The following is a 57671-nucleotide window of genomic DNA, read 5'->3' as shown; positions in this document are numbered from 1 at the left end:
TCACACTCCTGAGGGGACATGGAGATTGTACGTTTGAGAACTGGGATACCCTTACCGCAGGTTTCCAAGCGGGTGGAGCCGTTGCAGGTGATGTGGATCGCGATGGAGATGTAGATCTCATTGCCACCGACTTCAATTCCGACACGCGGCTTTGGGAGAATGTCGCGGGTACGCTCATAGACCCTCCGATAATCTGCGATTATGGAACCACGTTGGGGCACATCCTGGTGGACTGGGACGGAGATGGAGATCTCGATATTGCTGCAAGTTCATACAATGGTGGGATGTTCACGCTCCGCATCAATCTCACATGCGAGAGCATGTCCGATACAGACGAGGACTCAGTCGGAGACGGCTGCGACAATTGCCCCTCCGCGTCGAATGCAGACCAGGAGGATGAGGATGGCGATGGCGTCGGCGATTCGTGTGATAATTGCTTGCTGTTGCCAAATGCCACACAGATCGACACCGAGATGGACGGCTTAGGCGACGCCTGCGACAACTGCCCACTCGACCACAATCCCGCGCAGGCCAATGCTGATGGCGATGCGTTGGGCGATGTGTGCGACCCGTGTCCGTTCGACGTGTCCAATGACATCGATCAGGATGGAATCTGCGGCAATGTCGACAACTGCCCGACTGTCGCGAATGCGAATCAGGCCGACGCAGACGGGGACGGGATTGGTGACGCCTGCGACAACTGCGACAGTGTCTTTAACCCGCTGCAGGAAGAGACTGACGGAGACGGCGTAGCCGATTCATGCGACAACTGTCCGACTGTGTTCAATGCATCGCAGACTGACTCCGACGGCGATAGTATCGGCAACGCCTGCGATCTTTGCCCGTTCGATCCGCTCAACGATCCGGACGGCGACTCTGTCTGCTGGAGCGTGGACAATTGTCCAACAGTCTACAATCCCGATCAGTCCGACACAAATGGGAACAACATCGGCGATGTCTGCGATTGCTCCTGTCCTTGCCACGCCGATCCCGTATGCAACGGCGTCGTCGATGTCTTCGACGTCGTCGCGGCGGTCGATGTCGCGTTTCGCGCGGGTACGCCGGTCACCGATCCGCTGTGCCCTCGTGAACGGACCGATGTCAATTGCGACGCAGTGACCAACGTGTTCGATGTCGTGAAGTTTGTCGATGTCGCGTTTCGCAACGGCGATCCGAATGCGGTGTATTGCAACCCGTGCGGGTGATAGGATTGTCCGAATGGGTTTCGTAGGGGCACGGCGCGCCGTGCCCTCAACTTGAAAAGGGCACCCATTCGCTTCGCTCAGGACAAGCAGCACGCTGTGCCCCTACAACACCAACTTCAACTTCCGCTCCCGACTCCACCGTTTGATCTGTGTCTCGCGCTTCAGAGCGCTGCCCTGATCGGTGTGTTTCTCCTGATAGATCAGCGCAACCGGCCCGCGCGTCGACGTGTATTTCGCGCCGATGCCGTTGTTGTGTTTTTCGATACGAGCGGAGACGTTGTTGGTGATGCCGGTGTAGATCGTGTCGTCGGCGCAACGGACGAGGTAGACGTACCAGGGCTGAGATTTCTTGCGAATTTCACCGATCCTTCGACTCGTTCCGGCTTCGCCGGGACTCACTCAGGACAATCCTTCGACTCATTCGGCCTGCGGCCGAATTCGCTCAGGATAAAGCCCGGGATTCGTTTATCCTGAGCGGAGCGAAGGAAACCCGGTGATGAGTTCCTCCTTCTTTGCTCGCGTCCACCCTTTCAGTTGAATCTCGCGACGTCGCGCGCTCCCCTGATCGGGATGACGTTCGGAGAATAACAAAGTGACTGGCCGACGTTGTGCCGTGTATTTGGCGCCCTTGCCACTATTGTGTTTGGTGATTCTCGCTTCGATGTCATCTGTAATTCCTGCGTAGATCGATCCGTCGCGACAACGGACCAGATAGACGAACCACGGTTTGGATTCAGTGGTCATCGGGTGATCCTTCGACTCATTCGGCCTGCGGCCGAATTCGCTCAGGACAATCCTTCGACTCATTCGGCCTGCGGCCGAATTCGCTCAGGATAAAGCCCGGGATTCGTTCATCCTGAGCGGAGCGAAGGAAACCCGGTCATCCAATCCTTCGACTCGCTTTGCCTGCGGCCGAATTCGCTCAGGATAAACCCCGGGATTCGTTTATCCTGAGCGGAGCGAAGGAAACCCGGTCATCCAATCCTTCGACTCATTCGGCCTGCGGCCGAATTCGCTCAGGATAAAGCCCGGGATTCGTTCATCCTGAGCGGAGCGAAGGAAACCCGGTCATCCAATCCTTCGACTCATTCGGCCTGCGGCCGAATTCGCTCAGGATAAACGGAGAGGCCGGGATTCGAACCCGGGGGCGGGTTTCCCCGCCAACTGCTTAGCAGGCAGCTGCCTTCAGCCTCTCGGCCACCTCTCCTGCATTCGCAACACAAACATCGACGACGATCCCGGACCGTCAATTACTTAATGAGGGAAGGAATCCATCGACGGGTCACAAACATAGCCGCCCCCTGAGATCAAATCCACCCCAATGCCTGCCGAACAGACGCAGTTGATAAGGCAGGATTCGGACCCGTTCAAATCGGCCCAAAACCTTGTATAAGCTTGACATGATTGGGGATGCAAAGTAAAATCATCGTCTTGTACCGGCTTCTCTGATAGGGCCCTGTCAGATGCTTTGCCGGGAAAAGCAGGTACTTGAATCACTCGGTTTATGGCAGAGCCAGACGACGATAAAACGGCAGGGTCTGTTGCAGGCGAAGGCCAATCTGCTCCCGAGCCGCTTGGCCCGCCGGTTAAGTCGGTCTCTCCCAAGGAGAAACTGGCGGAACCGGCCAAGAAGCCGTTGCCGCCTCGCCCCGAGAAGAAAGCCGACGGTCTGCGGCGTACGACTGAAGCGGAGGGCGAAGGGAATATCTGGCGCGTCTCACGGCGCGGCTTCCTCGAAAAAATCGGCTGGGTGGGGATATTCTCGTTTCTCGGCGTCATGCTGGTCGGGACGCTGCGTTACATGTTTCCGCGCGTTCTGTTCGAGCCGTCGCCGATCTTTCGCGCCGGATTTCCCGAAGAGTATCTCCCCGGCACCGTTTCGACCAAGTGGATGAAGGACTATCGCGTTTGGATCATCCGTGAGCAGGACCGCATCTACGCTCTCCTGGGCATCTGCACGCATCTGGGATGCACCCCACGCTGGCTGGAGAAAGAGGACAAGTTTAAGTGCCCCTGCCACGGCTCAGGGTTTTATCGCTCGGGAGTCAACTTCGAGGGTCCGGCGCCGCGCTCACTGGAGCGGCTGAAGGTCGCGCGCGCCGAAACCGGAGAAATCTTAGTCGACCGGTCAGTCAAGTTTCTCTTTGAGAACAATGGCTGGGACAATCCGCAGGCATACCTGCCGGTTTGAAGAACGAGGAATCGGGATCGATCATGGCGTTTGACCTCAAAAAGAAGATCACCAAATCGCCGGTCTGGAAGTCGGCGTTTCGCCACGACTACAAGGACACGACGCGCAACCGCTATCTGCAGGTGCTCTCGAATGTCTGGCTGCACCTGCATCCGACCAAGGTCGCGCGGCATGCGGTCGAGGTGCGGTACACCTGGGGCATGGGCGGCATTTCCTTTTTTCTGTTTCTCGTGCTGACCGTCACCGGTGTCATCCTGATGTTCTACTACCGTCCGACCGATCAGTACGCCTACTACGACATGAAGTACCTGATGAACGATGTACCCTTCGGCGCGTTCATCCGCAACATGCACCGTTGGGGCGCGCATGCGATGGTCATCACCGTCTGGCTGCACATGCTGCGCGTCTTCATGACCGGCTCCTACAAGCCGCCGCGCGAATTCAACTGGGTGATCGGTGTCGTGCTGCTTGTTCTCACTCTTCTGTTGAGCTTCACCGGGTATCTGCTGCCGTGGGATCAGCTCGCCATCTGGGCGGTCACGGTCGGCACCAACATGGCCCGCGCCACTCCGCTGCTGGGACATGAGGGGCCATTGGGACCGCAGCTTGGGATGAAGCCCGATAACGATGTGCGTTTCATGTTGCTGGGCGGCACCCAGGTGGGTCCGGCAGCGCTGCTGCGATTCTATGTGTTGCACTGTGTGTTCCTGCCGGTCGCGGCCGGTGTGTTGATGATCGTTCACTTCTGGCGCGTCCGAAAAGACGGCGGCATTTCCGGTCCCACGGGGAAACTGTAGCGTCGCCTCCGATTGAGAGAGCATGCATCAACTCTGGGACATCGTCAGCAAGGGTGACAACATCCCGATTGTCATCATGCTCTTCCTCGTGGGCTTTTACACGTGGTGGGGACTGAGCCAGGCCAGGCGCAACGATGCATCAATCGCGGCCACCGGAGAACTGCCGCCGCCCGACAAGGTTTCGGTGTGGCCCTTCTTGGTGCGGATCGAATTTCTGGCAGCGATACTGGTTCTCGCGATCCTGACTGTCTGGTCAATTTTCATCGACGCGCCATTGGAAGAGGCCGCCAATCCGACCCGTACACCGAATCCGTCGAAGGCGCCCTGGTATTTTTTGGGGTTGCAGGAGATGCTGGTCTACTTCGATCCCTGGATCGCCGGCGTGGTGCTTCCGAGCTTGATCATCGTCGGTCTGATGATCATTCCGTTCATCGATATCAACCCGCGCGGCTCGGGCTACTATTCCTATCAACAACGCAGGTTCGCGATCTGGACATATCTTTTCGGTTTCATCGTGCTCTGGGTGATTTTGATCTTCGTCGGCACCTTCCTGCGCGGGCCGGGATGGTACTTCTTCTATCCGTGGGTGACCTGGGATCCGCACAAGATTGTCGCCCTCACCAACGTCGACCTGCATGAGATGTTCGGGATTCACTCCAAGCTGGGCGCGGGCATCTTCGGTTTCATCATCGTCGGGGGCTACTTCGCGCTCGGGCCCTTGTACTGGTTCTGGAAGAGAAAAAGTTCCGCTGTGCTGCAACAAATGGGGCTGGTCCGCTACGGCATCGTCTCGTTCCTGTTTCTCTCGATGATGGCGTTGCCGATCAAGATGCTTCTGCGCTGGACGCTCAACATCAAGTATGTCTGGGTGACCCCCTGGTTTAACGTCTGACCCCATAATCGCGATTATGAACGATACTGTCGCAGCCCAGTCCGGCGAGCCCAAACGCATCGACGTTCCGGTCGAGACCCGTCCCTATGGGATGGTGTTTTTTGTCCTGTCTCTGTTCCTGGCGCTCGGGACCTTATGGGCCGTCGCCGATGAGGTGATCGTCCGGCGGCCGTGGAAAGAATATCAGAAGTCGTTCAATGCGCACGAAACCGTCTTGTTCCTCGCGCGGCGTGATTCGCTGGTTGCTCAGACCGCCGCCGACGAAGCCGCGCGCACACCCGAACAGCAGACGCCGGCATTGCAGGCGCAGTTGGCGCAGATGCACGACGCGCTGCACTCCAATCCCGACTATCGGACAGCGCAGAGCGAGTTGATCGACCGGGAGTTCGCGCTCAAACTGGTCAACCGAAAGTACCAATTCGCCAAAAGCATCTACGACGAGAAGTTTTACCTCTACACCGAGGCGAAGCATCACGGTGACGACACGACATCCTTGGCCCAGGACTGCAACAAGCAGTTGCGGCTGATGGATTCGCTCCTGCCGATCATTCAGGAGAAAGCGGCCGCGCGCGACTCAGTCCAGATGCGACTCGATGCATTCGAGGGGCCGATCGACTCGCTCGACGGGCTCATCCAGGGTCGCACGCAGGAGATCGCCAACATCGATGAACGTGTTGCTGCGATCCAGGCACGCACCCTGAAGGTCCAACAGGTTGTGTTGTCAGATTACGAACCCAACGAATTTGAAAACCCGATCATTCGCGTCGATCGCTGCCAGACATGCCATCAAGGTATCACTGATGATCGTTTTACCGACTCGCCGCAGCCGTTCACCACGCATCCGAAGAAGGACATCTACTTTAAGAACCATCCAACCGAGGCATTCGGATGCACTCCGTGCCATGACGGGCAGGGGCCGGCCCTCACCGTCGAGGATGCGCATCGCCCCAAGAAATACTGGGATCATCCGCTTCTGGCCAACAACATGGTCGAGGCCGGTTGCCAGAAGTGTCACTCCGATCGCGCCTGGCTCGATAACGCCGAACATTTGATGGAGGCGCAGACAATGCTGCGCCGTGACGGCTGCTTCGGCTGTCACGACATCGCCGGATACAACAACCTGCCGAAGGTCGCGCCGCCGCTGGACAAAGTGAAGACCAAGCTGACGGAATCCTGGATGGCCGACTGGATCAAGAATCCGCGACACTTCCGTCCCGATACGCGCATGCCCAACTTCCGCATGCCAGATTCCGAAGTGGTCGCCGTCGTCGCGTTCCTGCGGGATATCTCGGAGGACCAGCCGGCCCCCGATTGGCCGGTGATGGGGTCGCGCGGCGATGTCTCCCGTGGTCGGGAGCTGGTCGCGAGTGTCGGCTGCCTCGGCTGCCATCACATCGACGATTTGGCTGATCGTGCGGTCGATGTCGAGCGCGCCGCTGCAATCGATCATGGTCCCAATCTCTCCCGCATCGGCAACAAGGCTGCCGCCGCCTGGGTGTACGGCTGGCTTAAGAATCCACGCCGCTACAATCCCGAAACGAGGATGCCGTCGCTGCGACTGACCGACCGCGAGGCGTCCGACATCACCGCGTATCTGCTGACGCTCAAAGACGATTCATACACGCCGCAGAGCGTTTCCACATCGTCGCGTCCGCGTAACGATCTTGCGGGCCAGGGCGAACATTGGGTCCGCACTTACGGCTGCTATGGCTGCCATACCATTCCGGGCATGGAGAAGGAAGGGAAGGTATCGGTCGAGCTGACGGCGTTCGGCGCCAAGGATCACAGCGAGTTGTTTTTCGGAGATGCGACCCATTTGCCCGAGACTTGGCATGACTGGACCTTCAACAAAATGAAGGATTCACGCATCTACGAAACGCAACAAGTCGTGCAGCGCATGCCCGACTTCGCCATGTCCGATGAGAAGGCGCACCTGTACACCATGCTCTTGAAGTCGTTTGATGGGCGCAAAGTTTTCGAGGCATACCGTGAGCCCCAGACGGACCACAGGCAGCGCCTGCGCGAAGGACAGTTGTTGGCCGAACACTACAATTGCACCGGCTGCCACACGATCGAAGGGCGCGGCGGCGACATTCAGGCGTATGTGGCCGATCGCGGCTACCAGCCGCCCAACCTGACGCCCGAGGGGGCCAAAGTCCAATCCGACTGGCTGTTCCGTTTCCTGCAGGAGCCGACACCCATTCGCGCGTGGCTGAGTCTGCGCATGCCGACGTTCAACCTGACCGGTCCGGAGATCACGACGGTCAGCCAGTACTTCATGGCGATCAGCGACGTCGACGCGCCCCTGATGTATCTGCACGCCGAAGATCTCGCCCCGCAATCGATCCGCGCCGGCAGGCAGCACTTCGACGAGTTGCAATGCCTGTCATGCCATGTTCTCACGGAAGAAGCGCTCTCCCAGCGCGGGGCATCGAGCTTGGCGCCGAACCTGGCGCTGGCGCACGAACGCTTACGGCCCGACTGGATTATCGACTGGCTGATCGATCCGCAGGCCATCGACCCCGGCACCAACATGCCGTCGTTCTTCTATTCTGAGGGTGAGCGCCTCTACGACGACGCCGACGAGCAAATCCGCGCCATCCGCGACTACCTGATGACCCTGCGGCCGATGTGATTTTGTAGATCTTGAGATGCCACGGGCCCTTAGGCCTGTGCCGACCCAATACACCGCACTCCTACTCCGTGACCACGATCCGTGCCCGCCACCCGCCCTCGGGTGGCGGCCTTGCGAATGAAATCCTTTCGCGAACAGTTCCGACAGCACATCATTACTGACGAGACAACCTCATCATGAAACAGAAATCAAAATCGAAAGCTCGAAAGCCACACCCGCCTCAGAATACGCTCTACTATGGCGACAACCTCAAGGTCATGCGCCAGCATCTGACCGATGAGTCCGTCGATGTTGTCTATCTCGACCCACCCTTTAACTCTGCGCGCGATTACAACGTTCTGTTCAAGCAGGCCCAACGAGACGAAAATCAGGCGCAGATTTTGGCGTTTGAGGACACCTGGAAGTGGAGCAAGTCGCATTACGAGGAGTTCTTCGAAGATTCTCGCAACGAGCGATTGTTCGAGTTGATGGAGGCTTTGCATAGAGTGCTCGGGACGAGCGAGATGATGGCGTATCTCGTCATGATGACACCGCGCCTAGTGGAGTTGCACCGAGTGCTGAAGCCGACGGGCACGCTGTTTCTGCATTGTGACCCTGCGGCGAGTCATTATCTGAAGATCGTGCTTGATGCTGTATTCGGAGCGGGACACTTCGGAAATGAAATCGTCTGGAAGAGGACGTGGGCAAAGGGCCATGCCTTCACACGATTCGCCAGAAACCATGATGTGATTCTTCGTTACACAAAGTCATCCAAGTTCACTTGGAATTCGCAACACATGCCACATGACCCCGGATACGTTGAGGATTTCTATGCACAGACAGACCATGAATCGGGACGAAGATACCAACTTACGAGTTTGATCAATCCCAACCCCAACCGACCCAATCTGACCTACGAATTCATGGGTGTGACTCGCGTTTGGCGATGGACCAGAGAACGCATGCAGAAAGCGCTTCGCGACGGGCTCATCGTACAGACAAAGCCAGGCAACGTCCCTCGATTGAAGCGCTTTCTCGATGAGCAAGAGGGAACCCCCGTGGGCGACATGTGGACAGACATCCCGCCTATCAGTGCGCAATCTCACGAGCGGACTGGTTACCCAACACAGAAGCCGCTCGCGCTTCTTGAGCGCATCATCGCGGCCTCAACGAATGAAGGCGATCTGGTGCTCGATCCGTTCTGCGGATGCGGCACAGCAGTCGTTGCGGCGGAGAAGCTCCATCGCCGGTGGGTCGGTATTGATGTCACCTTTGTGGCGGTGGACCTGATTATCAGCCGACTTGCGCAAGATTTCGATTTGAAGACTGGCAAGCACTACGCCGTCGTTGGAGATCCGAAGGACACCTACTCTGCGCGAAGGCTGTTCGAGGAGAGTCCCAAGCAATTCGAGGTGTGGGCTGTCCGTCTGACCTATGGCGTTCCACAGCCCGACAAGGCCGGCGATAAGGGAATTGACGGGAAAGTCTACTTCCAGGATTTGGACGAGAATCTGCAATGGGCTGTGGTTCAGGTCAAAGGCGGTCATCTCAACCCCGGCATGATCCGCGACTTCGCGCATGTCATTGATCGTGAGAAAGCGGCGATGGGTTTCTTCATCTCTCTTGAGTCACCGACCAAGGGAATGCGCGACGCAGCGGACGAAGTCGGATTCTTCGAATCGCCGGGCGGCAAAAGGAAGATTCCGAAACTACAACTCAGGACTGTGAAGGAGCTGCTTGAAGAGGAGGAGGAATTCGATCTTCCCCGGGGCTACATGATTAAAAGCGGTGGGCGTAAGCTCATGCGACGAGACGACCAACGCCAACTATTCAACGAGTAAAAGCATTTGGGTGTTGGCTGGCGGGCAGAGCCCGCCCTACTTAGGGCCAAGAGCACCGTTTCTCATCACCGGCACCACCGGCACCGAATCAATCGCTGCGCAGACCGACAAATCGGCGCCATAACCGACGCTGATCAAATATCGGCCGTGCTCGCTTTGCCACATCGCGGACACGGGCTCTGATTTGTACTGGTCCCATAGCGACTGTGCGATTGTGGCGCCATCGTTGACCAACTCGACGGATTCGATCAACTCCCAGAGCTTGGCGATGATTGCTCCCGCCCCGACAGCGTCTTCCAAAGCCACGCGATCATTCTTTCCCGCGCAGACGAGCATGGTGGGGCGGTTAAGCGCGACAATCTGTTCAGCAACCGCTGTCAGGTTGACCAGCCCCCCGACCATCACGACGGCTTTCTGAGGGGCGTTTTGCAGCGCCGGAGAACCGTTCGTGGACGCGTGTATGAGCGTTTTCCCGCCGATCACTTTCCGGGTGTATTCCGACGGCGAATTGCCGAGGTCGAACCCCGGAAGCTTGTGTCCGCCGCGTTCGCCGCACAAAAGCGCATCCGACAATCCCGGCTCTTCTCTTTTCTCGCGCGCGGGTTCGACATCGTCGACCGGAATGACGGACGCCGCGCCATTGGCGAGCGCCGTGCAAATCACTGCCGACGCGCGCAGGATGTCGATGACAACGTAGGCGCCGAGCGCGTCGCCCATGAGAAGACAGTCGGCGCGCCGGGCGGCCGGTGCGAGACTGACGGCGATGTGCATGGGCGGACTCGAGCGCCGCGTCACTTGCGGCTGGTGTTGGTCACGAATGGCGGCTTGATGAGAGTGGCGCGTGCGGGTCTGTCGCGAATCATAACCTCCAGAGTGTCGCCGACTTTGCCCACCGAACGCTCGACATAGCCGATACCGATGCCTTTGTCCAGTGACGGCGAGTGGGTCCCGGAGGTCACTCTTCCAACGGCTTTGCCATCCTGATGTATGGCGCATCCGCTGCGTGGGATGGCGCGCTGATCCATCGTAAAGCAAACCAAACGTCGCGGCGGCCCCGACTCTTTCATCGCCGCGACGAATTTCTTGCCGATGAAATCGTGCGGTTTGTCGATCTTCACCACCCAGCCCAATCCCGCTTCGATGGGATTGGTCGTGTCGTCGATATCGTTGCCGTAGAGCATGTACTTCATTTCCAGCCGCAACGTATCGCGCGCACCCAAGCCAATCGGCGTGATGCCGAATTCCTCCCCGGCGATCATCGCCGCATCCCAGCACGGCTTGGCCAGTTCATTGGGCAGATAGATTTCGAATCCATCCTCACCGGTGTATCCGGTACGCGAAATCAGCACAGCGGTGCCGCCGACATTGCCCACCGCGGCGTGGTAGAATCCGATCTGTTCTAAGTTGAATGCGATGAGCTTGCCGACCAACGCCGCGGCCCTTGGTCCCTGAATCGCCACCAACGCGGTATCGAACGACCGATTCCGGACCTGAACGCCGGTCGGGGCATGAGACGCCAGCCAATCGAAATCCTTCTCGATATTGGAGGCATTGACGACCAGGAACGCTTTGCCGGGCAGATGGTAGAGGACCAGATCGTCGACGATGCCGCCGTCGTCATTGAGCATCAGGTTGTACTGCGCCTGATAGACACCGACGGCGCCGACATCGTTCGTCAACATCCGCTCGAGAAAGTCGAGCATCCCCGGCCCGGACACTTCGATCTCGCCCATATGCGACAGATCGAAAATCCCGGCGGCGGTGCGCACCGCCTTGTGCTCGGGGATAATGCCGGAGTACTGGATCGGCATCTTGTACCCGGCGAACGGCGCCATCCGCGCCCCAAGCGACTCATGCACCTTCGTCAGTGGTGTCTCGCGTGCGTCGGCCGGAATGTCGGTCATAACAGTGCCGCCTGATCTCCGAGGAGTGCCGTCGGCTCCAGTCACTCGCAGCGCCGTATCGCGCTCCGATCACGTCAACTTCCCTCAGTTGCTGCGGACGATCAAGGGCTTTTGGTCATGCGACCGCCGCCTCGGCCATGCGCCGCTGTCGCCGGCTCGCCGCCGTTCTCTGTCCGGTCTGTGCGCTCATGCCCAGTTCGCGCCGCAGAAACAAGCCGGTGTGCGAGCGCTTGATCTTGACGACCTCCTCCGGTGTCCCGCACGCAATGATCTCTCCGCCGTCATCGCCGCCCTCCGGGCCCAGGTCGATGATCCAGTCGGCGGTCTTGATGACATCGAGGTTGTGCTCGATGACCACGACCGTATTGCCGCGGTCGACCAGTTCATTGAGAACCTCCAGCAGCATGCGGATATCTTCGAAATGCAATCCGGTGGTCGGCTCATCGAGAATGTACAGTGTGCGTCCGGTCGCACTGCGGGACAGCTCCGTCGAGAGCTTGACACGCTGCGCCTCGCCGCCCGACAACGTCGTCGCCTGCTGACCCAGGTGGATGTACCCCAGTCCGACGCGCGACAGAGTGATCAGCTTGTTTTTGATCCTGGGGATGCTGACGAAGAACTCCAGCGCTTCGTCGACCGTCATGTCCAGCACGTCCGCAATGCTCTTGCCTTTGTAGAGCACTTCCAGTGTCTCGCGATTGTACCGTTTCCCCTTGCACACCTCGCAGGGGACATAGACATCGGGCAGAAAGTGCATCTCGATCTTGAGGATGCCGTCGCCCTCGCACGCCTCGCAGCGCCCCCCTTTCACGTTGAATGAAAACCGTCCCGGATCGTACCCGCGTATCCTGGCATCGGGAAGCTGGGCGAACAAGTCACGGATATGTGTGAACACCCCCGTATACGTCGCCGGATTGGAGCGCGGCGTGCGCCCGATCGGCGATTGGTCGATATCGATGACTTTGTCGATCTGATCCAATCCGCTGATCTGCTTGTATTCCAGCGGCGCCTGGCGCGCGTTGTAGAAGTGATCGGCCAGAATCCGGTACAGCGTCTCGTTGATGAGCGTCGATTTCCCCGATCCCGAGACACCCGTCACGCACGTCAACAATCCCAACGGCACTTCCACGGTCACGCTCTTGAGATTGTTGCCGGACGCCCCGGCCAGACGGATTGATCGTCCGTTGTCGGAGCGCCTCGTGACGGGGACCGGGATGCTTCTTTTGTGCGAGAGATACTGACCCGTCAGCGACCCGCGGGCTCGTTTGATCTGCGACGGCTTTCCGACGGCCACAATCTCACCACCGTTCTTTCCGGCGCCGGGGCCCAGATCGACGACATAGTCGGCCGACTCGATCGTCTCACGGTCATGCTCGACAACGACGACCGTATTTCCCAAATCGCGCAGCCCGGTCAACGTGTCAAGGAGCCGGCGGTTGTCGCGTTGGTGCAGGCCGATGGACGGTTCGTCCAGAATGTACAGGACCCCCACCAGCCGGGACCCGACCTGCGTTGCCAAACGGATGCGTTGCGCTTCGCCCCCGGAGAGTGTCTGGGCAGCACGGTCCAGCGTAATGTAATCCAGCCCAACGTTGATCAGGAAACGCAGGCGCTCGTTGATCTCTTTGAGTATTTGTCGCGCAATTTGCTTGTCCCGCGCACTCAATCGCAGCTCGCCGAAAAACCCGGCGGCGAGCCGGATCGACATTCCCACGACGTCCTGAATCGACCGCTCGCCGACCCTGACCGACAGCGCCTCGGGCTTCAGGCGGGCGCCTTTGCAGGTCGGGCACGGCGTCACGCGCATGTACTGCTCGATCCAATGCCTGACGGACGACGATTCGGTCTGGCGGTACCGTCGCTCGAGGTTGGGAATGACGCCCTCGAATGCCCCGGTGAACTCTCCTTTGCCTTTGCCGCCGCGGTGCTCGTAAGAGTACTTGAATTCTTTTCCGCCCGATCCGAACAGCACGACGCGGCGCGCTTCCGCGGGCAGATCACAGAATCGCGTTTTGAAGTTGAAATTGAAGTGATTGGCGACGCCGCGCAGCATGTACCGATACCAGTTGGCCGGGTCCTCGCCCCATGGCGTGATCGCGCCTTCGAAGATCGAGCGCTTGGGGTCGGGCACAACCAAATCGGGATCGATCTCCATCTTCTGGCCGAGACCATCGCACGTGGGACACGCACCGAAAGGCGAGTTGAATGAGAACAGGCGCGGCGTGGGCTCTTCGAATGAGATTCCGCAATGGGGGCAGGCGAATTCTTCCGAGAACAGTATCTCCTCACACTTGGGCACCGCCACGCGCGCCTTGCCGCCGGACAGGTGCAGGGATGTTTCCAGCGAATCGGCCAGGCGCGTTTTGACATCCGGACCGATCACAAGACGATCCACGACCGCCTCGATCGTGTGCTTGGTTTTCTTGTTGAGTTTGGGGACTTCCTCCAGATCGCAGACCTCGCCGTCGACCCGGACGCGGATCAGGCCCTTGCGCTTGATTTGCTCTAAGATGTCACGATGCTCGCCCTTGCGGCCCACGACCAACGGCGCCAAGACCATGATGCGCGCTTTCATCGGCAGTTCGAGAACCCGGTCGACCATCTGCGAGACTGTCTGCCGCGCGATCGGGCGCTTGCACTTGAAGCAATGGGGCTGGCCAACCCGAGCAAAAAGCAACCGCAGGTAATCGTAGATCTCCGTCACTGTGCCGACCGTCGAACGGGGGTTGCGGGCCGAGCTGCGCTGCTCGATCGAGATGGCGGGGGAGAGGCCGTCGATGAAATCGACATCCGGTTTCTCCATCAGACCGAGAAACTGACGGGCATACGCCGACAGCGACTCGACATAGCGCCGCTGCCCCTCCGCGTAGATCGTGTCGAAGGCCAGAGACGACTTGCCCGATCCGGACAAGCCGGTAATCACCACCAGCTTATCCCGGGGGATCTCCAGATCGAGATTCTTGAGATTGTGCTCACGGGCGCCTTTGATGTGAATACTCCCCGGCATATATCCTCACTGTGATAGCGCCCGACGGCATCGACTCGCGCCCCGGAGCGAATTTAGCAAGTTATTCAGCGCGATCCACTCGTGCAATCGTTAGTCGGAGAATGTGACTGGGCTTCGCGAAGAGATTCGAAATGGCGGGAATAAACCCACAGCCCGGCTGTAATGGGATTGACTGGCCCGATGGGGCAGTCTACCGTGCTGAGAAAAAGCATGTGGGAGGCCCATAACCGGAAATCCAGAAAGCGTTTGACCCCGGTCGTAACCGAGTTTTAGATTGCCGGCTGCTTTCTTCGGCCGTGAACCAATGACTCGGTATTCTCCGTGAACTCTCAGCACTTCAATCCAGGAGCTGCGCAATTGATCGCTATGAATCGAACGATGTTAAGCACTGTGTGTTGTGCGGTCGCGGCACTGTTCGCCGTGGGCATCACAACGCCAACGTACGCTGCCGGGTTCGCCGTCCCCGGCGTTGGAATTAAAGCGCGCTCAATGGGCGGATCATTTCGCGGCCTGGCCGATGACTGGAGCGCAGCGCGCTACAACCCTGCCGGGCTGGCGTTCATGGAGTCCAACCAATTGAATCTCACGCTGGGATTATACAGCCCGCGGCTGACCTACAATCCCGATGTATCCGGTAGCGGCGCCGATCTCGGCTTCCATTGGGCCAACGGCAAGGACAATTTCCCGGTGGATGACCTCTGGCCGACGCCCTCGATGGGTGGAGTCTACCTTCCCGAGCAAACCGAAGGGCTCGCGCTGGGCGCGGCGGTTTTCTGGCCACACGATGTTAACTTCGGCTGGGACATTTACGCACAACCATCGGCGTACGACACCGACTACGAATTTCCCAAGCAGGAATACCGGACGGATATGGATGTGCTGGACATTCATCCGGTCGTCGCGCGAAAGTTTGGTGAGAACTTTTCTCTTGGCGCGGGGATTGCGCTGACCAACGGCGACCTGGTTTACAATCGCATTCTTTTCGTTGATAACACCATGGACGCCCCCTACGATGTCTATCCCTTCCACTCATTTGCGGCCGATTTCCGCACCGACGGCAATGGCTTCGGGGTCGGCGCCAACGTCGGCTTGTTCTGGCGCGCTTCCGACAACGTGTCCGTCGGGCTGAGTGTTCAAAGCCCGGTGCACATCCCGATGGAGGGCACGGCGACGCTCGACATGGCATGGCCCCGGGACTTTCCGCTCGACAGTCTCATGATCCTCGATGGATTCCAAAGGACCTTTTATGCCGGTGTTGACAACCCGGGTCGAAGCGCCGAGGAGCATTCCTCGTCGAACTACAAGTTTGATTTGGACCTTCCGGCGGAGGTCGGCGCCGGCGTTGGCATCCGCGCTGGGGAACGGCTGACGCTGGCCTTCGACGCCGCGTTAACGTTCTGGTCGTCGGTCGATGAATGGACATTCGAGTTTACGGATGGCGCGCTTAATCGGCAATTGGATACGCTCTTGGTCGAGTCCGTAACGGTCCCGTTCGAGTGGGAAGACCAGATCCGCGTCTCCGGAGGGTTTGAATACGTGCTGAGGGAGAATGTGGCCGTTCTCGGCGGAGCCTACTACGACGGGAGCGCGTCCAATGACCGAACGTCCTCGATCAGCTTTCCCTCGCTGGGCAGCAGCGTCGGAGTCACCGGCGGCGTCGCGTATTCGGTGACCGGACGCTGGACTTTTGCCGCCGCGCAGGAGCTGGCGTTCTATTCGGAGAAGCACATTGCCGGCGGGGAGGGCGATCCGGCCGTCGACGTGTTCCCCGGCCAGTACTCACAGACACGGTATGAAACACTGTTCTCCATCACTTATGGCTTTTGAGGCGGGAGAGAGAGCACGATGCTGAGCACAAGACTTAAGACGCGTCTCATGATACTCCTGGCGGTCGGAATCCCGTCGGCGATGCTCACCAACTGCGCCGAGCGGGAAGGGCCATTGTTTCCCGATGGGACCAACACGACCACGCCGGAGATTCAGACGACGAGCTTTGATATACTGCGGCGCAACGACTTCGGCGATCCCACGGCGCGATTCATCTACACCGCGTACGCGACACCGCTGCCGACGAATCTGCCGCAGCAGCCGTTTCCGGTGCTCTACCTGCTGCACGATTTCCTCGAGCCGGGTGTGCCGGGGGGCGCGGACTACTTTGAGCGTTACAATCTGCAGGAGATTCTCGACGACCTGTACCGCAACAATGAAATCGGCCGCATGATGGTAGTGACGGTCGATGCATCGAACAACCTCGGTGGCTCGTATTACCGCGATGCATCGACCCTGGGACGATATGAAGCGCTGCTGAGTGAACTGATCGCGCACATGGAACGGACCACGCGCGTCTACACCGGTGGCGGGCGGCGGGCGCGGGCCATCTCCGGGCACGGCATGGGCGGATACGGCGCGATGTACTATGCCATGCAGCATCCGGAAATGTTCGGAGCCGTGTCCTCGATGTCGGGCCCGTTGTCTTTCGGCGATGTCGATTCCGATTTCGGCATACTCAGCGATGGCGGGTTACTGGATCAGGTGTTCACGGAAAACAGCATCATCGTGCCCGATCCGGACAGCGATGTCTACAACCTCATTGAAGCGGGGCTGACGCGTCCGGCGACGCGGCTGTACGCCGCCATGGCCGCGGCGTTCTCACCTCACCCGCTGCGGACCTTCGACTCGGTCGGCACGCTCATTGTCCAATTGCCGTTCGTTGTGCGCAAGGATACGATCTATCCGTGGGATTTCTTCTCGCCGCGCGCGGCCGGATCCTACACACTCGAGTTGACCGATCGCGGCGCGGATACGCTCGGTGTCGGCCTGAACATGCTGTTCGATCAGCAGGGGGTGCTGGTCGATTCGATTTGGGCGCTCTGGAGGGATTCTTCGGACATCAAGAACATTTTCCTGCAGAAGCGCGGGGCCGATCCCATGTTTATGGAAGATATGTCAATATACATCGACTGCGGCGTCGAAGACGAACTCGGCTATTTGGGAATGAACCAGGATTTCCACCAGACATTGATGGAGGCGGGAGTCGCACACGAATTCATCGAATACGAGGGATTCGGCCGCGTCGTGGCCGGGCATAGTCAGTTGATCGCCGATCGGCTGCGGACCATCATCAAGTTTCACGATCAATCCTTTACGCGTCCGCCAACACCGCCGCAGCCCTGATCGTCATCGCGATATGTATCGACGGGCCGCCTGCGAATCCCGCAGGCGGCCCGTATTGTCGTACGCGCTACATGACTACCGGCGCCAGAATGCGGGAACAAGCAGCGCCAGCACCGTCATGATTTCCAGGCGTCCGGCGATCATCATGAAGCTGAGGATCATTTTCCCGGCATGGGGGACCGCAGCGAAATTCTTGGTGGGGCCAACGGTGCCCAGCCCCGGTCCAACGTTCGACTGGCATGCGACTGCCGCCGATGCCGCACTGATAATATCCAGCCCCATCATCGTCAACAAAAGTGTGCCAAAAAGAAAGACGCCGAGAAACGCCGCAAAAAACACACTGATGCTCTTGACCGTTCCCGAGTCCAGAGCCGCTTGACCGACGCGGACCGCCAGCACGGCACTGGGCTGAAACGATTTGACGAGCTGGTTGACCAGCGCGCGCCCCAAAACAAGGATGCGAATGACCTTGATTCCGCCCGCCGTGGAACCCGCTGAGCCCCCGACAAACATCAGACTCAGCAGCAAGAGACGCGCGAACTCGGGGTACCGGTCAAAGTCGTCGGACGCGTGACCGGTTGCGGTCTGAAGTGAGACGACCTGAAACACGGAGTATCGAAGGGCGTGCCCCAACGTCTCTTTCTGTGGCAAGATGGCGGCGGTAACAAGAACGGTTGCGACTACGACCACCGCAGTATACGTGCGAAACTCCGCATCACGCCAAAGCTCCCCCGGCTGCCCGGAAGCCGCTCGGTAGTAAAGGCCGAAGTTGATCCCCGCCAGAAACATGAACAGAAGTATGATGAGTTCGATCGAGATCGACGAATACGCCGCGATGCTGGCGTTCTTTGTTGAGAAGCCGCCGGTTGCCAATGTCGTGAACGCATGACAGATGGCATCGAACGGCTCCATACCGGCGACGATCAGCAGCGTCGCGCAGGCCCCGGTCAGTCCCACATAAATGTACCACAGCAGCCGCGACGTGTGCCGCAGCTTGGGACGCAGCCGTTCCGTAATCGGCCCGGTCGTTTCCGAGCGGAACAGATGGCTCGCTCCGACGCCCAGGTGCGGGAAAACGGCAATAAAAAGGACAACGATGCCGACGCCTCCCATCCATTGCGTCAGCGAACGCCACCACAACAGCGACCGGCTCAGAATCTCGACATCGCGGATCACTGTCGCACCGGTCGTCGTGAATCCGGAAGCCGATTCGAAGAACGCGTCGGCCGGATGTGTCAATGCACCCTCCAGCAGATAGGGGATCGCGCCGAACGCCCCCACCAGCAGCCAGCCGATCCCGACGGTCGCCAACGCATCCCGCGCGCGGATCATCGTCGGCGCTGAGCGTCCCACGACAAAGCAAACAGAGCCCGCCAGCCCGGTAATCAGCGACGCGATGATGAAGTGTTGCAGCGAGTCCACATCGCCGTCCCGGATCGCCCACCCGATCGAGGTCGTCATAAACCCCGCCTCGACCACAAGCAACAGGCCGATCATGCGGACGACGGATCGCACATTCATGGATACGTGTCCGTTCAGGACATGGAGAAGGAGCGCTTGCGGAACAGGCGCTCGACCGCCTGCCGCTGTTCGGGCGTGGTTAAAACGATTACGCGCGAATGCGCCGGGATGACGAAGTCGCCGCCGGGAACCGTGACATCATCGTCGGTGACGACCGCCCCGACGCGAACGCCCTTGGGGAAACCGACGTCCTTCAGTGGGGTCGATGTGATCCGCGTACGCGCCTCCGCCTGCATTTCCAGGAACTCAGCCGCTCCGTCGGCAAGAACGCTCACCGACAGCACGCGACCGCGACGCACGTAGCGCAGAATCTGATTGGCCGCCAGCAACCGCGGAGAGATGGCCGTATCGATGCCCAGTTCTTCATAAATGGACATGTAGTCCGGCTTGTGCGACACGACGATCGTGCTGGCGATTCCTGATTTCTTGGCGATCAGCCCGGCCATCAAGTTCACTTCATCGCTTTTAGTCGCGGCGATCAGCACGTCCGCATTGTTGAGGTTCTCTGCGCGAATGAACCCGCTGCTGGTGGCGTCACCCCGAACCACCACGCCGCGGCGAATCTGCATGGCCATGGCCTCGGCCCGTTCCGCACTCCTCTCGACCACGAATGTGTCGATCTTCGACTCCTCCAGGAGCTGCGCCAGCGCACGTCCGACCGGCGAGGCCCCGACGATCACCGCCTTCGACACGGGTTTCTGCGGGCCGGCCAGGACTGTTCTCGCCTCCGGCAGGACATCGGTCTTTCCGATCAAATACAACTCATCGGAATCGGCGAGGCGCTCGCTTCCGTCGGGGATGATCAGGTGTCCGTTGCGACGAATCGCCGCCACCAGGACATTCTGCGGAAGCCGCAATTCCAGAAGCGACCGACCCACGGCGGGCGCGGATTCCTCTCGAATCCGCATACGGACCATGGCGACCCGTTCGTCCCCGAACGACTCCACCCACGTGACGCCCGTCGTCTCGACAATCCTCGCGATTTCGACTGCGGCCGCGCGTTCGGGACTGATGACGAGGTCGATTCCGAGATTCGCGGCCCACGTACTGTCCTCAGCCAGCGGATCATCGGTGTCGGAGACACGCGCAATCACACGTTCCGCACCGAGTTTCTTCGCCATCAGGCAGGCCAGCAGATTGACTTCGTCGTTATCGGTGACCGCGATGACCAGTTCGGTCCCGGCGACGTTGGCCTGGTTCAATGTTGAGATTCGTCCGCCGTCTCCGCAGAGCGTCATAACATCCATCGATTCGCGCGCCTGGCTCAGCGCGCTCTCGGAGGAATCGATGAGCGTAACATTCTGGCCCTCGGAGGCCAGCACGCCGGCGATGTGCTTGCCGACCTCCCCTAAACCGATGACGATAATATCCATCCTGATAGTCTCTGGCTGTGGTGAGCGATGCGATGCGAATATACCTCACCGCCGATGAACCACAAGGACAACCCGGCGACGCGCAGGCCTATCGCATCGGCTCGGGCTCCGGCGGCGGCGTCGCCGACAGCAATGTTCGACCGATGTACTCGCCCGCGTACGCGTGCCCGGCGGCATTGAAATGGGCGAAGTCGCGCGCGGTGTCGTCGAAGAATTCCGGATGTCGATCAAACACAGCCGCCAATTCGATAAACGGGCTGTGCCCAAGCGTTGCCCCGTAGCGCGCCATCTGATGGTATCGGTGATGATACTTGAATATCCCGGTATCATCGGAATACCCCGCCGGCGGCCAGGCAATGGGCGGTGTCAGAACGATCGACCGTGCCCCGATCCGACGCGCCACCAGGCAGATCTTCTCGATGTTGGGTGCGTATTCATTGCCGGGGACGCGACGGATCGTCAAACCGCCCGGTTCGATTGGCCGTCGCGCCGGTCCCCATTTGTGACGCAGTGCCAAGGCATGCCGGACTATGGCCGAACGCAACCACATGTCCTGCAATATCATTGTCCACGCCGCCGGCATTTCCAAATCGGAATCGGGTGTCTCAGCGGCGCCCGGCTGCAAGTCGCCCCAGCTAAACAACATCAGTACGATATCGGGCGTCAATCGCGGCAGCATCTGCTCGGCCAGCCGCACACCCTGGTAGGTCGAGTAGTCGGTGACACCGAGGCTGATGACCTCCCAACGGCGCTTCTGTTCGTCGTGAGCATTAAGGTATTCCTCGAGTTTGCGCGGGTATGTCTGACCGTTGGCGACGCCGTAGCCGAACGTGGTCGATTCGCCCAGACAGACGACACGCGTGGTGCCTGGAGTCTTCTCGAACAAGAACTCCGGTGTGCGAAAACCGTGGGAGTTAATCGTGTAAACACCCGGCGCGAAAAAGTTGCTGTGGATGGTCCGATTCGGCCGATAGCGCCAGAAGAGAACAGGATCACGTGCGATTTGGTCTGGGTAACGCCATTCTGGAGCAACGACGAACTGCTCGGGCGGCGGCAGAATCGGCATACCGACCATGCGGCCCGCCCCTTCCAGACCTGACAGCACGGTCAGGATTGCCAGCAGCCACAGAAACCAACGTCGTCCGCCCCTCATACTCCTGACTTTCGGCTGTTAGCGCAACGCCTTTGCCGACAGCTTGTCCTTCAGTGCCGGATGCACAAATATCCCGTCTTTGCGCGCCAGCTTGCCGTCGAGGTGAATCTCGCCGCCGCCGTACTCCTGGGTCTGAATGAGCACCAGATCCCAGTGCACCGCGGATCTGTTGCCGTTGGGGGCTTCATCATAGCACTGCCCCGGGGTCAGATGGATCGAGCCGAAAATCTTCTCATCGAAGAGCGTATCTTTCATCGGCTTGTTGACGTTGGGATTCAGCCCGAAGGAGAATTCACCGACGTAGCGCGCGCCCGGATCGGTGTCGAGAATCTTGTTGAGCTTGGCGTTGTCCCCGCTGCACGTGGCCTTGACGATCCTACCCTTCTTGAACACGAAGTGAATGCCATTGAAGAGCGCTGACTCATAGATCGACGGCACGTTGTATGTGATCTCGCCGTTGATCGAGTCGCGCACCGGCGCGGTGTAGACCTCGCCGTCGGGGATGTTGCGGTGACCATCGCATTTGACCGGCGGGATGCCCTTGATCGAGAATTGCAAATCGGTCCCCGGCCCTTTGATGTGGACACGGTCGGTCTTGCGCATGACATCGGCCAGGACATCCTGCGCCTTCGACATTTTGGGATAGTCGACGTTGCAGACGTTGAAATAGAAGTCCTCGAATGCCTCGCGCGATGTCTCGGCCAGTTGCGCCATCGCGGCGTTGGGGTATCGCAGCACGACCCAGCGCGTCCGTTTGACACGCTGCTCCAGATGTACCGGTTTGTAGTAGTGCTTCTTAAACCATCCCATGCGTTCGGAGGGAATATCCGCGAGCGTATACGAATTGTTGGAGCCGCGCACCGCGATGTAGCAGACCATGTCTTTCATCATCCGCAGGTGCATCTTCCCGTACTCTTTAATCTGCTCTTCGGTCGCGTTCAGGATCCAGCGGCGCTCGACTTCCTCGTCGTTGTGAAACCAGAACGGCAGCCCGCCGGCCCTGGCGACCTGCGTGATAATCTCACGTGACAATTCCAGCGTGTCATGGCCTTTGGTTTCCACCAGGACCTTCTCGCCGGGTTTGACGGCGGTGGAGTAGTTGACCAGCGTGTCGGCGAGTTTGATCAAACGGGCATCTTTCATTTCCTGTCCTCTCTATCGTTTCCCACTCCATTGGCAGCGACAATTCAGACCGGGAATATATCATATCCAGATAAGATGATGGAAATCGAGGTCTCTTTTTCGTATTCCAATTTGCGCTGGCGCCTCTATTTCCGTTTTGTAGGGGCGAGGTTTCCTCGTCCCTACACACGATGACGACAAGTGTGCCCTCATCTGCTTCAGAACGCGCCACGGTGACCGAATCGGCCCGCCGCATCTATCTAATGAAGGACCTGCCACCGGAGGTTGTCGCGGTGGCGTTTGCCAAGACCTCCCGTTCGCCGGAACCGTTCGACAAGATCGCCGAGGAGCTCACCGAGAGCGCCTCAGCCCAGTTTCACGAAAAGTGGGTGGTCGGATACGGCCACGCGTCGGTGGCTGAGCATGCGATGCTTTCGATCGCGGTCGAGAATGTCTCGATTATTGCCGCCAAGGCGATCGAAGATAACCGACTGGCATCATACACCGAGAAATCGACGCGCTATCAAATCTATGACCCTGAGCGAGTCTACCGCCCGGCGTCGTTTCGCGTCCACCCTGAGTTGAATCGACGCTACGAAGAATTGATTACCGGCCTGCTGAGCACTTACATCGAATGGTCGGAACGTGCCATCGACCACCTGAAAGCGCAATTCCCGCTCGAAGCAGGAAAGTCGGAGCGGATGTGGCATGCGCGCCTGCGTGCCAGGGCATGCGATGCAATCCGTTACCTTTTGCCGACTGCAACGCTGACCAATCTGGGCTGGACCATCAATGCCCGTGCATTGGCGGGGGCAATCCGTAAGCTGACCGGCTCGCCGTTGCCGGAACTGCGCCAGATCGGCGAAGAGGTCAAGGCAGTCGCCTATGAGAAAGTCCCGACCCTGCTGAAGTACGCCGAACCCGATATGGCGCGCGCCGCCGGCATCAAAGATGTACAAGATTCGTTGAACGGCACACCACACGCACAGTCGCGAATCGTCTCCGACATCCCTCCCGATGTGCGAGTCCTGCGCTATGAACGCGATGCACTGCAAGTCCTCGCTGTCTCAGTCGCCTATCAGGGTCAGATGGGCGATTGGGCGCGCGCCGAACAGGTTGTCGCCGCCATGTCCGAAGGGGAGAAGCGAGAACTGATCGGGCGCGTCCTGGTCCCGTTGGGGCCGTTTGATCCTCTGCCGCGCGCATTCGAACACATCAACTATTTGATCGAGATCACCGTCGACTACGGCGCATGGCGCGACATCCAGCGCCACCGCATCGGCACGCAACTGCCGCAGGAACTGACGCCGGACTTGGGGTACACCGTCCCGGCACTGATCGAGGAGATGGGATTGCGCGCCGAATTCGAGCAGTGGATCGGGCGCTCGGCTGCGGCCTATGATGCGATTCACGCCGAGTTGCCCGATGAAGCGGTTTATGCGCTGCTATTGGCATTTCGCAAGCGGTCGCTCTTCCATTGGAATCTCCGCGAAGTATTCCACTTCGTGAAGCTTCGCGGCACCAGCAAAGGGCACGATGCCTATCGTGCCGTCGCCCACGACTTGTGGCGCAAGGTGCTTGAAGTCCATCCGTGGCTCGGCGGGTTGCTCTATCCGTTGGGCGAAGACGCCCGGCCATAGCGTATCTCGTCTGCCGAACGACCCGGAATCGCTCAAGCGCCCGCAAGACGTTCCGACATATAGGAATGTGAAGACGCAGTCAACGGCGACCGCTGCCCGAGCGTTGGAGCCGCAACTCGAGCAGCAGGTCCGGGCGCTGGAACGCGCCCAGCGCACGCAATTACATTGGCGCGCTCAGATGGCCGCCGAGATCGCGCACGATCTCAACAACTATCTTGCGATTCTCAGTGGCAACGCCGAGCTGCTGATGATGCAGATGGACGATGACATTCCTGCGCCCGCCCGCAAATGCCTCGACAACATGCGCCGCGCCCTCGGTCAATTGGGCGTTATGGCGGATGCCTTCCTCAAGTCACGATCCCAGACCGATCAGGCCGAACGCGTCGATCTGGGAGGATTTCTCGCTTTCCAGACGCTGTTTTTCAAGCCGCAAAAATGGTTCCAGAAGATCGTCCTCGAAACAAGGTGCGCGAATCCGCTGCCGGTAGTGGCCTGTCGTGCCGGGGAGTTGCAACTTATCCTCTTCAACATTCTCTTGAATGCCGCCGAGGCGCTGAACCACCCCGATGTCACCGGGTCGACGATAACGCTGTGTGCTGAACCGGGCAACGACCGGGAGACCGTCTGCCTCTCCATCGCGGATGATGGGCCGGGGATACCGGATCCGATGCTGTCGGGCATCTTCACCCGGGCGGTCACGACACACGGCGAACGGCGCGGGCTCGGTCTGATCCTGGCCGGCCAGCTTGCGGTCCGCAGCGGTGGCGAGCTTTCGATCTCCAACCACAGTCCGCACGGTGTCGAGGTGCGACTTTCGCTGCCAGTAGCTCCTCAGACAACCCCCGTGCGCACAGCGATTCCCGCCGGTATCTCACCGGACTTAGAACCGTAGCAATCCCCCGCTGCAAAAACTACGACCCATCGGATTGTCGGATCGTCCCCGCAGTTGTAGGGGGCCGAGCCCACAGATTCGCCTTGCCCGAGGGCGATTGAACCGATTCCCCACTGCTGTTCAATAGTCGTGCATCGCCGTACGGCGTTGTGCGCCCGAGACGTAGAGCGCCTCATGGATCCTGCCTGTATTTGGGCTGGGCATTTGCGGGAATCGTCGTCGCCGGGTCCAGCGAGATCGATCCGGCTTTGACAACGGAACCCCGAGACCCATAGCCGTACCCAGATCTATCCTCCCCCGACCCCGGGTCGCCGCCCTCGACCCGGGGTCTCCTCCATCCGGGATGTCACGCGACGTGTTCATCGCGCTTGCGCGATTCGGGAGATCCGCATTCGTTAGACCACCGCCATTGTGATGAACCTGATGGACTCGCCACCCAACCAGTCGCCCGAGAATGACCCACAGCCGATCTTCGAGGCATTCCCGCGCAGCCGTCCACCTTGGCGGGTCGAACACGCGATCCTCTATTTCGTCGTTGCCGCGATCGTCTCGGTCGTATTGGGCGCACTGTTGATCAATGTGGTGGGGTTCTATGGCTCCGTGCTGATCGCCGAGATTGTCGGTTTCGGCCTGATCCCGCTTGCGCTCACGCGACGGTTTGCGACCGAATTGCCGCGACAACTGCAACATCCGCAGGTGCCGCGATCATTCTGGATGTGGACGGTCATTGCCGTCGTCGCCTTCGCCACCTTGCACAGCAACCTGCCGGTGCTGATCGACCGCTTCTATCCGATTCCCAAGGAGCAGTTCGAGTTGTTCCGGCGTTATCTGGCGGCCGACACGCCCGCGCAGTTCTTGTTCTTTGTGCTCGTGGCGGCGGTTGTTCCTGCCATTTGTGAAGAGTTGGCTTTTCGCGGGTTGATTCAAAGCGGCCTGCGGCGTTCGTTGGGGCCGAAGATCGCCGTCATTGCGGCGGGTTTTTTGTTTGCCCTACTGCATCTGAATCCGTGGAATTTCATCGGGCTGTGGGTATTCGGATGCTTTCTGGGGTATCTGGTCGAGCGCAGCGGAACCCTGTACCCCTCGATTCTCGGACACATGCTGAACAATTCGATGGCGTTGCTGGTTTTTTCCCTGCAATCGGCGGAGGAGTGGGACGAACCGTTAGAGTTCATTCCCTGGTATTGGACGCTCGTCGCCGGTTTGGTTCTCGTTGGTGCGGTGATAAAGCTCCATCAATCATCGGGTTTACAGCCGGAGCAGGTCTCACCCGAACCGATTATCGCTCCGGAGCCGCCCAGGTAATCATCAATTGACTCCCGGTCGAATTTTTGACCGATCAAAAGTTGCTTTTGGACGTATGTTGCCATTACACCGGATAAGTGTATGACCGAAGTGCGTAGACATACGACCGAGTCTGTCCTGACCGCCACACCGTCGCGTTCACGCGGCCAGGCGGTCGGCGAAATCCTCTCCGCCCCGTCCGTGTCCGATTGGTCGGAGTCCGAGGCGTTGATCGGGGCGATGCGGGCGTTGCACTCGACTCTGAATCTCAATGAACTCTACGAGATCGTCGTGAAGGTCATCGCCAGTCTGACCGGATCAGCCGGCGCCGTTCTCCTCCTTCATCGCCCGCGCACTCATCACCCGATTGTCTTCCGTGCATGGCTGCACGAATGGGAGACATCGCTCCCGCTGCCGGCACAGGCAGGGGATCAATTGATCGGTTGGCTCAATGATCGCGCCAATACGCACGAACCATTTGACGCCCCGCCGCGCGAAGTCGCCGATGCCATCCTCGAGGTCCTGAAGACTCCCATCCGCGGCGAGCAGTGGGTGCCGTTGGTGACTCCCCAACGCGTCATAGGAGCCATCGGTGCGCTGACGACCGCAAGTGATCCGGGTCGGCGGTTACCAGCGCTGTTTGTCCCATTGGCGGAACAGGCGACCGCCGCCCTGAGCAATGCACTTTTGTATCGACGTGTCGAACGTCAATCGCTGGAAACTCAGACGCTCTTGGCCGCGAGTCGCACATTGATGTCGTCCCGTGACCTCGATCAGGTGCTGCACGCCATCCTCGACACGCTGCATCGCGTGCTCCCCTACAATGCGGCCGGAGTGTTTCTTGTCGGCGACGGCGGCCATGTCGAGCGCATCATCGACCGCGGCTATGAGGGCCCCTCCGACGACTCGACGGTGCCTCTCGAGCGCAAGGCTCGCAAAGGACTGGTCGGCTGGGTGGCCGCGCATGGACAGCCGCTGATCGTCAACAATGTGGCGGATGATGCACGGTATCAACGCGCGCGAACGCAGACCCGCTCGGAAATGGTCGTTCCCATCTTTGCGGGGGAACGGCTGGTCGGGGTGTTCAATCTCGAACGCGACAGTGTCGACGGATTTCTCGAAGCGGATCTCGATATCGTCACCGCGTTCGCCCAGCATGCTGGTGTGGCGGTGGAACGGGCGCGCGCTGAGGCGGTGTCCGATGAAAAGCGTCGCATGGAAGGAGAGCTGGAGGTTGCCCGTCGCATTCAGCGGACCTTCCTTCCGGATGCCAGTCCGAATGTTCCGGGTTTTGACATTGCCGGTGTCAACATTCCCTCCGAGCAGGTGGGCGGCGACTATTATGACTTCCTGCCGATCGTCAAGGATCAACTCGGTATCGCCATCGCCGATGTGTCGGGCAAGGGAATCCCCGCGGCACTCATCATGGCATCGCTGCGCGCGTCGCTCATCGCGGAGATTCGCAACCAATACGCACTGCGCCGCATCATCGAAAAAGTCAACCTGCTGATGTGCGAACGCAACGATGAAGGGCGGTTCGTCACCGCCATCTACGGCGTGCTGGATTCCCGCAATCGCATCTTTACGTTTTGCAACGCCGGACACAATCCCGGCATCCTGCGCCGCGCCGACGGCAGCATCGTCATGCTTTCCGACGGCGGGCTGGCGCTGGGGATCCTCGATGATGCCCAGTTTGTGGAACGGGCGGTCGGCCTGAATGCCGGCGATGTGATTCTGCTGTACACCGACGGCGTCACCGATGTCATCGGTGCCGATGGATCGATGTTCGACACCGAGCGCCTGCTGGCGGCGCTGCACCGGCACGCGCACCTGCCATCACAGCAGATTATCGACGCGGTCCGGCGGGAACTGCAGGAGTTTGCCGATCCGGGTGCACCGGTCGACGATCTGACGCTGGTTTGCGTCAAGGTGCTCGAACCGCCAATCTGATGAGACGGGATAAGACCAACGGCATGATTGGCATTCCCTCACTGCCTGAAGTGATGGGGCAGTGCGCATCGGACAAGTGTGTCGGATTCCAACGCGTCATCGATTCCGTTGCCGGGTACTTTGGACGATATGGCTGTCCCGCTGACCATGACGGTGTCTTGGTTGCGCTCTCCGGCGGACCGGATTCGGTGGCGCTGCTATCAGTCATGCTGCATGGAGCACGCGCGAAGGGCTGGACGCTCGCCGCAGGACACGTCAACTACCGGTTGCGCGGGACCGAATCCGACGACGATGAGAGATTCTGCCGAGCGTTGTGTCGGACCTGGGAAGTTCCCATCCACGTGCACCGTGTCCCACTCTCGTCTGTGCCGGTTGCCAATCGTCAGCATTGGGCGCGCACCGTCCGCTATGATTTCTTCAAGCAGGTTGCCGACGATCTGGCAGGTCATTGGATTGCCACCGGGCACCATCTGAATGATCGCGCGGAGTCATTCGCCGCCGCCGTATTGGATGCCGGCGGCACATTCGCCCTCGCAGGAATTCCGCCGGTCCGCGGCCGAATCATCCGACCGTTGTTTGACTGCCACCGCGGTGACATCCTCGCAATGCTCGACAGTCTGTGTATTCCATATCGCACAGATCGGTCCAACGACGACGTCCGATATCATCGCAACGTCATCCGCCACGAGATACTGCCCCAGTGGGAACGGCGTAACCCTTCGATTGCCGAGGGCCTGGCGCGGACCGCGTCGCAGTTATGGGAGCAGAGGCGGTTTCTGGAGAAATGCGCGGCCCGCCTCATCGACGACTCGGTTCGGGGAACGCATCTCGGGCGGATCACTCTTGCCGCCGAGGTGCTATCGTCGGCGGATGACGCGCTCGACCCATACATTCTGCGTCTGCTCGCGGGACGCATCGGGATCGATTGGTTGCCCACGACGGCGACGGTCGAGCGGTTCCGATTGTTGCGCCATGACCCCGATGGCCCGGCCAAGACGGTAGAACAGGGACGCTTGCGCGTTCTCCGGTCGATGCGTATGCTGGCGTGTGAGGATCGGTCGCGCGTACAAGAGATCGAGTCGGAGGCGGCCGCGTTGGTTCAGCAGGGATCCACGCTGAATCTGAATCGGACATATCTGCGATTACGGGTTCAACAGGTGCAGCCCGCCGCATTCGATGACAGGCAGATGGCGTACATCGATTTAGACAGTCTACAGGGTCGTGTGGCACTGCGCCGCCCGCAAAATGGGGATCGTTACCGACCGATCGGGCTTCGCGGCACCAAGAAGCTCTCGGACATTTTCGCGGAGCGACGCATCCCCGCGTTTCAGCGTGCCGATGTGCCCGTGCTTGCCGACAATGCCGGGATTCTCTGGCCGGTCGGCTGCCCGGTGGCGGAACGCGGGCGCATTACGCCATCGACACGTGCCATGCTCGTGGCCGAGGTTTTCGACGCTGAGCGATCGGGGGTCCGATGAGCGAATCCGCCGTATCGACGTTGCCGGACAATCTGACCGTCCTGTATTCCGCCGAACAGATCCGCGACCGTATCATGCAATTGGCGGGTGAGATCACCGCCGATTTCGCCGGAGATACGCCCGTCCTGATCGGCATGCTCAAGGGCAGCTACATGTTCGTCGCCGATTTAAGTCGTGCGCTGCCGATTCCGCATCATGTCGATTTCATGGCCGTGGCCGCCTACGGCGCCGGGACCACCGCCGGCAATCTGAGACTTTTGAAGGATTTGAACGTAAACATAACGGGGCGCGCAGTCATCATTGTCGATGACATCGTCGACACTGGGGCGACGCTGAACCATATACGGCTCATTCTCGAAGCGCGGCAGCCGAAGCGACTGGCGGTGGTGACATTGCTGGACAAGAAGGTGCGTCGACGCAGCGATGTGCCGATAGACTATGTAGGATTCGAAATCGGCGAAGGATTTGTCGTGGGATACGGACTGGATTTGGCCGAACGGTACCGGCATCTGCCCTACATTGCACAGATCGACCCGTCCAAAGGGGAGGAGACTCGATAACGTGACCGACCGTTCACCATCCGAGCCGCGTCGATTGCCGCGCATGCCGCGCCCACCTCGATCACCGGATGATCCCGATGGTAAGGCACAGTTTCCGTGGAAACGGTCATCGCGCACCCTGATTTTCTGGGTCGCGCTGATCACCCTGTCGGCGCTGCTGGTGAACTACTACAGCTTCGGACGCGATCAGAGCACCGAAGTCACCTACACCGAGTTTGTCGAGCAACTGGACTCCGACAATGTGCAGTCCGTCACCGTGATCGACCGCCGTCTGAAGGGACGATTCAAAGTCGACGTGCTCAAGAGCGTCAACGGCAAGAGCCGCAAAGTTCACGACTTTGAGGTGTTGCTGCCGACCAGGGACGCAGAGAACATTCTCGCCCGACTGGAAGCCAAAGGCGTCGTCATCGCCGCTCAGGAGGAAGGGGTCAACTGGACCACGGTCCTGCTGGGGTTTGCACCGTGGCTCTTGTTGCTGGTGTTCTTCTGGTTGTTCATGTTTCGGCAGATGCAGTCGGGACCGCGCGGCATCTTCTCGTTCGGCAAAAGCCGCGCGCGATTGCTGTCTGAAGACCGTCCCAAAGTGACATTCCATGATGTTGCCGGGGCCGAAGAAGCCAAAGAAGAGTTGCAGGAAGTCATCGAGTTCCTGCGTGACCCCGGCAAATTCCAAAAACTTGGCGGCAAGATTCCCAAGGGTGTCCTGCTTCTCGGTCCTCCGGGCACGGGAAAGACATTGCTGGCGCGCGCAGTCGCCGGTGAGGCGGCGGTACCGTTTTTCTCGATGAGCGGCTCGGATTTCGTCGAGATGTTCGTCGGCGTCGGCGCCTCACGCGTGCGCGACTTGTTTGAGCAGGGGAAACGCTCCGCGCCGTGCATCATCTTCATCGACGAAATCGACGCCGTCGGCCGTCACCGTGGCGCCGGCCTGGGCGGCGGGCACGATGAACGCGAACAGACGCTCAACCAGCTCCTGGTGGAGATGGACGGGTTTGAGTCCAACGAAGGCGTCATCCTGTTGGCGGCGACGAACCGCCCCGATGTCCTCGATCCGGCGCTCTTGCGTCCGGGACGCTTCGACCGGCAGGTGGTCGTCGATGCTCCCGATGTGCGGGGGCGCGAGGGTATCCTGCGGGTCCACACACGCAGGGTCGCGCTCGGCGGCGAAGTCGACCTGAAAATCCTGGCGCGTGGGACGCCCGGATTATCGGGTGCCGATATCGCCAATCTGGTCAACGAGGCGGCGCTGCTGGCGGCACGCCGCGACCGCGACAAAGTCACCATGGCCGACTTTGAGGACGCCAAGGACAAAGTGATGATGGGCACCGAGCGCCGCTCGCTGGTCATCACCGAAGAAGAGAAAAAGACGACCGCCTATCACGAGGCGGGTCACGCCTTGGTCGGCAAACTCCTTCCCGATGCCGATCCGGTGCACAAAGTCACGATCATTCCACGCGGAATGGCGCTGGGCGTTACGCACTTTCTGCCCATCGACGAGCGGCACACGCACTCACGCGAATACCTTGAAGCGCGCCTGGTGTATACGATGGGCGGACGCATTGCCGAGCGGCTCGTCTTTAACCGGTTGACAACCGGCGCCGGAAACGACCTCGAACGTGCCACCGCGCTCGCGCACAAGATGGTCTGCGAATGGGGCATGTCCGAGAAGCTCGGGCCGATGACCTTCGGCAAAAAACAGGAGGAGATCTTCCTCGGCCGCGAGATTGCCCGGCATCGCGACTTCTCCGAACGGACCGCACAACTGATTGACGAGGAGATTCACCGTATACTACACGCCGCCGAGCAAAAGGCACACAAGCTCCTCTCGGAACACCTCGACCACCTGCACTCCATTGCCGGCGCCCTTCTGGAACGTGAATCACTCGACGGGGAAGACATCGACGTCCTCCTCCGGGGCGAACCGCTGCCGCCGATCCCTGTCGCTCAGCCCGAACCCGTGGCCAAACAGGAGCCCGCGGTCGCCGCGCGCAGCCGTGAGTCCGAACGCGCCAAACGTCTCGATCAACTGGGCGATGTGGCGCCCGGGGCATCTCCGGCATAACGCATCCGGCGGGGTCGACTGTCCTCGTGAATCAGCCAACGGCACCAACCGCGTCCGCCAGCAGCAGAGTCAGTTTCACATCACGAGACAGACTATTGCCGTTCATCATGGGGGTGATCAATGTTACGCCCGACTCGTTTTCAGATGGCGGCCGGTATTATCGAGCTCCCGATGCGGTTGCTCACGCGCGCAGACTGATCGACGAGGGTGCCGATGTCCTCGATATCGGCGGCGAATCGACCCGCCCCGGCTCCGACCCGGTCTCTCCCGAAGAGCAAATACGGCGCATCGGCAGTGTGATTCGACAGGTACGATCGTTCTGGAACGGCCCAATCTCCATCGACACGACCCGTAGCCAGGTTGCCGATGCGGCCATCGCGGCGGGCGCCGATTGGATCAATGACATCTCCGCGATGCGGGATGATCCGGCAATGGCCGAAGTCGCCAGGCGCAATTCGTGCACGGTCGTCCTCATGCACAGCCAGGGCAGGCCGAAGACGATGCAGGCGGCGCCTCGCTATGACGATGCCGTTGTCGAGGTCGCGGAGTTTCTCAGTTCGCGGGCAGAACTGGCCATCGCCGCCGGTATTCCGGCTGAGCGCATCATTCTCGATCCCGGAATCGGCTTCGGAAAGTCATATGACCACAATCTTGCGTTGATGACGCATCTGGATGTGATCTGCTCGCTCGGTTATCCGGTTCTCATCGGCGTATCGCGCAAGTCATTCATTGGCCAGATCACTGGAGCCGAACTGCCCGACCGCCTGGAAGGATCCTTGGTGGCAGTTGTAGCGGCGGCACGGCTCGGTGCGTCCATCGTCCGAGTCCACGATGTCGCCGCAACGAAACGCGCTCTGCAGACAGCCGGCGCCCTCGGCTTGCTGTCGCAGCCCGGATCGGGGCCATCGTCTCCGCAGTGATTGACCGCCTTCCTGTTTGCACCGTATAATCTTACGGAGTTTCAGATCGGGAAAAGCGTGGTCTTGTTTCGCATCGGATTTCTGCAATTCGGCCTCGTCGATTTAATTGACGTCCTGGTCGTGGCGTTCATATTCTATCGTCTCTTGGTGCTCATGAAAGGCACGCGCTCGGCACAGATTGTCGCCGGGCTGGTACTGGTGGGGATCGTCTCGTTCCTCGCCTACTGGTTCCAACTGGAGGGCCTCAAGTGGCTCTTCACCAATCTGGCAACGGTCGGCTTCATCGTCCTGGTCGTTGTGTTTCAGCCCGAATTGCGCGGCGCCCTGGCGCAGATCGGGCATTCCCGCATGTTGCGTCCGTTGTTCGGCGCTCGTCAGCAGGCAACTCTCGATGAGATGGTACGGGCAGCCATCCGTCTGGCGGAACTTGGCTGGGGCGGGCTGATGGTGATTCAGGGAAGTATCGGACTGCGTAACATTGCGGCCACCGGCAAGGAGTTGAACGCGCGTCTCTCTTCGGAAACATTGGTCACCATCTTCACGCCCCATTCACCGCTGCACGATGGTGCGGTCTTAGTCGAGGAAGATGTCATCCTCGCGGCGGCCTGTACGCTTCCGTTGACATTCAATGAAGAATACGCCGACCTGTACGGCATGCGGCACAAGGCCGCCATCGGCATCACGGAAGACTCCGACGCGGTCGCTGTCGTCGTGTCCGAAGAAACGCACGGGATTTCCCTGACGCATCGCGGCCGTCTCTACCGTAACATCGAGCCGACGCATCTGAAAGAGAACATTGAGACGCTGTTAAGCCGCTGACGTCATACCCGGTTTGCCCGATGACCTTTGTCGATGAAGTCAAGCTGCGAATCAGTGCCGGTCATGGTGGCGCCGGGTGTGTCAGTTTCCGTCGCGAAAAGTTTGTACCCAAGGGAGGGCCAGACGGCGGTGACGGCGGCAAGGGCGGCGATGTAATCGCCGAAGTCGACACCAACCTCGGGACGCTCCTCGATTTGCGGTACAAGACACACATTAAAGCCCGTTCCGGTGCACACGGGTCCAGCGGCTTGAAAACCGGGGAAGGCGGCGCTGATGCCCTGATCCCGGTGCCGCCGGGGACATTGATTTACGATGTCGAACAAGAGCGGCTGCTCGGTGAATTGTTGCACGCGGGTGACCGGGTGGTGGTCGCCGCAGGCGGCTTGGGCGGACACGGTAATGCCTACTACAAGACGGCCACCAACCGAGCCCCTCGCAAGGCGCAATCGGGCCTGCCGGGTGAGTCGCGGCTCCTGCGGATTGAACTGCAATTGATCGCCGATGTCGGGCTGGTCGGCTTTCCCAATGCCGGAAAGTCAAGTCTCCTGCGGGCGATCTCAGCCGCCGCGCCGAAGGTCGCGTCGTACCCGTTTACCACGTTGACGCCGCATCTGGGTGTCGTCAACCGTCCCGAGTATCGTACCTACACGGTCGCCGATCTGCCGGGGCTGATCGACGGCGCGCACGAAGGACGCGGCCTGGGCTTTCGCTTCCTGCGGCACATCCAGAGGACGAGCGTATTGTTGCTGATTGTCGATCTGACATCCGACTCGCCCTCAGAAGACCTCAGCCACCTGTTGTCGGAGTTGTCCGCCTACGATCCGCTGCTGTTAGAGCGGCCGCGGTTGATCGCGCTCAACAAAGTCGACCTGATGGCGGACGACCCAGATCGTGATGAATTCTCTTATGCCGATGTGTTGATTTCGGCGATGACGGGCGAAGGAATCGAGAACTTGCTGGTTCTGCTGGACCACATGCTCGCATCAACGGCTCCAACGAAGACGCCGCAGATCGGCGCGCCGCTGACGGATTAGTCCCATGGGTCTTCAACGCGACGACTTGCTGCCGACCGCGGCAGACACGGAACGGATTCCCGCCGAAGCCGAATACTGGTTGGCGCTGTCGCGGTTGCCGGGAATGGGGCGCATCTCGTTTTTGAAGCTGATCGGCGTTTACCATTCAGCGCGTGCCGCATGGGACGAGATCGATTCGTCCTGGATTGCCAGCGGCGCGGTCCGATCGACCTTTGATTCCTCCGGTTCGCGCTCGACCGCGTTAGCATGGGGCAAGGATCAGATCGACAAATTGGCGAAGTCGAACTGGACAATGACTGCATTGGGCGATCCGCGCTACCCGGCTTCGATATCTTCGATTACTCACCCGCCCCCGTATCTCTTTGTGCGCGGCCAGTGCGAGACGGATCGCGCGTTGGGAGTTGTCGGTTCACGGAGTGCGACCGAATACGGGGTCCGTATCACCCGTCAACTGGTCGGCGAGATTGCCGCCGCCGGTATCGTGATCGTTTCCGGATTCGCGCAGGGAATCGACACAGTGGCACACACAACCGCGCTGGAAGCGAGCGGACAAACGATCGCGGTGTGGGGATGTGGTCCCGATGTGATCTATCCGTCGGAAAACCGCGCGCTCGCCGAGCGGATCGTCGCCCAAGGCATGCTGGTCACCGAATTCCCCTTTGGCGCCGCGCCGGAGCGTCACCACTTCCCCATTCGCAACCGGCTGATCGCGGCCCTGAGCGACGGTGTGCTCGTGACTCAGGCCCGGGCACGCTCCGGCGCGCTGCTGACGGCCGAACACGCGGTGGAACAGGGAAAGAACGTATACGCGATTCCCGGTGAGATCGGGCGCGACCAGTTTGTCGGATCGCACGAACTCCTCAAACAGGGCGCGCGCATCGTCACATCGGCCGACGACATTCTCTCTGATTTTGAACTATCGCGGGCGCCGGGCATCAACAAACGCGCGACAATGCCCATGCCGACACTGACCGACATCGAGAAGCGTGTCTACGACGGACTGGGAACATCCGCTTGCCCCATTGATCGGCTGGCGGTTTCTTTGAATCTGCCCGCGGGCGAGTGTGCCCGTGTGCTGGTCGGCCTGGAACTCAAAGGAGTCATAACCCGTTCGGCGGGCGGAGTCGTCGCCCGCGCCCTCTGAGGATGCCGTCTCGCATATGACGGCGGACGCCAACGTGACGGAGCGCCAGGTGACCGTCTCCAACCCGCTGGGAGTTCATGCCCGTCCGGCGGCCATGATCGTGCAGACCGCTACCAGGTTTCAGTCGGAGATCTGGCTCATCAAGGATGGACGCAAAGTCAACGGCAAGAGTATGCTGGGCGTGATGACGCTGGCGGCGGAGATGGGCGCGATCGTGACCATCGGGGCTGAGGGTCCTGATGAGGCCAAAGCGGTGGACGCGATCGTGCGCGTGTTTGATAAACGCTTCGACGAGCGCTGACGATGACATCCGGGCGCGTCATCGGAAACGATCCCGCCCCGGTTGAATCCGAAGCCGGGACGATGACCAGGCAAACAGGACGCGAAGTGCGCTGGCGCGGTGTCGCCGCGTCACCAGGGATCGTGCTCGGTCCGGCGTTCGTCTATCGCGTCGCGCAGGCCGAGCCGCCCATCCGTCATCTGGCATCCGCACAAGAGTCTGCAGTCGAAGTGCGCCGTTTCGACGACGCGCTGCAGTCGGCGCGCAACGACCTGCAGGCCCTCAAGAGACGCGCACCGGCGGGTATCGGCTCGGTGATGACGAAGATCTTCGATGCGCAGCTTCTCATTCTCGATGATCCGTCCATCCATGACGATGTTTGTCAGGTCATCACCGACGATCAGTTGGCCGCCGAGTCGGCCTTCGCACAAGTGGTGGGGAGGGCTCAACAGACGATCGCACGTGCCGGTGACGCCTATCTGCGCGAGATGGTCAATGACATCGAAACAATTAAGCGACGCGTCATCAACCGGCTGTTGGCGGTGACCGACGGGCCGTTGCACGGAATGAGCGAACCGGCCGTGCTGCTGGCCCACACGATCACGCCCGCTGACATTCTCGGGCTGAGTCATGCCCACATTCTCGCGCTGGTTGTGGAGACCGGCGGCCCGACCTCGCATTCGGCTCTGGTGGCCAAGTCGATGGGCATTCCCGCCGTCGTGGGCGTCGGACGCGATGTTCGCGTGGTCCGTACGGGGACGCGCATGATCGTCGACGGATACGCGGGCGTCGTGATCGTCGACCCGCGCGAGAACACCACCGAATTCTTCGAACGCAAGCGGCGTCGCTCGCACCGGCCATGGCCGAAGCGACTCGACGCGTTACGCGATCAAGAGTCGGTCACGCGCGACAATCATCGGGTCGAATTGCTGGCCAACATCGATCTCTCGGGAGAGACAGGGCTGGCGCTGGCCGCCGGCAGCGACGGGGTCGGTCTCTTCCGCACCGAGTACTTGTTCCTGCAGAAGGGCGGCTACCCATCGGAGTCGCAGCAACACAAGATTTACAGCGAAGCGGCCGTTGCGCTCGGCGGGCGCCCATTGACCGTGCGCACATTCGATCTTGGGTCCGACAAAGTCCATCCCGGTCAGCCCGCCGAGGACAATCCGGCGCTGGGCGTGCGCGGCATTCGTATTTCATTGCGCAATCCATCGTCGCTCGAGCGCCAATTCCGGGCACTGCTGGCCGCGACCGCCGAAGGGCCGTTCCGCGTGATGGTCCCGATGATTACGACGCTCGAAGAGTTTCGCGATGTCAGGACGCTGTGGTCAGCGGCGAAGGCGGCGCTGCGTGCCAAGGGCGCCCGCTACGATGCCAGGACCCCCCTGGGACTGATGATTGAAACGCCGTCGGCGGTGCTGCTGGCGGCCGAACTCGCGCGCGAGGCCGACTTTCTGTCCATCGGCACCAACGATTTGCTGCAGTACACCATGGCCGTCGATCGCGCCAACGCCTGTTTCACCGACTGGCAGCACCATTGGCATCCGGCGCTGTGGCGACAGATTGCATCGGTTGTCAGGTCGGGACATGCGGCACACATTCCGGTCGGTGTTTGCGGCGAGATGGCGGCTGACCCATTGGCCGTGCCCGCATTGGTCGGGTTGCGCGTGGACTCACTGTCGGCGCATCCCAACTCGCTGCCGCGCTCCAAATCGCTCATTCGCAGCAGTCGATACCAGGATTGCCGGAGTTTGGCCACGCGCGTACTCTCCTGCGCGACTACTGCGGAGATTCGCAAGGAGTTGGAGCATTTCGCCAAACGTCATGTCCGTTAAAGCCGACGTGCTGCTGGACAATCCGGCCGCCATGCGCAACCTCGATCCGTCGGGCATGTGCGACGCCATCGCCGGCATGCCGGATCAACTTCGGCAGGCAACTTCGCTGGTCGCCGGCGTGGACTGGAAGTCTTACAAGCCGACGACCCCGGCGGGGATCTGCCTTTGCGGCATGGGCGGCTCAGCCATCGGCGGTGATTTGGCGCGTTCATACTGGGAATCGCAGTCGCCGGTTCCATTCGTCGTCGTCCGTACCGACCACCTCCCCGCCTACATCAACCGTTTCTGGCTCGTCATCGCGTCGAGTTACTCCGGTAACACAGCCGAGACCCTGACGGCGACACACGAGGCGCGGGCGCGCGGGTGCAGCATCCTTGCGGTAACCACCGGAGGGCAGTTGGCCGCCCTGGCGTCCACGAACAAGTGGCCGCTGGTGAAGTTGCCCGGCGGGCTCCCACCTCGTGCGGCGCTTGGATATTCGTTCGGTCCGGTCATGCTGTCGCTGTCGCGCTGGGGAATCGTCGCAGACTATGATGAACATCTGCAATCGCTGGCCGGCTTTCTCCATGAGCGTCAGTATCTGTTCCAGCCCGACACACCTCTCTTAAGAAATCCTGCCAAACAGCACGCCGTGACTCTGACGAAGCGGATTGTCAACGTCTACGGCAGCAATCCGTCGACCGACGTCGTTGCATACCGTCTCAAATGCCAGTTGGCCGAAAACTCCAAGGCGATCGCATTTGCGAACGCACTGCCCGAACTCAATCACAATGAAATTGTCGGCCTTGATGCGCAGAGCCATCCCGGAATGGCAATGGCCGTAGTGACGCTTGCCTCCGATGACGACGACACCACGGCCGCCAAACGGCGCCTATGGATCGAACGACGATTGGCGGGACGCGGCCTTCCGGTCGTGCGTCTTGAGGCATCCGGACGCAACCGACTCGAACGGATGTTTTCTCTGGTGCAACAGGGAGACTGGATCAGTTACTATCTGGCCATTCAAAATGGGCAGGACCCGACGCCCGTCCCCGCCATCAACGACTTGAAGACGGAGCTCGCCTGACTCACACACGGCTTTCGATCGGCGCGGCCGCGTGGTATGATCGCGGAGTTGCCAACCAGAGGAGTGGCGCTCGCGCGCGCGACTGGATCGCATCGATCGCTCTGACCGGCACACTCATTCCTCAGATTCCATCGGGCGACGCGTTGCACGCGGGCATCATCCAGAACGGGCGTCTCAATGCGTTTATCTTCCTGCTGGTCTTCTCGGTCGCGATTCTATGGTTCATTCGCCGTGTGACGAGCGGCGAGAAACTCTACGTGCGACCGTTGCCAGGGCTCAACGCCATTGACGAGGCGGTCGGCCGCGCGACCGAGATGGGACGGGTCGTGCTGTTCATACCGGGAACCGGTGATTTAGACAACATTCAGACCATCGCCGGCCTGTCGATCCTGGGACGAGTCGCGCACCTGACCGCGCGATATCAGACACCGTTGCGCGTCCCGGTTTTGTATCCCATGCCGATGGCTGCGGCTCAGGAAACTGTGCGTCAGGCCTATCTCGACGAAGGCCAGTCCGATCGCGTACATCCCGAAACCGTGCAGTACATCGCCGGTGACTCGTTTTCCTATTCGGCGCGCATCGGCGGAATGATGGTACGGGAGAAACCGGCGGCGGCGATTTACATGGGGCAGTTTGCGGCCGAGTCGCTGCTGATGGCGGAAATGGGGCAGGTGGCGGGAGCAATCCAGATCGCCGGCACCGCCGAACCCGAACAGATGCCGTTTTTTATCGCAGCGTGCGACTACACCCTGCTCGGCGAAGAACTCTATGCCGCCGACGCGTATCTGTCGGGACGGCCATCGCTGTTGGGCAGTCTCCGCGGTCAGGACATCGTCAAGCTGCTGATCGTCATTGTGGTCATCGCCGGCGCACTCTCGGTGAGCCTCGGAATCGGCCACGATTTTTGGGAGAACATTCTCAGCGCGAAGTGAGTGTGATGCGCCCATCATACCCATGAGAATGCGGCTGCCCATATTGGTTGCGTTTGTATCCGGCGGATTGATGATCGTCGGCTTCTTCCTGCGCGGCAAACAGGTCGAGGCCGTTTACAACGAAGGATTGCTTTGGCAATCGATCATCACCGGTTTCTCGCTCGTAATGGGGGTTGTCTCGATCGTTCGCGTGCATTGGCGCAAGCTGACGGCTCGCAACGACGGGGCCTGGTACTCCGCCGTGCTGCTGTTGTGCTTTGTCGTCATGGCGGGCTTCGGCGTCCTGCAGGGAACCGGGCGCGGAACACGGTATGACGCGTTATTCAATTCCATTCAGGCGCCGATGATGTCGACGATGTTTTCCATGCTCGCCTTCTTTATCGCGTCGGCCGCGTATCGCGCATTTCGGGCACGGACCGTGCCGTCGCTCATATTGCTGGTCACCGCCGTCATCGTCATGCTCGGGCGAATTCCCATGGGGCAATTCATCTCCGATGATTTGCCGACGTGGGTCAACTGGATCATGACCGTGCCGAATGTCGCCGTGCAGCGCGGCATCCTGATCGGAGCGGCGCTCGGCGGCGCATCGATGTCGTTGCGCATCTTCCTGGGAATCGAGCGCACCTATCTTGGGCAGTAGGGTGTAGTGCCTCATGTCGAAACCACGCACGACCATCTGGGACCGCCTGCAACACATCGACCGTCGTGTGCTCTACACGCTGATCTTTGTCTCGGTGATTGTTCCGGTCTTCCTGCCGTTGTCGCTGCCGACCGCCGTCTCGCCGGAAAGTCAGGCCTTCTTCGACGCCGTCGATGCGTTGCCTGCGGGGGGCAACGTCATGTTCGCATTCGATTTCTGGCCGTCGACGACAGCCGAAACGGAGCCGCTGGCGGTCGCTACACTGCGGCATTGCTTCCAAAAGGACCTGCACGTCATCGGGCTCTCCAATGTCGGAATGGGAGGGCCGTCGATTGCCGACCGCATTTTGCACGACATCGGGGATGAGTACGGCAAGCGCTACGGAGAAGATTATATCAATCTCGGCTACAAGGCCGGGTACCAGGCCGTGCTGTTGGGTATGGCGACGGGCATCGGCAACATCTTCCCCACCGATCACAACGGCACACGGCTCGACGCGCTGCCCCTGGCACGGCGCGTGACCAGCTACGATTCGATACAATTCGTTGTGGTCATCACCGACAATATCATGGTCGACTACTGGGTCTCGTTGGTCAACGCGCAATCGGGTGTGCCGATGGCTGCCGGCGTCACTGCGGTCGTGGCGCCCAAGGCGTTGTCGTACGTCCAATCGGGGCAATACAAGGGATTGCTCGGTGGCATGAAAGGCGCAGCCGAGTACGAGCACCTGCTCAATAGTCCCGATAAGGCGTCGCGCGGAATGGACTCACAGTCGCTGATCCATCTGCTGATTATCGCGTTCGTGGCGATGGGCAATCTCGGCTACGTTGTCACGCGACGGCGCGATGCCGGGCCGCCACGGGACCGGGAATAAGCAATGAGCGAGCTCTTTTCATCTCCATTGGTCACGCTGTTGCCGACGGCGTTCTTCACGCTCGCGCTGTATTCATTTCTGTATCGCGACAACCCGCTGTTTCGCTTTGCGGAGCACGTCTTCGCAGGCCTGACGGCCGGCTATTATGTCGGGCTGGTTTTCGATTCGATCCTGGTCGATCAGTGGTGGGTCCCCTTATCGCAGGATCACAAGTGGATCCTGCTGATTCCCGGCGTGATGGGCCTGATGCTCTTTGCGCGATTCGTCCCGCGCATCGGCTGGACCATGCGCATCCCTCTGGCATTCGTCATCGGCGGAACCGCCGGCATCGAGCTGGTCCGTCAACTGCACGGTATCATTCTGCCGCAGGTCTCCAGCACCATCCTGCCGCTGACGACCTTCAATGCAGTGATCATGATCATCGGGGTCCTGTGCACGCTGATCTACTTTTTCTTTTCCAAGCCGCACACCGGCGCGCTGGGATGGATCGCATCGGCGGGGACCGGATTCATCATGGTTGCCTTCGGGGCGCACTTTGGGTACACGGTGATGGCGCGCGTCTCGCTGCTGATCGGCCGAATCCAGTTCTTGTTCATCGACTGGCTGCGGTTGTCCTCGTGATCGACAATCCGCTGGAATCCCCGGCACTCGGCGGGTATAATGGGCGGGCCTGAGCGACACCATGTCAGCCATTGCGACCCGTCCACTGATCGCGCAGTTCATCGCCGTCGGATTTGCCATCACGGCTGTGCTCGGCTGCGGTCGCAAGCAGGATGTTCAGCCCGAATCGTTTGCCGGAGACTGGCAACTGTTCGAGGACCGCCAGTTCAATATCTATGTCCCGCCGCACTCCGCGCGCGGGCATCGGGCGATGATGTCGTACGGCGCCGCCTGCAATGAGATTCTCGATCAAGTGGTCACTTACTTTGATTTGGACATCGTTCAGCCGTTTTCGATCTACTTGTTTAACACCGACCAGGAATGCCGCGACGCGACCGGCCATCCCGCGGGGTTTGTCGAAGGATTCAATATCTACACACGCATCGGGGACCAGATTGGTGGGGCGATCGCCATTTCCGCCTGCCACGCGATCGACCCGCAGGCGCCGTCATTCACCCTCATCAAAGACGGCATCCACACTCTGTTCGATCGCATGGACATCAATGTTCATCACGAGGCCCGACAACTGCTGCAGGAGTCACGTCTGCATGGCCTGGCCGAGTTGGTGGCAGCGGACTCGCTTGCCGATCGCGAGGCCCATGACATCGCGGCAGGGTCGTTTACGGCGTTCCTGTTGCAGCGATTCGGCGTCGACAGATTCAAGATGCTGTGGCGCAGTGTGCTGGACCTGCCGCAGTCTCTCGAACGCATCTACGGGCTTCCCCTGCCACAGCTTTCCGATGAATGGCTCATTCATCTCGATCGCGAAGCCAAACGGACATAGCACCCGCTATCGGGCAGCGCCCCCACCGCCGACTGCCGATTCGACATGGCGATGACACACGACAAACCGTCCCGCGGTCGTCGGTCGCCTGCGGGTCGTGAGCGGTCCGGCGGCATCCGCATTAGTGGCCGCTCCCTGACCCTGTCTCAGTTTGAATCTGTTGCTTGCGCCGATCCGCCCGTGCGCGTCAGTCTTGATCGTGGCGCCGCTGCCCGGATGGAGCAGTCGGCGAGGCTGGTCGGACGGCTGTTGCGTGACGGCCAGATTGTTTATGGAGTGACCACGGGTTTTGGCCGCCTGGCCGACGTGCGCATCGATCCCGCCCAGCGGCGTCGCCTGCAGCGCAATCTCATCGTCTCACACGCAGCCGGCGTCGGCCCTTTGTGCACCCGTGCGGAGGTGCGGGGCATGATGCTGTTGCGGCTCAATATGCTGGCGATGGGCCACTCCGGTGTCCGCGTCGCGCTCGCCAAGCGGCTGATCGAGTTTCTCAATGCCGACTTGTGTCCGGTCGTGCCGCGACGCGGCTCGGTTGGCGCCAGCGGCGATCTCGCCCCGATGGCGCACGTCGCCCTCGCGATGATCGGCGAAGGCGAAGTGGAATTGGCCGGACGACGCACCACGGCCCGACGTGCGCATGCCCGACTGGGTATCGGACCCCTGACGCTCGAGGCCAAAGAAGGTCTGGCCCTGATTAATGGCGTGCAGGCCTCAACCGCGCTGCTGGCACTCTCCGTCTCCTCCCTGTCGAAGCTGTTGGAGTCAGCCGATTACATCTGTGCCATGACATCGCTGGCGGTCGCGGGTAGCCGGAGCGCATTCGACCCGCGCCACGCCACGGTTCGCGGGCACAAGGGCCAGGCCGCATCGTCCCAGCGCATCCTTGCTGTATTGGAGAAGTCGGGGCGTCCCCGGTCCGCGGGGGGACGGGTACAGGACCCGTATTCGATACGCTGCGCACCGCAGGTGCATGGTGTCGTACACGATGCGCTCACCGCGGCTAAGGCCGCGTGCGAAGTCGAAATGAACGCTGCCACCGACAACCCGCTGGTGTTCGCCACGGACGGGGACATTCTCTCCGGCGGGAATTTCCACGGCGCCCCGATCGGCCATTTGGCCGACCACCTGTCGATTGCCGTCACGGATCTTGCGTCCATCAGCGAGCGCCGCATCGCGCTCCTAATGGATCCCCAAATCACCGGTGCCACGCGTTTTTTGGGTCCGACGCGGGGCGAGGGGCTGCACTCCGGTCTGATGATGTGGCAGGTGACAGCCGCGGCACTGGTCTCAGAGATGAAGACACTGGCCCATCCGGCATCGGTTGACAACATCCCGACGTCGCTCGGACAGGAAGACCATGTTTCCATGTCGATGTGGGCCACCGACAAGCTCGGGCAAATCCTGGAACGATTACGAATCGTCCTTGCGATCGAGGCCATCGCCGGATGGCGGGCCGCCCAACTGACCAACCGTGTGCCGCGGTCGGGGCCGCTCGCGGTGCTGACGCGCAGTGTGGATCGGCTCCATCCGCACACGCTTGATGACGCGTTTCTCGGACCTCTCATCGGCCTGGTGAGCGCCGAACTGGAATCGTGGGCGACAAAAGCCCCGTCACGGCTCTGAGTCTCATACGGGAAATCGTGCCACTTCGGGCGGCTGCAAGTATTATACTTTGACATTGCTGGTGATCGGCGGGTCACGTCTCCCGCCGCCAATCCCAAGCCAACGAGGTCGATGATGACGCGGTCGTTTGATCCACGGATCCTGTGTCTTGTTGTTGCCGCGGTCTTTATGACACGGTGCGGCAGCGACAACGGCGGCGGCACCACAGAGCGGCCGTATGAGAATGTCCATCTCGACTTGTTCACTGTAGCCCCGCTGCCCGCCGGCATGATGTACGAGCTCTGGGCGGCTCCCCCCGAGGCGGCGTTGACCGCCCACGAGGAAGACTGGGTATCGCTGGCGCGCTTCAATGTGAACATCGACGACAACCAACGACGACTTGTTGACGAATCCGGCGTTGAGATTTCCAACAATGATTTGGAGGGTCTGCCGGCCGATCTGGAGGATTTTGATTCGCTGTTCGTGACAGTCGAGCCGCATCCCGACAATGATTCCCTGCCGTCGGGAATCGTCTATCTCAGAGGTGAGATCGGGCTGCCCTCGCACGCGATCGTCAGCATGCGGTTTCCGGCAGAAGGGCTGACCGCCCCCAACGAGTTTGCCATCGCCTCCTTCATCACTCCGACCGATACAGACACAAGCAACGAGCTCTCCGGTGTCTGGTTCCTGGCCGGAGATTTTACGCCGTCGTTGTTTTCGCTGCCGCTGCCGCCGCCGGGCTGGATCTATGAGGGTTGGGCGATTCGCGGCGCCACCGCGCTTTCGACCGGACAATTTGCCGACTACACGGCTGCGGACGACGGCAACCCGTACTCATCAAACGAAGTCGCCCCGCCCGATGCCCCGGGCGAAGACTTCCTGATGAATCCGCCGCCGGGCGTCACCTTCCCGTTTACGTTCACGCAAGGCGATGAAGTCGCGGTCACAGTCGAACCCGATGCCGTCTGGGATCCTGCCGCACCCTTCCCTTACAAAATCTTTGTGAGTGAACCGGGCGAGATTCCCCAGCCCGGCCAACCGCACAACCTGGACGCTCTCGGTGACAATATCTTTGATGAGGCGTTTCCAGTCGCACAGGCTCTGATTACGCGGCCGCCTGAGTGATGGAATCGATCCCTGGAGTCGCACCGGGGCCAGCCCTCGTCGGGAACTCGTCGGAATACTGATTCCAAGCCACGGAATTTGCGGAAATAACTTCAGCCCTCGTCGGTATCCACACAGTGGGGGAGTGTGTACAAATGACAGGGACGCCAGATGAGAGCAAGTCACCGCGTCGGACCATCGATCCGATGGTATTGTGGCGATGGGGATTCGCGGTCTTGCTGCTTCTCGTTGGCGGCTGGCTCGTGATTGCGTCACCCGCGATCGGGCAAGCCAACGGACGAACCTTGGGATATGTGGTGATCGGGTATGCCCTGTTAAGGTTGTTATTGGGATGGTTGGCACACGGTCGTCGCCGGAATCGTACTAAGGTGTTCTCGGCAGCCGGAAGGGGAGAAAGCGCTTGACACTCAACGGGATTATCAAAGACCTTGGCGGACCCATGTCACGGGGATTCCGACTTAGAGGCTCCCGTCCGGTGAGACGATTACGCTCCTTTTCTGTCGCCTTGGTCCTCATTGCGACCGGCGCGCCGGCCGCCCTAGCGGCATCTCAAACTGACCTGACAGGCCCCCGTGAGGCGATCGCACAACGGGATTTTCAAGCGGCCCTGACTCAGTTGCAGAGCATTGTCTCAGGAAAGGATGCCGTCGGCGAGGCGTTCTTCCTGCTGGGTCTGGCCCAGAGCGGTTTGGGTCAGTTTCCGGAAGCCGAAATTTCCCTGAACAAGGCGCTTGACCAAAAGTACCGCGAGCCGGGGGCGTATGTTGCCTTGGCCCTGGTGTTGGCGCATCAGGGACGAATCGCCGAGGTCGAGCCGCTGATCGACAAGCAGTTGTCCAAGGCAAAGCAGCCCGAGGAAAAGGCACACCTCAAGTACGGCATTGGGATGGCCTATCTGACGGCAGGTAGCTACTCCAAAGCACAAGAATGGCTTTTGGGTGCGCGCTTTGATGACGAGTCCAATCTCGAGTACCGCGCCGCACTGGGCGACGCTTACTTTAAGGGACAAATCTATCCGCTGGCCTTGGCCGAGTACGAGGCGGTCTGGGGTGTCGACACGACGAGACTGGACATGCTCTATCGGATGGCGGATGCCTACTATCAGCAGCAACGACTGAATGAGGCCCGGCCACTCTTGCAAGAGGTGCTCCGCCGCGATTCGACCTACCAGGACGCCTATCTGCAGTTGGCCAATATCTACATGATCTCGGCAGAGAGCCGACCGGTGGACCAGGCCCGTGAGGACTACTTGCGCGCGCTCGCGCTGTACCGTCAGGTGCGCCGCGTCGACCCGACCGTTCGTCCGATTCTGATTTCCAAGAACATCGCCAAAGTCTACTACTTGCTAAATGCACACGATTCGGCCATTGTCGAATTGCAGAAAGCCATTGAGACCGGGGCCAACGATCCGGAACTGCGATTCTACCAGGGCCGCTCCAATATGTTGCTGAATAATTACACGGAGGCCATTGACGCGTTTCAGGGGTACATCACGGCGCTGGAAACCGCCGATCCGCCTCACCCTTGGTCCAGGGGGGATGCCGAGGTCTTCTGGCGGACGGCGATGTGCATGGAAGCGCTGAATGATTCAACGCTCTGGCCGCAGATCGCCCAAAACTATAAGCGCGGCATGGAACTGGATCCCGACGACGAACGCTCCATCAGCGGGCTGGCGCTGGCGCTGCACCGGATGGGACGATTCGCCGAGGCCGCCGTCGAGTTCGAAAAACTCGTGCTGCGATACCCCGACGATGCCCGGACTTTGTTTAATGCCTCGTTGCCCTACCTTGAGTCTGACAACGCGGAAAAGGCGGTTGAATACCTGATGCGCGCTGCCAAGAACGACACGACGAGCGACTCGAAGTACCGCGCGCGCGCTTACAAACTGGCCGGACCGCGCCTCATCAAGATGCAGCGTCTGGCCGATGCGCAGTTGTGCTATAAGTGGCTGGTCGAACGAGAGCCCGATGTGTGCGACAATCACAAATGGTACGGGTTTTCGCTGTTTGCGGCCAAGAACTATGCGGCGGCCGCCGTACCGCTGCGTCGCGCATACAACTGTTTCGCCACGCTGATGGCTGACAACGATTGCGGCTACAACGACCTGCGGTGGTGGTTGTCGTTCGCCCTCTACGAGGCCGGGGACAAAGATGAATCGTATAAGCTGGCAAAAAAAGTCGTCACCTGCGAGGCGTCGCACAGCGATGCGCAAAACCTGATGAACCGAATCGACGAGGAAATCGTCGAAGAGAATTAGCATCCTCCGGGATCGGTCCGCGCCATTCATGAGCGAGAAGACCTCACCCACAGATATGCCGGCCGCCGCTTCACCAGTCGCTGCCGCAGACGAACGATACCGATACATCGGATTCGGCGTCTATCCCAGGCGTGCCGAGAAATTCTGGACGTCCGATCAGGAACGCGATCAGTTCCTGAAAAACGCCAAAATCGGCGTCGGCGCATCCGCCTTCGAACGTGACAACTCGCTGCTGCAACAGGAGGTGATGACCGGTGTCGATCGCGGCGTTCTCACGATCACGGCGGTGCTCATGCTGGCGACGCTGCTCTTCCCGTGGGTCGGCTTTCGTACGGGCACTGGAACAGACGTATCGATGACCTGGGGCGCGGCGCTCGGCACGCTGATGGGCGGTCTGGGAACTGCATTTGCGGGCGGTCTCGCCACCGGTCTGTCGGCCGTTATCGGCTTGGTCATGCTCATTGGTGCCCCGATCGTCGGTCTGTGGCTCCTCGCGCTGCTGTGGACGAAAGCCTCCTCACCGGAGGCCCTTCAACTCCGGTTGCGTTTGCCGTTAAAGCTCGGTTACGTTTTCTTGTTCGCCGGTCTCTCCCTGGCCATCTTAGCGGCCGTCGGCGGACACATCCCTGGTTATGAGCGGTGGGGATTGATCGATCCGGGAGAGCAGTACGGTCTGGGATCTTTTCTGGGAATCGCTTCGTGGGGATTCTATTTGACCATGGCCCTCGGGATGGTTCTGGGCGTTAAGTCCGGCGACTTGTAGCACGGGCATCAGGCGCGGGTCTTCACCCAACGGGCTGAGAGCGTAATCATAACTCGGAGAGTTCCGCCACGAACGGGCGGCGGGGCTTCGGCACGATAAGGAGGCAGACGTGAGGCAAGGGTTGTTCGTCACCATCGTGTTGGTGGTGTCGCTGGCCACTGGGTTTCTCATCTGGACCCAGCTTCCGGACTACTTGAAGCAGGGCGGCTATCTCGTGGCTGTTCTCATCGCGTTATCGGTCATGCTCTTCGCGTTCATTGTGGAGCGGCTCTTCACCTTGCGCAAGGCGCGCGGACAGATGTCGGTGCAGGCATTTTTCAAGAGAGTGGTCGATTCGCTCCGCCAGCAGGACTACAAGAGCGCGGTGGCCGTCTGCGACAAGCAGCGCGGGTCGTGCGCGAACGTCCTGCGCGCGGGAATTGAGCGTTATGCGCAGATCAAAGAGAGCGCTTCGCTGAATCCCGACAAGCGAATCGAGGAGACGCAGCGCGCCATCGAAGAGGCCAATGCTCTGGAAGTGCCGCTGCTGGAGCGCAATCTGATCGCCCTCTCGACGATCGCATCGATTGCGACCATGGTCGGTCTGCTGGGGACCACCATCGGTATGATCCGCGCGTTTCAGGCGACCGGCCATGCGGCCGGCGGCGTGATCGACGCGACGCAGTTGGCGACAGGTATCTCCGAGGCGTTGGTGAATACGGCGGGCGGGCTCTTCAATGCCATCATCGGTATTGTCGCGTACAACTTCTTCGTCAATAAAGTCGACAGTTTCAACTACACCATCGACGAGGCCTCCTACGAGGTCGTGCAGTTGTTCAAAGCCCGTGAGGCGGGGGCGTAAGTGGCAATATGCTGAAAAAGGGCAAAAAGCGGAGAGTCAGCATCATCATCGACATGACGCCGATGGTGGATATCGCCTTCCTGCTGTTGATTTTCTACATGGCCACGACGCAGTTTAAGCCGCCGGAGCAGCGACAGGTCACGCTGCCGATCTCGACGTCCCAGCGCGACCTGCCCTTGAAGAACTTCATCACCATCACTGTGACCAGCGTCGATTCGGTCTTTCTCGACTATATCATCAATGTGAAAAAGTTCAGTCCTGAGGTCGGTGATTCGATCGAAGTCCCGTCGCGCGAATATGTGACAGCCAACTCTTCGGAGGTCGGCGATGAAATCAAGCGCATGCAGGGATTGGCGCTTCGGCAGGGCATCCGTGAGTTGTATCTCGTCATGAAGGCGGACCAGGACGCGTCATTTGGTACCGTTGAAGAGATCATGGAGTCTATGCAGGAGAGCAATCTCCTGAGCTTCCAAATCGTCACCGACCTGGATCCATCGATATCACGGACAGGCGGATAGTGCACAACTCGGGCCGTGGCCCAACAGGTGTCGCCGATAGCGTGTATAAAGGTCAGAGGGTGTCGTAGATGGGTGCAGCGGACTTTGGCGGTGATCGCAAGCAAAAAGGCAAGAAGAAGGGGCTCAGACGCCCCAAACGACGGCTCGGCGTCAAGATCGATATGACGCCCATGGTCGATATTGCCTTCCTGCTGCTGATCTTCTATATGGTATCGACAGTGTTCGCCGAACCGCAGGCGATGGAGGTCAATCTGCCCCCGTCCCAGGACGAGTCCCCGGCGGCGGAGTCCAAAGTGCTCACCCTACGGGTTGCTCCCAATGATTCGATCTACTGGACCTTGGGCAAAGAGGACCCCGCCTATGTCTCCGATGCAGACCTGATCCAGATGCTGCGCGACAAAGTTTACGAAACACCGGGGCTCATCACGCTGGTCAAGATCAGCAAGAGCGCACGTTACTCACGTATGGTGAAGATTCTGGATGCGATTGAAGTCGTCGAATACCGGATCAAGCAAGCCGACGCGGAATTTTCGTATACCTTTTCACTGGCGCCCTGGACCCGGCTGGACACGCGAATGATCGAGAAAGTGACCGGCGTCTCGACAGATGAAGATTCCGACGATGAGGGCAACACGCCATGACCGCATCCCAGTCACGCGGCGCCATCGATTACGGCGCGCTGGAGTTGAAGCGCTACTATCAGCGCAGCATGGCCCTTGGAGTGCTCATTGCAGCGGGCATCCATCTGTTGGCCATCGGCAGCGTTCTCCTGGTTCAGTTTATCAAGGCGCAGGCGCGCGGAGGAGACGACATTCCCATCGTGCGCATCAGCGCACTCTCGGAAATCGCGGCGCCGCCGTCGATGACGGAAGCCCGTCCGCAGATCTCCATCTCCGAACCCGACATCGCACCGCCGTCCATCGGCATTCCGACACCTGTACCTGATGAAGAAGTCGTTGAAGAGGTGCGGTTTGCGACGCGCGCCGAACTGGCCGAACTGCAGGCCCCGATGTCATCCAGCTTCGGTTCGGGGAGTGGCGACTCGGTTGTTGTCGATATCTCGCTCGATGATTATTTCCCGGCCCCGTCCGAGTTCGTGGCCGTTGAAGAACAGCCGGTTCCGATCAAGCGCGTGGAACCGCCGTACCCGGAAATCGCCCGCCTGACCGGAACCGAGGGCACCGTCTGGGTGCAGGCCTTAGTCGACAAGACCGGCAAGGTTCGCGATGCCAGAGTGGCCAAATCCTCCGGTTCCAATGTCGGCTTCGATGAGGCCGCCGTTGAAGCGGCACTGCAATGCATCTACAAACCCGCCATTCAAAACGGCCAGCCAGTGGCCGTGTGGGTCACCTATCCGGTCGAATTCAAACTGAAGTAACGGCACAGATTCCGCTTCCAATTACCTTCGGTACCGATCCAGCGGTGCCACGCTGGTTCCGGCGGGCTCCATTGACTTGCCTGCGCGCAACTGCGTAGCTTAACGCCGTGCCTCCCAGTGTCGATCTTAAAGATGCAGTGAGAGGGCAACACGCGATGGTCATCCGTTCAATCGACAACGTCCTGAAGGCCATTGGCCAGACGCCGTTGGTGCCCCTCAAACGCATCGGCGCATTGCTGCCGATGACGCTGTATGCCAAAGTCGAGTTTCTCAATCCCGGCGGTTCGATCAAAGACCGCATGGCGCTGTACATCATCGACAAGGCCGAGCGTGAGGGACTGCTAAAGCCGGGCGGGACGATCGTCGAGAACACGTCGGGTAACACCGGGGTCGGTGTCGCGATGGTGGCCGCGGTACGCGGCTACAGGGCGATCTTCACCATGCCCGACAAGATGTCGATGGAAAAGGTCAATCTGCTGAAAGCGTACGGCGCCAAAGTCGTCGTCACGCCGACCAATGTTCCCGCCGATTCGCCGGAGTCCTACTACGAGACCGCCAAGCGCATCGCGCGCGAAACGCCGGGGTCGTTCTACCTCAATCAGTATCACAACCCCGACAACATCGAGGCGCACTATGTCAGCACCGGCCCGGAAATCTGGGAGCAGACCGACGGTGCGATCGACTGTCTGATCGCCGGCATCGGCACCGGCGGCACGCTCTCCGGGGCGGGCCGATATCTCAAGGAGCAAAATCCCAATCTGCAGATCCTGGCCATCGACCCCGAAGGGTCGGTGTTTTACGATTGGTTCAAAACCGGCAAGCTGACCGATCCCAAAGTTTACAAAGTCGAGGGAATCGGCGAAGATATGCTCGTCAAAGCAATGGATTTTTCCATCGTCGATGACATGATCCGGGTCAACGACAAAGAGTGTTTCCTGATGGCGCGCCGTCTCACAACAGAAGAGGGGCTCTTCGCCGGCGGGTCGTCGGGCGGTGCGGTTTCCGGCGCGGTGACCTGGCTGTCCGATCATCCGGAAATCCGCTGTCCGGTGACGATCCTGCCCGATTCGGGCACGCGCTATCTCTCGAAGATTTATTCCGATGAATGGATGCGCGACAACGGGTTCCTCGTCGATTCACCGTCATTGGGAACCGTTGCCGATCTGCTGCGCGGACGCACCGCTCCGATTGTGACCGCATCGGTCGATGAGCCGGTGTTCAAGGTCGTCGAGAAGATGAAGGCGCACGACATCTCGCAGTTGCCGGTCCTCGACAATGGCTCGCTGGTCGGTGTCATCAATGAAGGAGAGTTGCTGCGCCAGATGATGTCGGGGACACATCGCATTGTCGAGCCGGTCGGCGCCGTTGTCAGCCGCGCTGTTCACACTGTGACGCCCACAACGCCGCTGGTCGCGGTTTCGGAAGCGTTTGCATCGGGAGGCCGCGAGATCGCTGTCGTCGTCGAAAATGGCGACCTGCGCGGCGTCATTACCAAAATCGATTTATTGGATTACCTCGCCAAAACCTTTAAGGGCTGAAGACCATCAAAACGACAGATTCCGAACCTTCTGATCCGCAACGGAGTTTGTGCCGTATGCGATTTGAGACACTGGCCATCCATGCCGGGCAGGCCCCAGAGGAGAAGACCGGCGCGATTGTCGTCCCGATCTACCAGACTGCGACTTACGCCCAACCGGCAATCGGCGCGCACAAGGGGTATGAGTACTCGCGCACCCACAATCCCACTCGCACGGCATTGGAGGAGTGTCTCGCCGCGCTGGAGGGGGGGCGCCACGCGCTGGCGTTTTCATCCGGCATGGCGGCCGAATCGACGCTCATGGCACTCTTCAAGAGTGGCGATCATGTCGTCTGCGGCGACGATGTCTATGGCGGCACCTACCGCGTTTTCGAGAAGATTTTTCGGCTCTGGGGATTCGATTTCACGTTTGTCGACACGACCGACCTCGCCGCCGTCCAGAAGGCGATCAAGCCCAACACCAAAATGCTCTGGCTAGAGACCCCGACCAATCCACTGCTGAAAGTCGTTGATCTGCGGGCGTCGGTGTCGCTGGCGAAGAGACACAACATCCTCGTCGCGGTGGACAATACGTTTGCCTCCCCGTACTTCCAACGGCCCCTCGAGTTCGGCGCCGATATCGTCGTTCACTCGACCACCAAGTTTCTCGGCGGCCATTCCGATACTGTCGGCGGCGCGGTGATTCTCTCCGATGACGCGATGTACGATCGATTGTTCTTTGCGCGCAACGCCATGGGGCCCATTCCCGGACCGTTCGACAGTTGGATCACATTGCGCGGCCTCAAAACACTCGGCGTGCGCATGCGCCAACATGAACAAAACGCAGCGGCGATTGCTCAACATCTGACAACACACCCGCGTGTCCGGAAAGTGCTCTACCCGGGCCTGACCGACAATCAGTACCACGGATTGGCAAAGAAGCAGATGTCCGGATTCGGCTCATTGATATCGTTCTATCTCGACGGCGGGGAACAGGAGTCGCGCAAAGTGTGCGCCTCCACCAGGATCTTCGCGCTGGCGGAGTCGCTCGGTGGCGTCGAGTCGCTCATCGAGCACCCGGCGCTGATGACTCATGCATCGATCCCACGTGAGTTGCGCGAACCGCGCGGCTTGGGCGATGATCTGATCCGCCTCTCCGTCGGAATCGAGCATGTCGACGATCTCATCGCCGATATCGATTCCGCGCTGGCGTCGTACTGATTCCGTCAAAAAGTTGGAAGAGGCGGCACGGGAGGCGCCATGCCCGGCGTGTGACGTGTATCATTGCCTGGACAGGAGGGATAATGGAAAAGACCCAATACGGATACCGCGTCAAAACCAGATCGACATTCGATGAGGCGGTTACCCAGGCAACGGAGGCGCTGGCCGCTGAGGGATTCGGGATTCTAACCGAAATCGATGTGAGGGCGACACTGAAAAAGAAGATCAATCTCGACTTCCGGCGTTATCTCATCCTCGGCGCCTGCAACCCGCATTTGGCCTCGCGAATGCTCGCTGAGGAACTGGACATCGGACTGCTGATGCCGTGCAACGCGATTGTCTACGAGAACGACGACGGCACGGCGACTGTATCGTTGCTGTCCGCGAAAGCGATGGCCGACGTGACCGGCCGCGACGACCTCACTTCGATTGTCGATGAGGCGGAGGAGCGGATCCTACGTGTTGTATCGGCGCTGGACCGTCAAATCGCCGTGTGACGCAGACGCAACGCGTTGCCGATGACTGAGACCGAGCTGAAGCTCATCGCCGCCGCTGCAATCATCGGGCTGAGCAACAAGCCGACGAAAGGATAGAGCAGACCCGCCGCGATGGGCACGCCGACCGCATTGTAGACAAACGCGAAGAAGAGATTCTGGCGGATATTCGACATCGTCGCGCGGCTGAGGTGCACGGCACGGACGATGCCACGCAGGTCGCCTTTGACGAGCGTCACCGACGCGGATTCCATGGCAACGTCGGTCCCCGTGCCCATGGCGATACCGACATCGGCTTGAGCCAGAGCGGGCGCATCGTTGATACCATCGCCGGCCATCGCAACCACTCGCCCTTCGCTCTGCAGCTTCCTGACGTACTCTGATTTCTGATCGGGCAATACACCGGCGAAGATGTCATCGATGCCGAGTTGCCGCGCGACGGCGCGTGCTGTTGCCTCGTTGTCGCCGGTCAGCATGACCACGCGGATTCCCTCGCGTTGCAGCGCTCTAAGGGCTGTCGGCGTCGACTCTTTAACCGTGTCGCTGACGGCCAATAACCCGGTCGCCTGCGCGTCGACCGCAACAAACATCACGGTGCTGCCGTTGTGTTCCAGCTCTGCCGCCAGAGATTCCAAGCCCTCGGTCGGGATATTCTTCTCGGCCAGCAGTAAACGATTCCCGACAACGACAACACGTCCATCGATCCGTCCGGTGATTCCCTTCCCGGACACAGACTGGAAATCGTCGGAGCCGGGAATCGGAATTGATTGCGATTCGGCGCCGGCAACGATTGCCGCGGCCAACGGATGCTCGCTGCCGCGTTCCAACCCCGCGGCCAATCGCAGCACCTCGTTGGCCGTCCACCCCGATAGCGGGATCACCTCGCGCAGACGGGGCCTGCCTTCGGTGAGCGTCCCGGTCTTGTCGACGACGACCGTGTCAATCTTTTGCAATGTCTCGATCGCTTCGGCGTTCCTGAACAACACACCCAATGTAGCACCGCGCCCGGCGGCAACCATCACCGACATCGGCGTTGCCAGGCCCAGGGCGCAGGGGCACGCGATAATCAAAACGGCCACCGCGTTGACGAGTGCGTGTGCCATACGAGGTTCTGGCCCCCAAAGCCCCCAAGCGACCATCGTCAGCAGCGCGATACCGACAACGGCCGGAACAAAGTATGACGCGACGACGTCTGCGAGTTTCTGGATCGGGGCGCGCGACCGCTGCGCATCGGCGACCATCTGCACGATGCGCGCCAACAGCGTCTCCGAGCCGACGCGTTCGGCACGCATGACCAAAGACCCGGTGCCGTTGGTGGTCGCCCCGACGACCGCATCGCCGGCTGTTTTCTCGACCGGGATCGCTTCACCGCTGATCATCGATTCATCCACCGAGGAGCTGCCTTCCAGCACGACGCCGTCGACGGGGATTTTTTCGCCGGGACGCACCCGCAACCGATCTCCGATCTGCACCTGATCCAACGGAATATCTTTCTCATGGCCGCAATCGGTGATCTGACGTGCCGTCTTGGGTGTCAGGCCCAGCAGCGCACGGATCGCCGCGCCGGTGCGGCTGCGGGCCCTCAATTCCAGCACTTGCCCCAGGAGGACCAGCGTCACGATCACGGCAGCGGCCTCGAAGTAGACGTCGACCGTACCGTGATGCCGGAATGAGTCGGGGAAGATCGATGGCGCAATCGCCGCCAGCATGCTGTAGCCATAGGCGGCGCCGGTGCCGATCGCGATTAACGTAAACATGTTCGGCGAGCGATTGATGATCGAATCCCACCCGCGTTTGAAGAAAACCGCCCCGCCCCAGAGCACGACCGGTGTCGCCAGCGCCAGTTGCAGCCACACAAGCGCCGTTCGTGACAGCCCGCCCATCCACCCTGCCCCGGCAATCATCGCGCCCGTTTCGAGAATGAAAAGCGGCGCCGTCAGGAGGGCGCAGACCCACAGACGTCGGCGCATCGTGGCCAACTCGGGGTTTTCCTCTTCCTGTGCCCGAACCACGCGTGGCTCGAGCGCCATGCCGCAGATGGGGCAGGAGCCGGGTGCATCGCGCACGATCTCCGGGTGCATCGGACAGGTGTATTCCGTCCTGCTGATCGGGGTCAGCGATGGAATCTTCTCAAGGGCCATCCCGCATTTCGGACAACTTCCGGGCCGGTCCGTGATGATCTCCGGGTCCATGGGACAGGTGTACTGCCCCGGAAGGGCTGCCGTCACTGTTCGTGGGACCACGACGGTCTTCTCATGCTTGCCGCCATGACTGCAGCAACTGTGATTGGTGTCCATTTGAGGATGAT

At 60.1% G+C, this 57671-nt stretch carries 48 protein-coding genes and 1 tRNA gene; 38 read left to right on the top strand and 11 right to left on the bottom strand.

The window, feature by feature from the left end:
• The first annotated feature begins 320 nt into the window (after positions 1 to 320).
• Complete coding sequence (locus VGB22_08355) at positions 321 to 1205, top strand: thrombospondin type 3 repeat-containing protein (GenBank protein HEX9751278.1); 885 nt, start codon at positions 321 to 323, stop codon at positions 1203 to 1205.
• Positions 1206 to 1307: 102 nt separating this feature from the next.
• On the opposite strand, the gene VGB22_08350 is transcribed toward VGB22_08355, so the two are convergent.
• The 3 genes from VGB22_08350 to VGB22_08340 all read right to left on the bottom strand — a co-directional run bounded on the left by VGB22_08350 (position 1308) and on the right by VGB22_08340 (position 2412).
• The gene (locus VGB22_08350) at positions 1308 to 1562 is read right to left on the bottom strand and encodes a GIY-YIG nuclease family protein (protein HEX9751277.1); all 255 of its coding nucleotides are present in this window, start codon (positions 1560 to 1562) and stop codon (positions 1308 to 1310) included.
• 108 nt (positions 1563 to 1670) lie between these two features.
• Positions 1671 to 1949: a GIY-YIG nuclease family protein gene (locus VGB22_08345; protein ID HEX9751276.1), complete on the bottom strand. Its 279-nt coding sequence runs from the start codon at positions 1947 to 1949 to the stop codon at positions 1671 to 1673.
• A 376-nt stretch (positions 1950 to 2325) separates the two neighbouring features.
• Positions 2326 to 2412: transfer RNA gene (locus VGB22_08340), tRNA-Ser, on the bottom strand.
• Between the two features lie 297 nt (positions 2413 to 2709).
• Here VGB22_08340 and VGB22_08335 point away from each other — a divergent pair.
• The 5 genes from VGB22_08335 (at position 2710) to VGB22_08315 (ending at position 9540) form a co-directional block, all read left to right on the top strand.
• Positions 2710 to 3396: a Rieske 2Fe-2S domain-containing protein gene (locus tag VGB22_08335; protein HEX9751275.1), complete on the top strand. Its 687-nt coding sequence runs from the start codon at positions 2710 to 2712 to the stop codon at positions 3394 to 3396.
• Positions 3397 to 3419: 23 nt separating this feature from the next.
• Positions 3420 to 4193, top strand: coding sequence for a cytochrome b N-terminal domain-containing protein (locus VGB22_08330; GenBank protein ID HEX9751274.1), 774 nt, complete (start codon positions 3420 to 3422; stop codon positions 4191 to 4193).
• A 22-nt stretch (positions 4194 to 4215) separates the two neighbouring features.
• Positions 4216 to 5085 (top strand): cytochrome C, encoded by an 870-nt coding sequence (locus VGB22_08325; GenBank protein ID HEX9751273.1) that lies wholly within the window; start codon positions 4216 to 4218, stop codon positions 5083 to 5085.
• Between the two features lie 16 nt (positions 5086 to 5101).
• On the top strand, positions 5102 to 7720 hold the full coding sequence (locus tag VGB22_08320) for a c-type cytochrome (GenBank protein HEX9751272.1): 2619 nt from the start codon (positions 5102 to 5104) through the stop codon (positions 7718 to 7720).
• Between the two features lie 176 nt (positions 7721 to 7896).
• Positions 7897 to 9540 (top strand): DNA methyltransferase, encoded by a 1644-nt coding sequence (locus VGB22_08315; GenBank protein HEX9751271.1) that lies wholly within the window; start codon positions 7897 to 7899, stop codon positions 9538 to 9540.
• Between the two features lie 36 nt (positions 9541 to 9576).
• Here the strand turns inward: VGB22_08315 and VGB22_08310 are convergent, their stop codons facing one another.
• The 3 genes from VGB22_08310 to uvrA all read right to left on the bottom strand — a co-directional run bounded on the left by VGB22_08310 (position 9577) and on the right by uvrA (position 14451).
• Positions 9577 to 10311, bottom strand: coding sequence for a 2-phosphosulfolactate phosphatase (locus VGB22_08310; GenBank protein ID HEX9751270.1), 735 nt, complete (start codon positions 10309 to 10311; stop codon positions 9577 to 9579).
• A gap of 20 nt (positions 10312 to 10331) precedes the next feature.
• Positions 10332 to 11444 carry a glycine cleavage system aminomethyltransferase GcvT gene (gene gcvT, locus VGB22_08305; GenBank protein HEX9751269.1) on the bottom strand — a complete coding sequence of 371 codons (1113 nt, stop codon included), beginning with the start codon at positions 11442 to 11444 and terminating at the stop codon, positions 10332 to 10334.
• Positions 11445 to 11559: 115 nt separating this feature from the next.
• Positions 11560 to 14451, bottom strand: coding sequence for an excinuclease ABC subunit UvrA (gene uvrA / locus VGB22_08300; protein ID HEX9751268.1), 2892 nt, complete (start codon positions 14449 to 14451; stop codon positions 11560 to 11562).
• Between the two features lie 378 nt (positions 14452 to 14829).
• Here uvrA and VGB22_08295 point away from each other — a divergent pair, with 378 nt between their 5' ends.
• Together VGB22_08295 and VGB22_08290 are read left to right on the top strand one after the other, a co-directional pair.
• On the top strand, positions 14830 to 16278 hold the full coding sequence (locus VGB22_08295) for an outer membrane protein transport protein (GenBank protein HEX9751267.1): 1449 nt from the start codon (positions 14830 to 14832) through the stop codon (positions 16276 to 16278).
• Between the two features lie 18 nt (positions 16279 to 16296).
• Complete coding sequence (locus VGB22_08290; protein HEX9751266.1) at positions 16297 to 17625, top strand: alpha/beta hydrolase-fold protein; 1329 nt, start codon at positions 16297 to 16299, stop codon at positions 17623 to 17625.
• Positions 17626 to 17700: 75 nt separating this feature from the next.
• Here the strand turns inward: VGB22_08290 and VGB22_08285 are convergent, their stop codons facing one another.
• The 4 genes from VGB22_08285 to VGB22_08270 all read right to left on the bottom strand — a co-directional run bounded on the left by VGB22_08285 (position 17701) and on the right by VGB22_08270 (position 22815).
• Positions 17701 to 19146, bottom strand: a complete 1446-nt coding sequence (locus tag VGB22_08285; protein HEX9751265.1) for a TrkH family potassium uptake protein — start codon at positions 19144 to 19146, stop codon at positions 17701 to 17703.
• A gap of 14 nt (positions 19147 to 19160) precedes the next feature.
• Entirely contained in the window at positions 19161 to 20519 is a 1359-nt protein-coding gene (gene trkA, locus VGB22_08280) for a Trk system potassium transporter TrkA (protein HEX9751264.1), read from the bottom strand.
• A gap of 88 nt (positions 20520 to 20607) precedes the next feature.
• On the bottom strand, positions 20608 to 21672 hold the full coding sequence (locus VGB22_08275; protein ID HEX9751263.1) for a GDSL-type esterase/lipase family protein: 1065 nt from the start codon (positions 21670 to 21672) through the stop codon (positions 20608 to 20610).
• An 18-nt stretch (positions 21673 to 21690) separates the two neighbouring features.
• Positions 21691 to 22815 (bottom strand): aminopeptidase, encoded by a 1125-nt coding sequence (locus VGB22_08270; protein HEX9751262.1) that lies wholly within the window; start codon positions 22813 to 22815, stop codon positions 21691 to 21693.
• A gap of 182 nt (positions 22816 to 22997) precedes the next feature.
• Between VGB22_08270 and VGB22_08265 the strand changes: the two genes are divergently transcribed.
• From VGB22_08265 to VGB22_08120, 30 genes are all read left to right on the top strand, one after another.
• Positions 22998 to 24434, top strand: coding sequence for an FAD-dependent thymidylate synthase (locus tag VGB22_08265; GenBank protein HEX9751261.1), 1437 nt, complete (start codon positions 22998 to 23000; stop codon positions 24432 to 24434).
• A 67-nt stretch (positions 24435 to 24501) separates the two neighbouring features.
• Positions 24502 to 25326, top strand: coding sequence for a HAMP domain-containing sensor histidine kinase (locus VGB22_08260; GenBank protein HEX9751260.1), 825 nt, complete (start codon positions 24502 to 24504; stop codon positions 25324 to 25326).
• A 423-nt stretch (positions 25327 to 25749) separates the two neighbouring features.
• Positions 25750 to 26631: a type II CAAX endopeptidase family protein gene (locus tag VGB22_08255; protein HEX9751259.1), complete on the top strand. Its 882-nt coding sequence runs from the start codon at positions 25750 to 25752 to the stop codon at positions 26629 to 26631.
• 81 nt (positions 26632 to 26712) lie between these two features.
• Complete coding sequence (locus tag VGB22_08250; protein HEX9751258.1) at positions 26713 to 28560, top strand: SpoIIE family protein phosphatase; 1848 nt, start codon at positions 26713 to 26715, stop codon at positions 28558 to 28560.
• Positions 28561 to 28583: 23 nt separating this feature from the next.
• On the top strand, positions 28584 to 30038 hold the full coding sequence (gene tilS, locus VGB22_08245; GenBank protein ID HEX9751257.1) for a tRNA lysidine(34) synthetase TilS: 1455 nt from the start codon (positions 28584 to 28586) through the stop codon (positions 30036 to 30038).
• On the top strand, positions 30035 to 30598 hold the full coding sequence (gene hpt, locus VGB22_08240; GenBank protein HEX9751256.1) for a hypoxanthine phosphoribosyltransferase: 564 nt from the start codon (positions 30035 to 30037) through the stop codon (positions 30596 to 30598). Before tilS ends, hpt begins: the two co-directional genes overlap by 4 nt.
• 43 nt (positions 30599 to 30641) lie before the next feature.
• Positions 30642 to 32660, top strand: a complete 2019-nt coding sequence (gene ftsH / locus VGB22_08235; protein HEX9751255.1) for an ATP-dependent zinc metalloprotease FtsH — start codon at positions 30642 to 30644, stop codon at positions 32658 to 32660.
• Positions 32661 to 32755: 95 nt separating this feature from the next.
• Complete coding sequence (gene folP / locus VGB22_08230) at positions 32756 to 33580, top strand: dihydropteroate synthase (GenBank protein HEX9751254.1); 825 nt, start codon at positions 32756 to 32758, stop codon at positions 33578 to 33580.
• 63 nt (positions 33581 to 33643) lie between these two features.
• Positions 33644 to 34399, top strand: coding sequence for a diadenylate cyclase CdaA (cdaA, locus tag VGB22_08225; protein HEX9751253.1), 756 nt, complete (start codon positions 33644 to 33646; stop codon positions 34397 to 34399).
• Between the two features lie 20 nt (positions 34400 to 34419).
• Positions 34420 to 35433: a GTPase ObgE gene (obgE, locus tag VGB22_08220; GenBank protein ID HEX9751252.1), complete on the top strand. Its 1014-nt coding sequence runs from the start codon at positions 34420 to 34422 to the stop codon at positions 35431 to 35433.
• A gap of 4 nt (positions 35434 to 35437) precedes the next feature.
• Positions 35438 to 36577 (top strand): DNA-processing protein DprA, encoded by a 1140-nt coding sequence (gene dprA, locus VGB22_08215; GenBank protein ID HEX9751251.1) that lies wholly within the window; start codon positions 35438 to 35440, stop codon positions 36575 to 36577.
• 16 nt (positions 36578 to 36593) lie between these two features.
• Complete coding sequence (locus tag VGB22_08210) at positions 36594 to 36878, top strand: HPr family phosphocarrier protein (protein HEX9751250.1); 285 nt, start codon at positions 36594 to 36596, stop codon at positions 36876 to 36878.
• 2 nt (positions 36879 to 36880) lie between these two features.
• Positions 36881 to 38692 carry a phosphoenolpyruvate--protein phosphotransferase gene (gene ptsP, locus VGB22_08205; protein HEX9751249.1) on the top strand — a complete coding sequence of 604 codons (1812 nt, stop codon included), beginning with the start codon at positions 36881 to 36883 and terminating at the stop codon, positions 38690 to 38692.
• Positions 38682 to 39758 (top strand): bifunctional phosphoglucose/phosphomannose isomerase, encoded by a 1077-nt coding sequence (locus tag VGB22_08200; GenBank protein ID HEX9751248.1) that lies wholly within the window; start codon positions 38682 to 38684, stop codon positions 39756 to 39758. Before ptsP ends, VGB22_08200 begins: the two co-directional genes overlap by 11 nt.
• A gap of 143 nt (positions 39759 to 39901) precedes the next feature.
• Complete coding sequence (locus VGB22_08195; protein ID HEX9751247.1) at positions 39902 to 40690, top strand: DUF6754 domain-containing protein; 789 nt, start codon at positions 39902 to 39904, stop codon at positions 40688 to 40690.
• 22 nt (positions 40691 to 40712) lie between these two features.
• Positions 40713 to 41330, top strand: a complete 618-nt coding sequence (locus VGB22_08190; GenBank protein ID HEX9751246.1) for a hypothetical protein — start codon at positions 40713 to 40715, stop codon at positions 41328 to 41330.
• Positions 41331 to 41343: 13 nt separating this feature from the next.
• Positions 41344 to 42204: a hypothetical protein gene (locus VGB22_08185; GenBank protein HEX9751245.1), complete on the top strand. Its 861-nt coding sequence runs from the start codon at positions 41344 to 41346 to the stop codon at positions 42202 to 42204.
• 3 nt (positions 42205 to 42207) lie between these two features.
• The gene (locus VGB22_08180) at positions 42208 to 42825 is read left to right on the top strand and encodes a hypothetical protein (protein ID HEX9751244.1); all 618 of its coding nucleotides are present in this window, start codon (positions 42208 to 42210) and stop codon (positions 42823 to 42825) included.
• A 61-nt stretch (positions 42826 to 42886) separates the two neighbouring features.
• Positions 42887 to 43648, top strand: a complete 762-nt coding sequence (locus tag VGB22_08175; GenBank protein HEX9751243.1) for a hypothetical protein — start codon at positions 42887 to 42889, stop codon at positions 43646 to 43648.
• A 45-nt stretch (positions 43649 to 43693) separates the two neighbouring features.
• Complete coding sequence (gene hutH, locus VGB22_08170) at positions 43694 to 45271, top strand: histidine ammonia-lyase (GenBank protein ID HEX9751242.1); 1578 nt, start codon at positions 43694 to 43696, stop codon at positions 45269 to 45271.
• A 111-nt stretch (positions 45272 to 45382) separates the two neighbouring features.
• On the top strand, positions 45383 to 46375 hold the full coding sequence (locus VGB22_08165; GenBank protein ID HEX9751241.1) for a hypothetical protein: 993 nt from the start codon (positions 45383 to 45385) through the stop codon (positions 46373 to 46375).
• Positions 46376 to 46850: 475 nt separating this feature from the next.
• Positions 46851 to 48632: a tetratricopeptide repeat protein gene (locus VGB22_08160; GenBank protein ID HEX9751240.1), complete on the top strand. Its 1782-nt coding sequence runs from the start codon at positions 46851 to 46853 to the stop codon at positions 48630 to 48632.
• Between the two features lie 28 nt (positions 48633 to 48660).
• Positions 48661 to 49395, top strand: coding sequence for a hypothetical protein (locus VGB22_08155; GenBank protein ID HEX9751239.1), 735 nt, complete (start codon positions 48661 to 48663; stop codon positions 49393 to 49395).
• Positions 49396 to 49504: 109 nt separating this feature from the next.
• Positions 49505 to 50236 carry a MotA/TolQ/ExbB proton channel family protein gene (locus VGB22_08150; GenBank protein ID HEX9751238.1) on the top strand — a complete coding sequence of 244 codons (732 nt, stop codon included), beginning with the start codon at positions 49505 to 49507 and terminating at the stop codon, positions 50234 to 50236.
• 8 nt (positions 50237 to 50244) lie between these two features.
• Positions 50245 to 50754 (top strand): biopolymer transporter ExbD, encoded by a 510-nt coding sequence (locus VGB22_08145; GenBank protein HEX9751237.1) that lies wholly within the window; start codon positions 50245 to 50247, stop codon positions 50752 to 50754.
• A gap of 68 nt (positions 50755 to 50822) precedes the next feature.
• Positions 50823 to 51395, top strand: coding sequence for a biopolymer transporter ExbD (locus VGB22_08140; GenBank protein ID HEX9751236.1), 573 nt, complete (start codon positions 50823 to 50825; stop codon positions 51393 to 51395).
• On the top strand, positions 51392 to 52132 hold the full coding sequence (locus VGB22_08135; protein ID HEX9751235.1) for an energy transducer TonB: 741 nt from the start codon (positions 51392 to 51394) through the stop codon (positions 52130 to 52132). The genes VGB22_08140 and VGB22_08135 overlap by 4 nt, the downstream gene beginning before the upstream one ends.
• Positions 52133 to 52293: 161 nt before the next feature.
• Positions 52294 to 53670 carry a pyridoxal-phosphate dependent enzyme gene (locus tag VGB22_08130; GenBank protein ID HEX9751234.1) on the top strand — a complete coding sequence of 459 codons (1377 nt, stop codon included), beginning with the start codon at positions 52294 to 52296 and terminating at the stop codon, positions 53668 to 53670.
• Positions 53671 to 53726: 56 nt separating this feature from the next.
• Complete coding sequence (locus tag VGB22_08125) at positions 53727 to 54869, top strand: cystathionine gamma-synthase (GenBank protein ID HEX9751233.1); 1143 nt, start codon at positions 53727 to 53729, stop codon at positions 54867 to 54869.
• Positions 54870 to 54952: 83 nt separating this feature from the next.
• Positions 54953 to 55366, top strand: coding sequence for a DUF302 domain-containing protein (locus VGB22_08120; protein HEX9751232.1), 414 nt, complete (start codon positions 54953 to 54955; stop codon positions 55364 to 55366).
• Here the strand turns inward: VGB22_08120 and VGB22_08115 are convergent.
• Positions 55351 to 57555 (bottom strand): copper-translocating P-type ATPase, encoded by a 2205-nt coding sequence (locus VGB22_08115; GenBank protein ID HEX9751231.1) that lies wholly within the window; start codon positions 57553 to 57555, stop codon positions 55351 to 55353. The two genes, VGB22_08120 and VGB22_08115, sit on opposite strands and share 16 nt — an antisense overlap.
• Between the last annotated feature and the right edge of the window lie 116 nt (positions 57556 to 57671).

The sequence above is a fragment of the Candidatus Zixiibacteriota bacterium genome, assembly GCA_036397555.1.
Lineage (GTDB): Bacteria > Zixibacteria > MSB-5A5 > WJJR01 > WJJR01 > DATKYL01.
Note: the sequence above shows the minus strand (reverse complement) of the source record. Positions and strands in the feature narration are given on the sequence as shown.

Excerpts from the sequence above, each read along its gene's own strand:
- VGB22_08125 (HEX9751233.1), top strand. The coding sequence starts at position 53,727 with ATGCGATTTGAGACACTGGCCATCCATGCCGGGCAGGCCCCAGAGGAG.
- VGB22_08175 (HEX9751243.1), top strand. The coding sequence starts at position 42,887 with ATGTCAGCCATTGCGACCCGTCCACTGATCGCGCAGTTCATCGCCGTC.
- VGB22_08320 (HEX9751272.1), top strand. The coding sequence starts at position 5,102 with ATGAACGATACTGTCGCAGCCCAGTCCGGCGAGCCCAAACGCATCGAC.
- VGB22_08315 (HEX9751271.1), top strand. The coding sequence starts at position 7,897 with ATGAAACAGAAATCAAAATCGAAAGCTCGAAAGCCACACCCGCCTCAG.
- VGB22_08355 (HEX9751278.1), top strand. The coding sequence starts at position 321 with ATGTCCGATACAGACGAGGACTCAGTCGGAGACGGCTGCGACAATTGC.
- tilS (HEX9751257.1), top strand. The coding sequence starts at position 28,584 with ATGATTGGCATTCCCTCACTGCCTGAAGTGATGGGGCAGTGCGCATCG.
- VGB22_08165 (HEX9751241.1), top strand. The coding sequence starts at position 45,383 with ATGATGACGCGGTCGTTTGATCCACGGATCCTGTGTCTTGTTGTTGCC.
- VGB22_08275 (HEX9751263.1), bottom strand. The coding sequence starts at position 21,672 with ATGAGGGGCGGACGACGTTGGTTTCTGTGGCTGCTGGCAATCCTGACC.
- ptsP (HEX9751249.1), top strand. The coding sequence starts at position 36,881 with ATGACATCCGGGCGCGTCATCGGAAACGATCCCGCCCCGGTTGAATCC.
- VGB22_08285 (HEX9751265.1), bottom strand. The coding sequence starts at position 19,146 with ATGAATGTGCGATCCGTCGTCCGCATGATCGGCCTGTTGCTTGTGGTC.
- VGB22_08200 (HEX9751248.1), top strand. The coding sequence starts at position 38,682 with ATGTCCGTTAAAGCCGACGTGCTGCTGGACAATCCGGCCGCCATGCGC.
- dprA (HEX9751251.1), top strand. The coding sequence starts at position 35,438 with ATGGGTCTTCAACGCGACGACTTGCTGCCGACCGCGGCAGACACGGAA.
- VGB22_08335 (HEX9751275.1), top strand. The coding sequence starts at position 2,710 with ATGGCAGAGCCAGACGACGATAAAACGGCAGGGTCTGTTGCAGGCGAA.
- VGB22_08345 (HEX9751276.1), bottom strand. The coding sequence starts at position 1,949 with ATGACCACTGAATCCAAACCGTGGTTCGTCTATCTGGTCCGTTGTCGC.
- VGB22_08155 (HEX9751239.1), top strand. The coding sequence starts at position 48,661 with ATGAGCGAGAAGACCTCACCCACAGATATGCCGGCCGCCGCTTCACCA.
- VGB22_08180 (HEX9751244.1), top strand. The coding sequence starts at position 42,208 with ATGAGCGAGCTCTTTTCATCTCCATTGGTCACGCTGTTGCCGACGGCG.
- VGB22_08145 (HEX9751237.1), top strand. The coding sequence starts at position 50,245 with ATGCTGAAAAAGGGCAAAAAGCGGAGAGTCAGCATCATCATCGACATG.
- gcvT (HEX9751269.1), bottom strand. The coding sequence starts at position 11,444 with ATGACCGACATTCCGGCCGACGCACGCGAGACACCACTGACGAAGGTG.
- trkA (HEX9751264.1), bottom strand. The coding sequence starts at position 20,519 with ATGGATATTATCGTCATCGGTTTAGGGGAGGTCGGCAAGCACATCGCC.
- VGB22_08330 (HEX9751274.1), top strand. The coding sequence starts at position 3,420 with ATGGCGTTTGACCTCAAAAAGAAGATCACCAAATCGCCGGTCTGGAAG.
- VGB22_08115 (HEX9751231.1), bottom strand. The coding sequence starts at position 57,555 with ATGGACCCGGAGATCATCACGGACCGGCCCGGAAGTTGTCCGAAATGC.
- VGB22_08325 (HEX9751273.1), top strand. The coding sequence starts at position 4,216 with ATGCATCAACTCTGGGACATCGTCAGCAAGGGTGACAACATCCCGATT.
- ftsH (HEX9751255.1), top strand. The coding sequence starts at position 30,642 with ATGCCGCGCCCACCTCGATCACCGGATGATCCCGATGGTAAGGCACAG.
- VGB22_08185 (HEX9751245.1), top strand. The coding sequence starts at position 41,344 with ATGTCGAAACCACGCACGACCATCTGGGACCGCCTGCAACACATCGAC.
- uvrA (HEX9751268.1), bottom strand. The coding sequence starts at position 14,451 with ATGCCGGGGAGTATTCACATCAAAGGCGCCCGTGAGCACAATCTCAAG.
- VGB22_08210 (HEX9751250.1), top strand. The coding sequence starts at position 36,594 with ATGACGGCGGACGCCAACGTGACGGAGCGCCAGGTGACCGTCTCCAAC.
- VGB22_08250 (HEX9751258.1), top strand. The coding sequence starts at position 26,713 with ATGACCGAAGTGCGTAGACATACGACCGAGTCTGTCCTGACCGCCACA.
- VGB22_08295 (HEX9751267.1), top strand. The coding sequence starts at position 14,830 with ATGTTAAGCACTGTGTGTTGTGCGGTCGCGGCACTGTTCGCCGTGGGC.
- VGB22_08310 (HEX9751270.1), bottom strand. The coding sequence starts at position 10,311 with ATGCACATCGCCGTCAGTCTCGCACCGGCCGCCCGGCGCGCCGACTGT.
- VGB22_08140 (HEX9751236.1), top strand. The coding sequence starts at position 50,823 with ATGGGTGCAGCGGACTTTGGCGGTGATCGCAAGCAAAAAGGCAAGAAG.
- hutH (HEX9751242.1), top strand. The coding sequence starts at position 43,694 with ATGGCGATGACACACGACAAACCGTCCCGCGGTCGTCGGTCGCCTGCG.
- VGB22_08120 (HEX9751232.1), top strand. The coding sequence starts at position 54,953 with ATGGAAAAGACCCAATACGGATACCGCGTCAAAACCAGATCGACATTC.
- VGB22_08270 (HEX9751262.1), bottom strand. The coding sequence starts at position 22,815 with ATGAAAGATGCCCGTTTGATCAAACTCGCCGACACGCTGGTCAACTAC.
- hpt (HEX9751256.1), top strand. The coding sequence starts at position 30,035 with ATGAGCGAATCCGCCGTATCGACGTTGCCGGACAATCTGACCGTCCTG.
- VGB22_08190 (HEX9751246.1), top strand. The coding sequence starts at position 40,713 with ATGAGAATGCGGCTGCCCATATTGGTTGCGTTTGTATCCGGCGGATTG.
- VGB22_08290 (HEX9751266.1), top strand. The coding sequence starts at position 16,297 with ATGCTGAGCACAAGACTTAAGACGCGTCTCATGATACTCCTGGCGGTC.
- VGB22_08255 (HEX9751259.1), top strand. The coding sequence starts at position 25,750 with ATGGACTCGCCACCCAACCAGTCGCCCGAGAATGACCCACAGCCGATC.
- VGB22_08135 (HEX9751235.1), top strand. The coding sequence starts at position 51,392 with ATGACCGCATCCCAGTCACGCGGCGCCATCGATTACGGCGCGCTGGAG.
- obgE (HEX9751252.1), top strand. The coding sequence starts at position 34,420 with ATGACCTTTGTCGATGAAGTCAAGCTGCGAATCAGTGCCGGTCATGGT.